At 68.4% G+C, this 55070-nt stretch carries 54 protein-coding genes (1 of these 54 running past the window's edge); 33 read left to right on the plus strand and 21 right to left on the minus strand.

Translation table 11 applies throughout. The features are described 5' to 3' along the window. From GVN21_RS06895 to GVN21_RS06930, 8 genes are all read left to right on the plus strand, one after another. Positions 1-606, plus strand: a 606-nt coding sequence (locus tag GVN21_RS06895) for a HesA/MoeB/ThiF family protein (RefSeq protein WP_166573987.1), incomplete at its 5' end; no start/stop codon positions are given. 216 nt (positions 607-822) lie between these two features. Then, the gene (locus tag GVN21_RS06900) at positions 823-1032 is read left to right on the plus strand and encodes a hypothetical protein (protein ID WP_166573988.1); all 210 of its coding nucleotides are present in this window, start codon (positions 823-825) and stop codon (positions 1030-1032) included. Continuing rightward, complete coding sequence (locus GVN21_RS06905) at positions 1029-1211, plus strand: hypothetical protein (RefSeq protein WP_166573989.1); 183 nt, start codon at positions 1029-1031, stop codon at positions 1209-1211. Before GVN21_RS06900 ends, GVN21_RS06905 begins: the two co-directional genes overlap by 4 nt. Before the next feature lies 1 nt (position 1212). Continuing rightward, a complete protein-coding gene (locus GVN21_RS06910; RefSeq protein WP_166573990.1) occupies positions 1213-1407 on the plus strand; it encodes a hypothetical protein in 195 nt (64 codons plus the stop codon). 46 nt (positions 1408-1453) lie between these two features. Continuing rightward, positions 1454-2083: a DUF1131 family protein gene (locus GVN21_RS06915; RefSeq protein ID WP_166573991.1), complete on the plus strand. Its 630-nt coding sequence runs from the start codon at positions 1454-1456 to the stop codon at positions 2081-2083. Next, positions 2083-2733, plus strand: coding sequence for a tRNA (adenosine(37)-N6)-threonylcarbamoyltransferase complex dimerization subunit type 1 TsaB (gene tsaB, locus GVN21_RS06920; protein ID WP_166574104.1), 651 nt, complete (start codon positions 2083-2085; stop codon positions 2731-2733). The genes GVN21_RS06915 and tsaB overlap by 1 nt, the downstream gene beginning before the upstream one ends. Then, positions 2720-3133, plus strand: coding sequence for a GNAT family N-acetyltransferase (locus GVN21_RS06925; protein ID WP_166573992.1), 414 nt, complete (start codon positions 2720-2722; stop codon positions 3131-3133). Before tsaB ends, GVN21_RS06925 begins: the two co-directional genes overlap by 14 nt. A gap of 41 nt (positions 3134-3174) precedes the next feature. Beyond that, a complete protein-coding gene (locus GVN21_RS06930) occupies positions 3175-3597 on the plus strand; it encodes a Fur family transcriptional regulator (RefSeq protein ID WP_166573993.1) in 423 nt (140 codons plus the stop codon). Between the two features lie 4 nt (positions 3598-3601). Here the strand turns inward: GVN21_RS06930 and ubiB are convergent, their stop codons facing one another. Both ubiB and GVN21_RS06940 read right to left on the minus strand, forming a co-directional pair. Then, positions 3602-5104: a 2-polyprenylphenol 6-hydroxylase gene (gene ubiB, locus GVN21_RS06935; RefSeq protein WP_166573994.1), complete on the minus strand. Its 1503-nt coding sequence runs from the start codon at positions 5102-5104 to the stop codon at positions 3602-3604. A gap of 1 nt (position 5105) precedes the next feature. Continuing rightward, positions 5106-5864, minus strand: coding sequence for a class I SAM-dependent methyltransferase (locus tag GVN21_RS06940; protein ID WP_166573995.1), 759 nt, complete (start codon positions 5862-5864; stop codon positions 5106-5108). 106 nt (positions 5865-5970) lie between these two features. Between GVN21_RS06940 and mutM the strand changes: the two genes are divergently transcribed. After that, a complete protein-coding gene (mutM, locus tag GVN21_RS06945) occupies positions 5971-6822 on the plus strand; it encodes a bifunctional DNA-formamidopyrimidine glycosylase/DNA-(apurinic or apyrimidinic site) lyase (protein ID WP_166573996.1) in 852 nt (283 codons plus the stop codon). Positions 6823-7287: 465 nt separating this feature from the next. On the opposite strand, the gene GVN21_RS06950 is transcribed toward mutM, so the two are convergent. Further along, positions 7288-8088, minus strand: a complete 801-nt coding sequence (locus GVN21_RS06950; RefSeq protein WP_166573997.1) for a sulfotransferase domain-containing protein — start codon at positions 8086-8088, stop codon at positions 7288-7290. Between the two features lie 38 nt (positions 8089-8126). On the opposite strand from GVN21_RS06950, the gene GVN21_RS06955 reads away from it, so the two are divergent. Continuing rightward, positions 8127-8906 (plus strand): enoyl-CoA hydratase, encoded by a 780-nt coding sequence (locus GVN21_RS06955; protein WP_166573998.1) that lies wholly within the window; start codon positions 8127-8129, stop codon positions 8904-8906. Positions 8907-9032: 126 nt separating this feature from the next. Here GVN21_RS06955 and GVN21_RS06960 read toward each other — a convergent pair whose 3' ends face one another. After that, positions 9033-9500, minus strand: a complete 468-nt coding sequence (locus tag GVN21_RS06960; RefSeq protein ID WP_166573999.1) for a hypothetical protein — start codon at positions 9498-9500, stop codon at positions 9033-9035. 147 nt (positions 9501-9647) lie between these two features. On the opposite strand from GVN21_RS06960, the gene rpsT reads away from it, so the two are divergent. Both rpsT and dnaA read left to right on the plus strand, forming a co-directional pair. Further along, positions 9648-9917 (plus strand): 30S ribosomal protein S20, encoded by a 270-nt coding sequence (gene rpsT / locus GVN21_RS06965; RefSeq protein WP_166574000.1) that lies wholly within the window; start codon positions 9648-9650, stop codon positions 9915-9917. Positions 9918-10344: 427 nt separating this feature from the next. Next, entirely contained in the window at positions 10345-11769 is a 1425-nt protein-coding gene (dnaA, locus tag GVN21_RS06970; protein WP_166574001.1) for a chromosomal replication initiator protein DnaA, read from the plus strand. Positions 11770-12255: 486 nt separating this feature from the next. Here the strand turns inward: dnaA and GVN21_RS06975 are convergent, their stop codons facing one another. After that, positions 12256-13152, minus strand: a complete 897-nt coding sequence (locus GVN21_RS06975; RefSeq protein ID WP_166574002.1) for a dienelactone hydrolase family protein — start codon at positions 13150-13152, stop codon at positions 12256-12258. Between the two features lie 81 nt (positions 13153-13233). Next, complete coding sequence (locus GVN21_RS06980) at positions 13234-13839, minus strand: alpha-ketoglutarate-dependent dioxygenase AlkB (RefSeq protein WP_166574003.1); 606 nt, start codon at positions 13837-13839, stop codon at positions 13234-13236. A 245-nt stretch (positions 13840-14084) separates the two neighbouring features. Here GVN21_RS06980 and dnaK point away from each other — a divergent pair, with 245 nt between their 5' ends. From dnaK to mutS, 5 genes are all read left to right on the plus strand, one after another. After that, positions 14085-15995: a molecular chaperone DnaK gene (dnaK, locus tag GVN21_RS06985; RefSeq protein ID WP_166574004.1), complete on the plus strand. Its 1911-nt coding sequence runs from the start codon at positions 14085-14087 to the stop codon at positions 15993-15995. 188 nt (positions 15996-16183) lie between these two features. Next, positions 16184-17344, plus strand: coding sequence for a molecular chaperone DnaJ (gene dnaJ / locus GVN21_RS06990; RefSeq protein WP_166574005.1), 1161 nt, complete (start codon positions 16184-16186; stop codon positions 17342-17344). A gap of 90 nt (positions 17345-17434) precedes the next feature. Beyond that, complete coding sequence (locus GVN21_RS06995) at positions 17435-18016, plus strand: hypothetical protein (RefSeq protein ID WP_166574006.1); 582 nt, start codon at positions 17435-17437, stop codon at positions 18014-18016. A 69-nt stretch (positions 18017-18085) separates the two neighbouring features. Beyond that, on the plus strand, positions 18086-18583 hold the full coding sequence (locus GVN21_RS07000) for a hypothetical protein (protein WP_166574007.1): 498 nt from the start codon (positions 18086-18088) through the stop codon (positions 18581-18583). 58 nt (positions 18584-18641) lie between these two features. Then, the gene (gene mutS / locus GVN21_RS07005; RefSeq protein ID WP_166574008.1) at positions 18642-21311 is read left to right on the plus strand and encodes a DNA mismatch repair protein MutS; all 2670 of its coding nucleotides are present in this window, start codon (positions 18642-18644) and stop codon (positions 21309-21311) included. A gap of 15 nt (positions 21312-21326) precedes the next feature. Here mutS and GVN21_RS07010 read toward each other — a convergent pair whose 3' ends face one another. Continuing rightward, positions 21327-23120 (minus strand): HAMP domain-containing methyl-accepting chemotaxis protein, encoded by a 1794-nt coding sequence (locus GVN21_RS07010; RefSeq protein ID WP_166574009.1) that lies wholly within the window; start codon positions 23118-23120, stop codon positions 21327-21329. Between the two features lie 285 nt (positions 23121-23405). Here GVN21_RS07010 and zapE point away from each other — a divergent pair, with 285 nt between their 5' ends. The 9 genes from zapE to GVN21_RS07055 all read left to right on the plus strand — a co-directional run bounded on the left by zapE (position 23406) and on the right by GVN21_RS07055 (position 31894). Next, positions 23406-24539 (plus strand): cell division protein ZapE, encoded by a 1134-nt coding sequence (zapE, locus tag GVN21_RS07015; RefSeq protein WP_166574010.1) that lies wholly within the window; start codon positions 23406-23408, stop codon positions 24537-24539. Between the two features lie 238 nt (positions 24540-24777). Next, positions 24778-25185: a succinate dehydrogenase, cytochrome b556 subunit gene (sdhC, locus tag GVN21_RS07020; RefSeq protein ID WP_166574011.1), complete on the plus strand. Its 408-nt coding sequence runs from the start codon at positions 24778-24780 to the stop codon at positions 25183-25185. Then, a complete protein-coding gene (sdhD, locus tag GVN21_RS07025) occupies positions 25185-25574 on the plus strand; it encodes a succinate dehydrogenase, hydrophobic membrane anchor protein (RefSeq protein ID WP_166574012.1) in 390 nt (129 codons plus the stop codon). Before sdhC ends, sdhD begins: the two co-directional genes overlap by 1 nt. After that, a complete protein-coding gene (sdhA, locus tag GVN21_RS07030; protein WP_166574013.1) occupies positions 25574-27361 on the plus strand; it encodes a succinate dehydrogenase flavoprotein subunit in 1788 nt (595 codons plus the stop codon). The genes sdhD and sdhA overlap by 1 nt, the downstream gene beginning before the upstream one ends. A gap of 48 nt (positions 27362-27409) precedes the next feature. Next, positions 27410-28192 carry a succinate dehydrogenase iron-sulfur subunit gene (locus GVN21_RS07035; RefSeq protein ID WP_166574014.1) on the plus strand — a complete coding sequence of 261 codons (783 nt, stop codon included), beginning with the start codon at positions 27410-27412 and terminating at the stop codon, positions 28190-28192. Between the two features lie 101 nt (positions 28193-28293). After that, the gene (gene creD / locus GVN21_RS07040) at positions 28294-29658 is read left to right on the plus strand and encodes a cell envelope integrity protein CreD (protein WP_166574015.1); all 1365 of its coding nucleotides are present in this window, start codon (positions 28294-28296) and stop codon (positions 29656-29658) included. Positions 29659-29690: 32 nt separating this feature from the next. Then, complete coding sequence (locus GVN21_RS07045) at positions 29691-30248, plus strand: hypothetical protein (protein WP_166574016.1); 558 nt, start codon at positions 29691-29693, stop codon at positions 30246-30248. Between the two features lie 59 nt (positions 30249-30307). Next, positions 30308-31537: an FAD-dependent oxidoreductase gene (locus GVN21_RS07050; RefSeq protein WP_166574017.1), complete on the plus strand. Its 1230-nt coding sequence runs from the start codon at positions 30308-30310 to the stop codon at positions 31535-31537. A 36-nt stretch (positions 31538-31573) separates the two neighbouring features. Then, complete coding sequence (locus tag GVN21_RS07055) at positions 31574-31894, plus strand: 2Fe-2S iron-sulfur cluster-binding protein (RefSeq protein ID WP_166574018.1); 321 nt, start codon at positions 31574-31576, stop codon at positions 31892-31894. A gap of 24 nt (positions 31895-31918) precedes the next feature. On the opposite strand, the gene GVN21_RS07060 is transcribed toward GVN21_RS07055, so the two are convergent. The 9 genes from GVN21_RS07060 to queC form a co-directional block, all read right to left on the minus strand. Beyond that, positions 31919-32362, minus strand: coding sequence for a biopolymer transporter ExbD (locus GVN21_RS07060; protein WP_166574019.1), 444 nt, complete (start codon positions 32360-32362; stop codon positions 31919-31921). Positions 32363-32432: 70 nt separating this feature from the next. Next, positions 32433-35405, minus strand: a complete 2973-nt coding sequence (locus GVN21_RS20795; protein ID WP_166574020.1) for an FG-GAP-like repeat-containing protein — start codon at positions 35403-35405, stop codon at positions 32433-32435. Between the two features lie 119 nt (positions 35406-35524). Beyond that, entirely contained in the window at positions 35525-36151 is a 627-nt protein-coding gene (locus GVN21_RS07070; protein WP_166574021.1) for a TetR/AcrR family transcriptional regulator C-terminal domain-containing protein, read from the minus strand. A gap of 33 nt (positions 36152-36184) precedes the next feature. Next, entirely contained in the window at positions 36185-37552 is a 1368-nt protein-coding gene (locus GVN21_RS07075) for an HlyD family type I secretion periplasmic adaptor subunit (protein ID WP_240902792.1), read from the minus strand. 1 nt (position 37553) lies between these two features. Next, a complete protein-coding gene (locus GVN21_RS07080) occupies positions 37554-39299 on the minus strand; it encodes a type I secretion system permease/ATPase (RefSeq protein WP_346764227.1) in 1746 nt (581 codons plus the stop codon). A gap of 310 nt (positions 39300-39609) precedes the next feature. After that, positions 39610-40431, minus strand: a complete 822-nt coding sequence (locus GVN21_RS07085) for a TauD/TfdA family dioxygenase (RefSeq protein ID WP_166574023.1) — start codon at positions 40429-40431, stop codon at positions 39610-39612. 4 nt (positions 40432-40435) lie between these two features. Further along, positions 40436-41473 carry a 2OG-Fe(II) oxygenase gene (locus GVN21_RS07090; RefSeq protein ID WP_166574024.1) on the minus strand — a complete coding sequence of 346 codons (1038 nt, stop codon included), beginning with the start codon at positions 41471-41473 and terminating at the stop codon, positions 40436-40438. 72 nt (positions 41474-41545) lie between these two features. Next, positions 41546-42106, minus strand: coding sequence for a hypothetical protein (locus GVN21_RS07095; RefSeq protein WP_166574025.1), 561 nt, complete (start codon positions 42104-42106; stop codon positions 41546-41548). Between the two features lie 81 nt (positions 42107-42187). Beyond that, positions 42188-42898 carry a 7-cyano-7-deazaguanine synthase QueC gene (gene queC / locus GVN21_RS07100; RefSeq protein ID WP_240902793.1) on the minus strand — a complete coding sequence of 237 codons (711 nt, stop codon included), beginning with the start codon at positions 42896-42898 and terminating at the stop codon, positions 42188-42190. 64 nt (positions 42899-42962) lie between these two features. Between queC and GVN21_RS07105 the strand changes: the two genes are divergently transcribed. Genes GVN21_RS07105 through arsB form a run of 3 tightly spaced genes read left to right on the plus strand, consistent with a single transcriptional unit; the run spans position 42963 to position 44857 of the window. Further along, complete coding sequence (locus GVN21_RS07105; RefSeq protein WP_166574027.1) at positions 42963-43316, plus strand: metalloregulator ArsR/SmtB family transcription factor; 354 nt, start codon at positions 42963-42965, stop codon at positions 43314-43316. Next, positions 43313-43792, plus strand: coding sequence for an ArsI/CadI family heavy metal resistance metalloenzyme (locus GVN21_RS07110; protein WP_166574028.1), 480 nt, complete (start codon positions 43313-43315; stop codon positions 43790-43792). Before GVN21_RS07105 ends, GVN21_RS07110 begins: the two co-directional genes overlap by 4 nt. Before the next feature lie 27 nt (positions 43793-43819). Beyond that, on the plus strand, positions 43820-44857 hold the full coding sequence (gene arsB, locus GVN21_RS07115) for an ACR3 family arsenite efflux transporter (RefSeq protein WP_166574029.1): 1038 nt from the start codon (positions 43820-43822) through the stop codon (positions 44855-44857). Between the two features lie 34 nt (positions 44858-44891). Here the strand turns inward: arsB and GVN21_RS07120 are convergent, their stop codons facing one another. Next, positions 44892-45209: a hypothetical protein gene (locus GVN21_RS07120; protein ID WP_205689971.1), complete on the minus strand. Its 318-nt coding sequence runs from the start codon at positions 45207-45209 to the stop codon at positions 44892-44894. 83 nt (positions 45210-45292) lie between these two features. Next, positions 45293-46348 (minus strand): phosphotransferase family protein, encoded by a 1056-nt coding sequence (locus tag GVN21_RS07125; RefSeq protein ID WP_166574030.1) that lies wholly within the window; start codon positions 46346-46348, stop codon positions 45293-45295. 92 nt (positions 46349-46440) lie between these two features. Between GVN21_RS07125 and GVN21_RS07130 the strand changes: the two genes are divergently transcribed. Next, on the plus strand, positions 46441-47232 hold the full coding sequence (locus tag GVN21_RS07130; RefSeq protein ID WP_166574031.1) for an enoyl-CoA hydratase-related protein: 792 nt from the start codon (positions 46441-46443) through the stop codon (positions 47230-47232). Here GVN21_RS07130 and nhaA read toward each other — a convergent pair. Beyond that, positions 47219-48478: a Na+/H+ antiporter NhaA gene (gene nhaA / locus GVN21_RS07135; RefSeq protein WP_166574032.1), complete on the minus strand. Its 1260-nt coding sequence runs from the start codon at positions 48476-48478 to the stop codon at positions 47219-47221. The genes GVN21_RS07130 and nhaA overlap by 14 nt on opposite strands. 122 nt (positions 48479-48600) lie before the next feature. Between nhaA and GVN21_RS07140 the strand changes: the two genes are divergently transcribed. From GVN21_RS07140 to GVN21_RS07150, 3 genes are read left to right on the plus strand one after another with little or no spacing between them, the layout of a single operon-like run. Next, entirely contained in the window at positions 48601-49572 is a 972-nt protein-coding gene (locus GVN21_RS07140; protein WP_166574033.1) for a calcium/sodium antiporter, read from the plus strand. 53 nt (positions 49573-49625) lie between these two features. Continuing rightward, a complete protein-coding gene (locus GVN21_RS07145) occupies positions 49626-50246 on the plus strand; it encodes a GNAT family protein (protein ID WP_166574034.1) in 621 nt (206 codons plus the stop codon). 30 nt (positions 50247-50276) lie between these two features. After that, complete coding sequence (locus GVN21_RS07150) at positions 50277-51707, plus strand: aldehyde dehydrogenase family protein (RefSeq protein ID WP_166574035.1); 1431 nt, start codon at positions 50277-50279, stop codon at positions 51705-51707. Between the two features lie 206 nt (positions 51708-51913). Here GVN21_RS07150 and GVN21_RS07155 read toward each other — a convergent pair whose 3' ends face one another. Together GVN21_RS07155 and GVN21_RS07160 are read right to left on the minus strand one after the other, a co-directional pair. Further along, positions 51914-54244 carry a TonB-dependent receptor gene (locus GVN21_RS07155; protein WP_205689972.1) on the minus strand — a complete coding sequence of 777 codons (2331 nt, stop codon included), beginning with the start codon at positions 54242-54244 and terminating at the stop codon, positions 51914-51916. A 150-nt stretch (positions 54245-54394) separates the two neighbouring features. After that, a protein-coding gene (locus GVN21_RS07160; protein ID WP_166574036.1) for a tetratricopeptide repeat-containing sulfotransferase family protein crosses the window boundary here: on the minus strand, positions 54395-55070 show its 3' end. It continues 1331 nt past the right edge of the window; 676 of the gene's 2007 nt are visible here — the last part of the coding sequence; the start codon falls outside the window, past its right edge; the stop codon is at positions 54395-54397.

Raw genomic sequence — 55070 nt, forward strand, 5'->3', positions numbered from 1 at the left:
CCGGCGGCCCTGTATCTGGCGGCGGCGGGGGTGGGGCGGATCACCCTCAGCGACGAGGACGTGGTCAGCCTGTCGAACCTGCAGCGCCAGGTGCTCTACGCCACCGCCGACGTCGGCCGGGCCAAGACGCAGGCGGCGGCGGAGCGGCTGGAGGGCCTGAATCCCCATGTGACGACCCGGGCCGCGCCCGCGGTGACGGGGGCTAACGCGGCGGAGATCGTCGCTGGCCACGACCTGGTGCTCGACGGCACGGACAATTTCGAGACCCGGCTGTTGGTCAGCGACGCCTGCCTGGCGGCGGGCGTCCCTCTGGTCACCGGCGCCATCGGTCGCTGGACCGGTCAGGTGGGGGTGTTTGCCGGAAAGCCGTGCTACCGCTGCCTGGTGCCGGAGGTTCCGCCCGACGCGGAGACCTGCGTGGCGGTCGGGGTGGTCGGGGCGCTGGCCGGGGTCATCGGCTCGATGATGGCGCTGGAGGCGGTAAAGCTGCTCGCCGGGGCGGGCCAGCCGCTGGCCGGGCGGCTGCTGATCTACGACGGCCTGGCGGGCGAGAGCCGCACGGTGAAGGTGGGCGCCGACCCGGCCTGTCCGGCCTGCGGCGGTTGATTCAGCGAGCCTTTGGCGCCGCGATCGCCTATAGGATTGAGAGCCGACGGGAGATGCGCGTTTCGCGACGACACGTCGGCTCGAAAGGACCGCCGTGTCCAATCCTCCCCCAGTCCGCCAGATCCTGATCGATCCCCGGTCAACCGGACGACGCTCCGCGAGCCGGCCGTCCTTCGCTCCCGTCCTTGGGGATCCGCGCTCGACGCGGTCGCCCCGATGAGCGGCCTCTACGGGTTCTTCAAGGCGCTCAGCGCCGATCCCATCCTCGATGCGGAGGTGCGGGCCGAGGCCTGGGCTCTGGGCGGGCGCCATCGCGGCGAGGTGCTGGAGGGCGCGCGCACCGAGCTTTCCGCGGGCGGCCTGTCGCCTCGCCGCCAGACCCTGCTTCGGGCGGTGATCCGCAGTCGGGAGGCGGCGCGGCCATGAGCGAGGAGGAGGCGGCGCGCCTACGCCGCGAGAACGACTATCTCAAGCTTCGGGTCGCCACCCTGGAGGGCGACGTCGGCGACCTGAACGCGGAGGTCCACCGTCTGCGGCAGGTGCTGGACCACACCCTGGCCCGGCGGGCGGCCACCCGCCCTGATCCCCTGTCGGGAGGACAATGACGTGACCCTGACCGACGGCCAATGGACGGCGCTGAAAAACCTCGGCGAAAAGGCTTCCGGTCAGCCGGTGGACTGGATCAACATCGCCGATGCGCGGGCGTTGACCGAGCTTGGCCTGGCGGCCCGAAATCGCGAGGGCTGGACGATTACGGCCGCGGGCTCCGCCGCCTTGCAGGCCGGCGAGCCCGAGGGTTGATCCGAAGACAGTTCATTCGGCCGCCGGGACGGGGTAGGCTGGCGCCATGAAAACCTCCTTTCCCTTGTTCGCCGGCGCGCTCCTCGGCTCGCTGATCCTGGCCGCCTGTGGGCCCCAGTCCGAGAAGGCCGACAAAGTTCAGGTCGCCCCGGCCACCGAGGCCACGATGCCGGCCGACGCGTCCGGCGCCGTTCCCGCCTGGTCCGCCAGCAACGACGGCATCGGCCCGATCAACGGCGCCACCGCCTTCGACGCCGCCACGGTCACCGCCCTGTTGCCGGGCTCCGAGATCAAGACCGCCTACCTGCATGAGGAAGGCGGCGAGACGCCGATAATCACCGCCTATGGCCCCCAGGAGCTGTCGCTCGAGCTGCAGGGCGCCAAGGGCAAGGTCAGCCGCATCCTGGCCCAGGGTGGCCCGGTGGTCGGTCCCAAGGGCGAGAAGATCATGGACTCCTTCAAGGTGTCCGGCTTCGCCGCCACCGACTGCGTGCTCGGCGCCGACCGCATGTCCGGCGCCGCCCTCTGCCGCCGGGCCGACGCCCCGAACCTGGCCCTGGTCTATGGCGCGCCGGGCGAGCTGAAGGGCAATCCCGGGGACGCGCCGGACGCCGCCGCCCTGGCGGAGAAAGGCTTCCTGCGCGAGTTCCTCTGGCAGGCCCCGATCGCCAATTGATCCTGCTGGCCGTCGATACCTGCCTGGATGCCTGTTCGGCCGCTTTGGTGGACGGGGAAACGGTGCTGGCCGCCTGCTCCGAGCCGATGAGCCGGGGGCATCAGGAGCGGCTGGCGCTGATGGTCGAGGAGCTGATGGCCGGCCGGTCGTTCGCCGACCTGGACCGTGTGGCGGCCACCATCGGCCCCGGCTCCTTCACGGGCCTGCGGGTCGGCCTGGCCTTCGCCAAGGGCCTGGCATCGGCCCTTTCCATCCCCTTGGTCGGGGTCGGCGCCCTGCCGGCGCTGGCGGCGGGGCGAAAAGGCTTCGTCTGTGCGGCTGTCGATGCCCGCCGCTCGCAGATCTATCTCCAGGCCTTCCGGGACGGCGCCCCGCTGATGGCCCCCGACGCCCTGGCGGTCGAAACGGCCGCCGCCCGCCTGGCCGAGCTGGCTGGGGACGGCCCGGCCACCCTGGTCGGCTCCGGCGCGCCGCTGCTCTCGCCTCTGCTGCCCGACGCGGTGGTTGAAACCCCGAACGGGCCGGACCCGGTGGCGGTGGCCAGACTGGCCCTTGCGGTTCGGGACCCGGTTCCGCCGGCTCGGCCGCTGTATCTGCGCACGCCGGACGCCAAGCTACCGGGGGGCATCGATCCCTATGCCCCCGCCTGAGGTGCTGGCCACGCTGCACGCCCAGGCCTTCGACCACCCCTGGAGCGCGGCCGAGTTCACCGCCCTCCTCGACAGCCCCGGCGCCTTCGCCATCGCCCAGGAGGAGGGCTTTGTTCTCGCCCGCGCCATCGCCGGGGAGGCGGAGATCATCACCCTGGCCGTCGCGCCCGCCGCCCGCCGGCAAGGGCTGGCCACCCGGCTGATGGAACAGGCGGTGGTCCGGGCCATCGCGCTGGGGGCCGAGGCGATGTTCCTGGAGGTGGCGGAGGACAACCATGCCGCCGCGCGCCTCTATGCCGGCCTGGGGTTCGAGATCGCCGGCCGTCGGGTCGGCTACTACCGCCGCACGGACAGCCCGCCCATCGACGCCCTCGTGATGCGGCTTTCCCTTAACAGGTGAGCCCCGTCCCACTATCTTGCGGCTGACTCGCCGGAGGCCCCATGGACCGTCTTGAAAAGCTCTGCATCGAAAAAGGCATGCGCATGACGGACCAGCGCCGGGTGATCGCCCGCGTGCTGTCCACTGCCACCGACCATCCGGACGTCGAGGAGCTGTACCGCCGGGCCCACGGCGTCGATCCGCACATCTCGATCGCCACGGTCTATCGCACGGTGCGATTGTTCGAGGAGGCCGGGATCATCGAGCGGCACGACTTCCGCGACGGCCGCTCGCGCTATGAAGAGGCGCCTGATCATCACCACGACCACCTGATCGACATGAAGACCGGCCAGGTTGTGGAATTCGTCGACGAGGAAATCGAACGGCTGCAGCAGGCCATCGCCCGCAAGCTCGGCTACCGGCTGATCGATCACCGGCTGGAACTCTACGGCATGCCGCTCGAGGAGGGCGAGAAGGTCCAGTAGCGGGTTAGAAAAGCACGACCGCCGCCAGGAAGGTGACGCCCGCGACGGCGGCGCCGACCGAGAACCACAGCATCTTCGAGGGGTTCTCTTCCACCGCCACCACCGTGGTCGGGGTGGGGTTTTCGGCCAGCCGCACGATGGCCTTGGCGGCGCGGTGGACCTCGGCGGCCAGTTCCCGCACCCGCGCGGCCGGCGACAGCTCGCGAGTGATCCAGCGGCGGACGATGGGGTCGGCGGCGGCCCACAGGTCGTGTTCGGGATCGATCCGGCGGGCGACGCCCTCGACCGTGACCATGGTCTTTTGCAGCAGCACCAGCTCGGGGCGCAGTCGCATGTCGAACAGCGCGGTGATCTCGAACAGCTGGGCCAGCAGCCGGCCCATCGACACCTGGCTGGCGGCGCGGCCGAACACCGGCTCACCCACCGCCCGCAGGGCCTGGGCGAAGGCGGCGCGGTCGTGGTGGGCGGGCACGTATCCGGCCTCGAAATGAATGTCGGCCACCCGCTGGTAGTCGCGCATCAGGAAGCCGTAGAGGATCTCGGCCAGAAACCGCCGCTCCATGGGGCCGAGCCGGCCGACGATGCCGAAGTCGATGGCGGTCAGACCCGCCGGGGGGCTGACGAACAGGTTCCCCTCGTGCAGGTCGGCGTGGAAAACGCCGTGGTCCAGGGCCTGCGCCAGGAAGGCGCGGGTCAGGTTGTTGGCCAGGGCCGGGCGGTCGAAGGCCGGATCGTCCAGGGTCGTGGGATCGGAGAGGGGCCGCCCGCCCGCCCATTCCTGGGTCAGCACCCGCTTGGCGACTCCGTCCCAGACGATGGCCGGGACGGCCATGAAGGCGTCGCGGGCCATGACCTCGCGCAGCTCGTCGGCCCCGGCGGCCTCGAACCGCAGGTCCAACTCCAGGTCCAGGGCGCGGATCACCGTCTCGACAAAGGCGCGGGGCTCCAGCCGGCGGGCCGGAGGGACCATGGCCTCGACCAAGTCGGCCGCCAGCCGCAAGGCGCCGCTGTCGCGGGCGACCTGAAGCTCAACGCCGGGCCGCAGCACCTTGACCGCCACCTTGCGTCCGTCGAGCAGTTTGGCTTCGTGCGCCTGGGCCAGAGAGGCGGCGGCGACCGGCTCGCCGAAGCCGGCGAAGAGGGCCTCGATCGGCCGGCCCAGCGATCGCTCGACCTCGGCGCGGGCGACCTTGGTCGGGAAGGGCTCCAGCCGGTCCCTGAGGTGAGCCAGATCGTCGGCGAACTGGCCGCCGAAGATATCGGCGCGGGTGGCCAGGAACTGGCCGAGCTTGATGGCGGCCGGGCCCTGGCGCTCCAGCACCCGCGCCAGCCGCTCGCCGGGCCGCCCCTGGCGCGCGGGGCCGCCGGCCGGAATCCGCAGCAGGCTGGCCGCCAACCTCGCCGACGGGGGCAGGTGGTCGTGAATCTCGCGCGGCAGCAGGGCGTCGGCCCTCACCAGCGCCCAGCCCACCCCGATCAGCCGGCCGATGGCCGATAGAGACGGCATGCTAGATGGCCCAGCCGTGATGCAGGGCGGCCACCCCGCCGGTGAAGTTGGTGTAGGTGACTCTGGAGAACCCGGCCTCGCGGATCATCGCGGCGAAGGTCTCCTGATCCGGGAAGCGGCGAATGCTCTCGACCAGATACTGGTAGCTGGCCCGGTCGTTGGCGACCATCTCGCCGATGGCCGGGATGGCCTTGAAGCTCCACAGGTCATAGCCGGCCCGCAGGGCCTCGCTCACCGGTCGCGAGAATTCCAGGCAGAGGAACCGCCCGCCGGGCTTCAGCACCCGCCGCGCCTCGCGCAGGGCGGCGGAGATGTCCGTCACGTTGCGGATGCCGAAGCTGATGCAATAGGCGTTGGCGCAGGCGTCCGGCAGCGGCAGCCGCATGGCGTCGCCAACGCCCCAGGTCAGCTCCGGCTCGCCGCCCCGGGCTATCCCGGCGGCGATCATCTCGGCATTGTAGTCCAGCACGTGGATGACCGCGTCCTCGCCGCCCCGACGCAGCTGGGCGGCGCGGGCCATTCTGGCGAACCGCCGGGCCATGTCGCCGGTGCCGCCGGCCAGGTCGAGGATCACCTCGCCGGGCTGGGGATTGAGCCGGGCGGCGACCGCGTCCTTCCACAGCCGATGGACGCCGGCGCTCATCAGGTCGTTCATCAGGTCGTAATTGCCGGCGACCCGGTCGAAAACGCCCCGCACCAGTCCCGGCTTCTCGGCCGGATCGACGTCGCGGTATCCAAAGGTGGCGCGCTGCTCGCTCATGCGCTGTCCATAGACCGCGAGGCCGGTCTTCGCTAGCCAACTGGAGCGCGTCAGGCGGAAGTGGTTCCGGTTCCGTCGCCCGACGCGCGACAAACCAAGGACTGCTATGCCCGAGTTACCTGAAGTCGAGACTGTCCGCCGTGGATTGCAGCCGGCCCTGGAGGGCCACCGGCTTGTCCGCGTGCAGCTCAATCGACCGGATCTGCGCTTCCCCCTGCCCGACGGCTTCGTGCAGCGGCTGACGGGCGCGCGGATCGATCGCCTCGACCGCCGCGCCAAATACCTGCTTGGACACCTCGACCGGGGCGATATCCTGGTGATGCACTTAGGGATGACCGGCCGGTTCGAGATCGACGGCGCCACGCCCGGCGAGTTCGCCCGCGCCGTCGACCCCGACCCCAAGCACGCCCATGTGGTGTTCGAGACCGAGGCCGGGGCCTGCGTCACCTACTACGACCCCCGGCGGTTCGGCTTCATGAGCCTGATCCCGGAGATGGATATCGACAGCCATCCCTGGTTCGCCGGCATGGGACCCGAGCCGCTTGGCCCCGACTTCACCGAGGCGACCCTGATCAAGGCCTTTGCCGGCCGCAAGCAGGGGCCCAAGACCCTGTTGCTGGACCAACGGACCGTGGCGGGCCTGGGCAACATCTATGTCTGCGAGGCGCTCCACCGGGCGGGGATTTCGCCGCTCAAACCCGCCGGGGGGATCGTGAAGAAGCGGATCGGCCCGCTGGTCAACGCGATCAAGGACGTGCTGGCCGAGGCGGTCGAGGTCGGCGGCTCGACCCTGCGCGACTTCGCGGCGGCCGACGGAGCGCTGGGCTATTTCCAGCATCGCTTCCGGGTCTACGACCGCGAGGGCGAGCCCTGCCCGACGCCGGGATGCGGCGGGACGATTGCACGCCTGGTCCAGTCGGGGCGATCGACGTTTTACTGCCCGAAATGCCAGAAGTAGGGACCACTATGTCGCTCTCCCCCCGCTTGCGGCAGGGCTATCGCATATGGCGGGAAGCGACTTTCAAGCCCTCTCCCTGAGGGAGAGGGAGGGGCCCGCGCTGCGAATGCAGCGTGGGAGGGAGAGGGTTTACGCTGCCTGCTCTACTCCCACCGTCCCTAAACCCTCTACCTCCCACGCCCTTTGGGCGCGGGCCCCTCCTTCTCCCTCAGGGAGAAGGAAAAGAAATCCGGACCAATTCTCATATGCGATAGCCCTCCTCCCTCAGGGAGGGGGGGAACGGTTCGGAGCGTGAGCGACGGACCAGGCGGGGGGCGTGACGAGTGACGGGACGGTTGGGCTTGCCTGGGACTCTGTCCGGATGAGGCTCAGACCCAGCCCGGTCTCACGAACCCCCCTCGGTTTGGCTCGCTTGCAGCGCTCGCCAAAGCCACTCCCCCCGCGAGCGGGGGGAGAGCGATCATCTCAGATCCCGAAGTCGTAGCCGAAGTCGTGCTTCAGGTGCTCTTTCAGGATCGCCTGCAGCCGGGCCGTGGTTTCCGGCGTCCAACGCGTATCGCCGCGACCATCCTCGCGCACGGCCCGGCCGGGCGCGCTCGGATCGTCGAAGGCCAGCATGTTTTCCTTGGTCCCGGCCCTGACCCCCGCCTCGATATCCTCGGGCCGCAGGTCGATCCCCAGATGCCCCGCGATCACCGCCAGCTGGGCGGCCGGGTCGCGGCGGAAGTCCTCGTACTTCAGGATATGGGTCTCGGCCGGAAACCGCTGGGCCACCTCCCCCCAGCGGTTCATGAAGCGGATGTACCACCAGACATCGCAGACATAGGTCTTCGAGGTCGGGTCGCCCTCGACATAGACCTCGAACGGCACGGCGTACTTGGTCTTCCACTTCTCGTAGTTCGAGATCAGCACGTCGCGCATGTCCCGCATCACCACCGCATAGGTCGGCAGGGGCGCAAGGCCCCGCACCCAGCCCCACTGCACCGGATAGGCCGGGATCGAATGGCTGGAGGCGATGCGTGGCACGCCCTGGAAGGCCAGTTTGTGCTTCGGGTGGCCGATCACCGCGTTAGATGTGTTGTTGTTGTAGAACTTCGGCGGCTCCAGGCCGTAGCGGTGGGCCATCGCCCAGCTCAGCATCCACTTGATCCAGTGCGTCCCCGAATGCTGGCCGGTGACCAGATAGCCGTCCCAGTCGCGGTGCTTGATCAGCGCCAGGTTGGTCAGATCGCGGTTGAGGCAGTGGAGGGCGAAGGCGGTGTTCATGTCTTGAGCGTCGCGGCCAGTGGGCTATGAGTTCGGCTATGACCTACGAAACCCTGATCGTCGAGACTCCCGAGGACGGAGTCCTCCTGGTGAAGCTCAATCGCCCTGAGGCGCTCAATGCGCTGAACAGCCAGCTGCTGGCTGACCTGGGCAGGGCGCTGGACGCGGCGGAGGCGGATGACGCCGTCCGCTGCCTGGTGCTGACCGGCTCGGAAAAGGCCTTCGCCGCCGGCGCCGACATCAAGGAGATGTCGGACAAGACCTACGCCCAGATGTTCAAGCTGGACTTCTTCACCGCCGCCGCCCGGCGCATCGAGACCTTCCGCAAGCCGATCATCGCCGCGGTCAGCGGCTATGCGCTCGGCGGCGGCTGCGAGCTGGCGATGATGTGCAGCTTCATCATCGCCTCGGAGACGGCCAAGTTCGGCCAGCCGGAGATCAACCTCGGCGTCGCCCCCGGCATCGGCGGCACCCAGCGGCTGACCCGCTTCGTCGGCAAGTCCAAGGCCATGGACATGATCCTGACCGCCCGGATGATGGATGCCGCAGAGGCCGAGCGCTCGGGCCTGGTGTCCCGCGTCGTGCCCGCCGACAAGCTGATGGAAGAGGCGCTGGCCGCCGCGAAGAAGATCGCCGGCCAGTCGCCCCTGGCCGTGGCCATGAACAAGGAACTGGTCGAGGCCGCCTACGAGACCACCCTGACCACCGGGGTCGCCCTGGAGCGCCGCCTGTTCCACAGCCTGTTCGCCTTCGACGACCAGAAGGAAGGCATGGCGGCCTTCGTCGAGAAGCGGAAGCCGAACTTCACCGGGCAGTAGTCGGGGGGACCGGATGCTCGCCCACGGGCGGGCTTCCTGTCCCCGACCAGCACCAGCGTCTGGATCGCGCTCGGCTCGACCGCCGGCGCGGATCGGGGACAGGTAGGCCTTCGGCCAACCGGTCCCCTAAGGCGCCGTCAGCAGGGTCAGCCGCATGGGGCTCGCCGCCGGCGTGTCCACGAACCGGTCGGCGTCCGGGCTGGCCAGCCATTTGGCGAAGGCGACGGCCGCGTGTTCGGACTGGAAGTCGCCGCGCGGAACGACCAGCTGCACCGGGCCCTCGGCAACCTTGCGGGTCCAGCGGTTCTCCAGCTTGGCCAAGCCCAGGCGCTGGATGCGGTCGGCCTGCCGAAGCTCGCGGGTGGCGATCAGGCCGCCCCGGAGCGCCTCCATCTTCAGCCCCAGTTCGCGCTTGGAAATGTCGGTCACGATCTGGACCTCCGCGCCTCGGCGGCCGGGCCAGGCGTTGGCCGCGGTTTCCAGCGGCCCGGCCAGGTCCGGGTCGCAGACGATGACCAGCGGCGCGGGAGGCATCAGGCCGCAAGCCCCCAGGGGAAGGGCGAGCCAGGCGAGCAGGACGGTGCGACGGCGCATGGCGCCAGCTTATCCGCCGGGGCGGTGCTGGCGAGGGGGAATCCGCATTGACCACCGGGGCGCCTTCCCGTATATCGCCGCGCTTCCGATTATCCGGTGGGCGGCCCGAGGCTCCCGCTGTTCCGTTCAAGGTTTCAAGAGACACCCATGGCCAACAATCCCGGCGCCAAGAAAGCGATCCGCAAGATCGAACGCCGCACCGAAGTGAACAAGGCTCGCCGCTCGCGCGTCCGCACCTTCCTGCGCAAGTTCGAAGAGGCCGTGACCTCCGGCGACGCCACCGCCGCCAAGGCCGCCTTCGTCGAGGCTCAATCGGAGCTGATGCGGGCCGTCTCCAAGGGCGTGGTTCACAAGAACACCGGCTCGCGCAAGGTCTCGCGCCTGCACGCCCAGCTGAAGAAGCTGTCGGCCGCCTAAGCTTTAGGCGCCAAGCCAACCTTCTGAATTTTCAGAGTTTTTCGAGCCGCCCGAGAGCCACTCTCGGGCGGCTTTCGTTCGTCCGCTGATCACAGCCGTGCGACCCATTAACTCAGTCCCCGGAACTAGAATTAAGGTTTTCCCTTGCCAGGCGAGGGGCTCTCTGGAGTCAACAGATTTATCCGCCAGAGACTCCAAATTTCATGTTTGACCCCCCCTGAACGGCGGCTCTAAGGTTTCTTTCTCAGCGCTTTTCATCCCGGAGTTTTCGGGCTCCCGGGCGGCGGCGACGGATAGAGTCTATCCGCCGCGCGGGGAAGAATTGCGCCTTGAGAACCGGGACTTTCGTCGTGGGGGCGGACGTTTCGGACCTGGGCTGAAGCAAGAAAAAAGATGGTGGGCAATGATAACATCTGGCGGGCAGAGCATGACCTCTTCGGCCCCGGCGATCTCGGTTTGGGGAAAGGCCTGCACGGCCCTTCGTCGCGAGCTCGGCGAGGCGGATTTCGGGTCGTGGCTGGCCCAGGCCGCGCTGCGAGAGGGGCCTGACGGGGCCCTGGTTCTGGTCACCCCCACGGGCGTCGCCCGCGACTGGATCCGCCGCAACGCCTGGCGGCGTATTTCCGAGCTCTGGGCTCAGAACGACCCGCAGGGTCGTCGCCTTGATCTCAAGTCGCGGATGGAGTTCGAGTCCACCGGCGGCGTGTCGCCGGTCGCCGCCTCTTCCAGCGCGCAGGTGATCGAGATGGCCGACCCGGTGTCTTCCGACATTCCGCTGGTCTCGCCGGCCACCGCCGGGGCCCGGCCCCAGCGCAACAGCGGCCTGCAGGAGCGGTTCAACTTCGACACCTTCGTGCCGGGCCCGGCCAACGAGTTCGCCCATGCGGTCGCCAAGCGGGTGGCCAGCTGGGCCGACGGCCACTTTAACCCGGTCGTCTTCCATGGCCCCTACGGCTTCGGCAAGACCCACCTGCTCAACGCCATGGCCTGGGAGGCCATGCGCAACGCCCCCGAGAAGAAGGTGGTCTACCTGACCGCCGAACGCTTCCTGTCGACCTTCGTCCGCGCGGTGATGGATCGCCAGACCGCGGCCTTCAAGGAAGAGCTGCGCGCGGCCGACCTGCTGCTGATCGACGACGTCCACTTCATCGGCGGCAAGCAGTCGTCGCAGGAAGAGCTGTTCCACACCCTGACCGCTCTGATGGAGGACGGAAGCCGGGTGGTGTTCTCCGCCGATCGGCCGCCGGCGGCGCTGGATGAGGTCGACGCCCGCCTGCGCAGCCATCTGTCGGCGGGCCTGGTCTGTGGGCTGGAGCCGGCGGATCGCGGCCTGCGCCTGGGCATCCTGGAGCGCAAGCTGGAGGCCCTGGGCCGCACCGGCGGCTTCCAGGCCACGGCCCGGATCGAGGTCATGCAGTTCCTGGCCGACCGGTTCACCGACAGCGTGCGGGAGCTGGAAGGCGCCCTCAACACCCTGATCGCCCGGGCCGGCGAGGACGTGCGCCTGCTCAGCCTGGAAGAGGCCCAGAACATCCTGCGCCCGCACCTTCGCGGGCAGGAAAAGCGGGTCACCGTCGACGACATCCAGAAGGCGGTGGCCGAGCACTACAGCCTGCGCCAGGCCGACCTGCTCAGCGAGCGCCGCAACCGCGCGATCGCCAGGCCCCGCCAGGCGGCCATGTGGTTGGCCAAGCAACTGACCACCCGCTCGCTTCCCGACATCGGCCGTCGCTTCGGCGGCCGCGACCACACCACGGTGATCCATGCCGTGCGACGGATCGAGGAGCTGAAGGCGGATGACGCGGTGCTGGCGCGGGATCTGGAGACGCTGACCCGGAAGCTGCGGGGGTAGCCCCGCCAGGGGAGCCTCGCAGTCGAAGTCGCTCCCCCTCTGGGCAGGGCTATCGCATATGGCGGCAAGCGACCTTCAAACCCTCTCCCGCGAGGGAGAGGGAGGGGCCCGCGCTGCGAAAGCAGCGTGGGAAGGAGAGAGTTTACGCTGCTTGCCCTATTCCCACCGTCCCTAAACCCTCTTCCTCCCACCGCTTCGCGGCGGGCCCCTCCTTCTCCCTTAGGGAGAAGGGAAAGAAACCTAGAACCGACGGTCATATGCGATGGCCCTGCCCCTCTGGGGGAGCTGTCCGGCGCGAATAGGCGCCGGACTGAGGGGGCAGAGCCGGCTTGTCAGGTTAGGTGGCGTTCTGGCGCACCTGTGACAGCCGCGTTCATGATCAAACCGAAAGGCGAGCGCTGCCCCCACCACCACGCGCGTATTCGCGCGCGGTCCCCCGCCCCCAAGGCGGGCGGAACTACGGAACCATAGCGCCCGCCTTGGGCCCTACCGTCGCCGCGCCGGCAGGCCGTTCTGGGCGAAGTACAGCATCATCCTCGACCACCCGTCCTGCGCCGCCGCGGCGTCGTAGGTGGCGCGGTAGTCGGCGTGGAAGCCGTGCTGGGCGTCCGGATAGACAATGATGTCGCTGCCGGTCTTCTTGGTTCGGACCAGGATTTCGCGGGCGGCCTCGACGTCCTTCAGCGGGATGCCCTGGTCCTTGCCGGCGTAGAGGCCGAGCACCGGGCATTTCAGCCGGCCGATGGTTTCCAGCGGCCAGGTGCGGTCTGGCTCGCCCAGGAAGCTGCCGGCCGGCGGCCGGGCCAGGCGGCCGTACCAGGCCACCCCGCAGCGGAAGTCCCGCTTGCGGGCGCAGGCCGTCCAGACCACAGCCCCGCCCCAGCAGAAGCCGGTGATGGCCTTGCGCTCGGGGTCGACGAACCGCTGGCCGTTCAGCCAGGCGACCGTGGCGTTGATGTCGCCTTCGGTCTCCGCATCGGTGGTGTCGCCGACGATCTTGCGGATCACCGCGAAGTCGGTGACAGGGGCCGGGTCGCCATGGCGGACGAAGAAGTCCGGAGCGATGGCCACATACCCGGCCTTGGCCAGCCGCCGGCAGGTGTCGCGGATGTATTCGTGGATGCCGAACACCTCCGACACCACCAGAACTGCCGGAAAGGCGCCGCGACCCTTGGGCCGGGCGACATAGGCGGGGATGGCGCGGTCGAAGGAGGGGATCATCTCCACCCCGGTCACCAGATCCTTGTCGTCGGTCTTGATCGGCGCGGCCTCGGCCGAGACGGCGGCGGCCGCATAGCCGGCGAAGAACAGGCCGCCCAGCAGGCGGCGCGAGACGTTGAGATCGCCAGGCTCAGTGCCTTCCGGACGGGTCAGGGTCTGCATGTCGGCTCCTCCCAGCCTGATAGTCTCCTCAACCTAGCGTCGGAATGACGCACCGCAAAGACAGTTGCCCAACATCCGTGATCAGGCGGGCGCCGCCCGGCGGAGGGTCAGGTTGATCCGACCGCCGCCGGGAACCAGGGTGGAACTGCCGGCCAGGATGCGGTCGACGCCGTGGAAGGCCAGCCGGGCCTCGCCGGCCAGCAGGCAGACATCCCCGGACGCCAGCCGCACCGAAGCCGTCCGGCCGCCCCGGCTGGTCCCGCCGATCCGGAACACCGCCGTGTCGCCCAACGACACCGACAGCACGGGGAAGCGGAAGTCGGCCTCGTCGCGGTCTTGGTGCAGACCCATCTTCGCCTCGCCGCGATAGAGGTTGATCAGGCAACTGTCGGGCGGAACCGCCGGATCGGCCAGCCGGGCCCAGAGCGCCAGCAGGACGTCCGGGATCGCCGGCCAAGGATTTCCCGTGCCCGGATGGACCGGCGAATAGCGGTAGCCCCGCGTGTCGGACGCCCAGCCCAGCGCCCCGAATCCGCTCATCGCCACGCTCATCCGCCCGCCGCGCGGGACCCGGTATTGCTCGGCCGGGGCGACCTCCAGGGCGGCCATCACCCTGACGACGAGGGCCTGCTGCGCCGGGGCGTCCAGCGCGGCGGGAAGCAGTTGAAATCCCGATGGAACAGACATGTCTGGACTTCTAGCGCGTCGCCGGGCAAAGCCCCACGGCAATTGGGGTTTTGCCCTTGCGGGACGTTGGTCGATCCCCATATGGCGACTCGAACCGTTGCTTTCCCCAAACGGAAAGTTGCGATCCATTTTCAACCGGCCGCAAGGCCAATCAAGCCGGGGACGGAACAGGGAAACGTCAAGGGCGCTGGAATCCCAGGCCCCCAGGAATTCCGTCCGCCAAACGAGGAGTGAGAGACCGCGAGATGAGCAAGATCATCGGCATCGACCTGGGCACCACCAATTCCTGTGTCGCCATCATGGACGGCAAGAACCCCAAGGTCATCGAGAACGCGGAAGGGGCCCGCACCACCCCCTCGGTGGTGGGCATCCAGGAAGACGGCGAGCGTATCGTCGGCCAGCCGGCCAAGCGCCAGGCGGTGACCAACCCGACCAACACCTTCTTCGCCATCAAGCGTCTGATCGGCCGCCAGTACAATGATCCGGTGGTGGCCAAGGACAAGGACATGGTCCCCTACGAGATCGTGGCCGGTCCCGGCGGCGCGGCCTATGTTCGCAGCCACGGCAAGGACTACTCGCCCCAGCAGATCAGCGCCTTCACCCTTCAGAAGATGAAGGAAGCCGCCGAGCAGCACCTGGGCGAGCCGGTGACCAAGGCGGTCATCACCGTCCCGGCCTACTTCAACGACGCCCAGCGTCAGGCGACCAAGGACGCAGGCAAGATCGCCGGCCTGGAAGTCCTGCGCATCATCAACGAGCCGACCGCGGCCGCGCTGGCCTACGGCCTTGAAAAGAACGACGGCAAGAAGATCGCCGTCTACGACCTGGGCGGCGGCACCTTCGACGTCTCGATCCTGGAGATCGGCGACGGCGTCTTCGAGGTGAAGTCGACCAACGGCGACACCTTCCTGGGCGGTGAAGACTTCGACATGCGCGTCGTCGACTACCTGGCCGACGAGTTCAAAAAGGAAACCAGCGTCGACCTGCGCAAGGACAAGCTGGCCCTGCAGCGCCTGAAGGAAGAAGGCGAAAAGGCCAAGAAGGAGCTGTCGAGCGTCACCCAGTACGAGGTGAACCTGCCCTTCATCAGCATGAACGCGTCCGGCCCGCTGCACCTGAACATCAAGCTGTCGCGCGCCAAGCTGGAAGCGCTCGTCGAGGACCTGGTCGCGAAGACCATCGGCCCTTGCGAGCAGGCCCTGAAGGACGCCGGCCTGAAGAAGAGCGACATCGACGAGGTGGTCCTGGTCGGCGGCATGACCCGCATGCCCAAGGTCGTCGAGGCGGTGAAGGAGTTCTTCGGCCGTGAGCCCCACAAGGGCGTGAACCCGGACGAAGTCGTGGCGCTGGGCGCCGCCGTTCAGGCCGGCGTTCTGCAAGGCGACGTCAAGGACGTGCTGCTGCTGGACGTGACCCCGCTGACCCTGGGCATCGAGACCCTGGGCGGTGTGTTCACCCCGCTGATCGAGCGCAACACCACCATCCCGACCAAGAAGAGCCAGACCTTCTCGACCGCCGACGACAACCAGTCGGCCGTGACGATCCGGGTCTTCCAGGGCGAGCGGCCGATGGCCAACGACAACAAGATGCTGGGTCAGTTCGATCTGGCCGGCATCCCGCCGGCGCCGCGCGGCATCCCGCAGATCGAGGTCACCTTCGACATCGACGCCAACGGCATCGTTCACGTGACCGCCAAGGACAAGGCGACCAACAAGGAACAGGCCATCCGCATCCAGGCGAACGGCGGCCTGTCGGACGCCGACATCGAAAAGATGGTCCAGGAAGCCGAGGCCAACAAGGCGGACGACGAGAAGCGCAAGGCCGGCGTGGAGGCCAAGAACCAGGCCGACGCGGTTATCCACTCGACCGAGAAGGCCCTGGCTGAACACGGCGACAAGGTGAGCGCTGAAGACAAGACCGCCATCGAGACGGCCCTGGCCGACCTCAAGACGGCGGTCGAGGGTGACGACGCCGAGGACATCGGCGCCAAGACCCAGACGCTGATCCAGGCGTCGATGAAGCTCGGCGAGGCCATGTACAAGGCCCAGCAGGGCGAGGCCGCCGGTTCCGAGTCTTCGGCCTCGGAAACCACCTCGGACGAAGGCGTCGTCGACGCCGAGTTCGAGGAAGTGGACGACGACAAGAAGTCGGCGTGACAATGCGCCCCATCGTGAAGGCGGCTCAGTTTAGGCATACCTCTCTTCGGGGAGCGTCGCCGCCGCCTTCGCGAACGCACGCAGAAGTCCCGTCCCGCATCGCCGTCTCCTGCTTGGAGAATGGGCTTGAAGCGGGACGGGATACTTCCCATCTCCAAACATCGACGTCTGGGTAAGCTTAAGCCGCCATGCGCGACTACTACGACATCCTTGGCGTGCAGCGTGGCTGCGACGACGCGGGCCTGAAGTCCGCGTTCCGCAAGATGGCCATGCAGCACCATCCCGACCGCAACGGCGGCTGCGAAGACGCCTCCGCTCGCTTCAAGGAAGTGAACGAGGCCTATTCGGTCCTCAGCGATCCGCAGAAGCGCGCCGCCTACGACCGCTTCGGCCATGCCGGGGTCAACGGCATGAATGGCGGCGGTGGCGGCCAGGGCTTCCACGACGTCCACGACATCTTCAACGAGGTGTTCGGCGACGCTTTCGGCGAGATGTTCGGCGGCGGCCGTGGCCGCCAGCAGCGCAACAACGGTCCGGCTCGCGGCGCCGACCTGCGCTATGACCTGGAGATCAGCCTGGAGCAGGCCTATGCCGGCGCCGACGTCGAGATCAAGGTGCCCTCCAGCATCACCTGCGAGGTCTGCGACGGCTCCGGCGCCAAGCCCGGCACCAGCCCCACCGTCTGCGGCAGCTGCGGCGGCGCCGGACGGGTGCGGGCGACGCAGGGCTTCTTCTCGATCGAGCGCGCCTGCCCCCGCTGCGGCGGCTCGGGCAAGATGATCATGGACCCCTGCAAGAACTGCCATGGCGCCGGCCAGGTGCGGAAGGAACGGGTCCTGTCGGTGCGCATCCCCGCCGGGGTCGACGATGGCTCGCGCATCCGCCTGGCGGGCGAGGGCGACGCCGGTCAACGCGGCGGCCCGCGCGGCGACCTCTACATTTTCCTGTCGGTCACGCCGCACGAACTGTTCGAGCGCGATGGGCTGGACCTGCTGTGCACCGTGCCGGTGCCGATGGCCACCGCCGTACTCGGCGGCGACATCGAGGCGCCCTGCCTGATGGGCGGTGAGAAGTGCGACGGCCAGTGCCGGCTGATGGTGAAAGTCCCCGAAGGGGTGCAGACCGGCAAGACCGTGCGGCTCAAGGGCCGGGGCATGCCGTCCTTGCGCTCGCGCGAGCGCGGCGACCTGGTGGTCGAGCTGTTCGTGGAGACCCCCACGCAGCTGTCGGCTCGCCAGAAGGAGATCATGCGCGAGTTCGCCGATCTGACCGGCGAAGCCCAGCACCCCAAATCCGCCAACTTCGTGGGCAAAGCCAAGCGCTTCTGGTCGAACGTCACGGGCGCTTGAGCGCATCTCAGGCTGACCGCGGCGTCAAAAGGGCCTAGGACGGCCCTCGTGTCCCATTCGGCCAGAACGGCCGTGCGTTCGGAGCGGTGAATGTCGCGAGCCCTATTTTCCGCATCCCGACCCCTGGCCCTGGCCCTGACCCTGGTTTGCGGAAGCCTGGCCGCCGTTCCGATCCTGCATGATGTCGCTTTCGCGCAGGGGTCCTGGCGCACCCACAAGGACAGCAAGTACGGCTACCGCGTCGAGTTCCCCGGCGTTCCCTCCCTCTCGCAGGACACCACCCCCGGCGGAGCGACGATGGACATCGCCCGGCTGGAGGCCGGCACCACCGGCGCCTTCCTGGTCATCTCGGTCAGCGGCGCGCTGGACCCCAAGACCGCCCTGGACGCCGCCACCAGCGGCGCCCTGGCGGTCGGCGGCAACCAGCTGGTCAGCAAGGCCGACCTCACCGTCGACGGCGCGCCGGCCCGGGACCTGATCATGCGCTCCACCGAGACGGGCGTCACCATGCAGATCCGCATGGTCATCCAGGGCACAAGTTTCCATCAGGTCATGGCTGTCGGCGCCGCCGACGCCCCGCTGGAGGGCGCCGACCGCTTCATCAACAGCTTCCGTCTGAGCGCCCCGGCCGCCCCGGCGGCGCCTGGAAAGATGGCGCCGGTGGCCGACTAAGCCCCCTTTTCGTCTCGCGAGTTTCCAGGTCAGCGCTAAGTTGCTCCTCGTTGGGTAGGAGTCCTGAAGATGCGCAAGTTTGCCTGGCTGTCGGCCCTGGTCCTGCTGGTCGTGGGCTCGGCCGCCTTTGCCCAGCCGGGCTGGACGCGGTTCAGCTATCCCGACGAAGGCTTCTCCATCAACCTGCCGGCCGCCCCCGACATCCGGTCCGAAACCAGCAGAGACATTCGCTTCAAATTCTACGCAGCCCGGCAGGGGGATGTGATGATCGCGGTCATCTCCGCCACCTTCGCCGACAAGGACCGCGACATCGACGCTTCCTTCGACGCGGCCGCCAGGGGTAGCGAGGCGCGCGGCGATCGCCAGCTGTCGCGCCAGCGCATCGATATCCCCGGCGCCGTGGCCGAGGACATCGTCGTGGTCACCTCGACCGGAACCACCATCACCAAGCGGGTGATCTACCGGGAGGGCAAGCTCTATCAGCTGCTGATCGGCGTCCCCGAGGGCGTGGCGGCGCCGGCCTGGGTCGACCCGTTCAAGGCCTCCTTCACCTTCGTCGCGCCCTGAACAGAGGGCGCATTTGGGCCTGTCGATTCACCGCCGCCGCCGTTAGGTTGGCCGTTCGATGAACGCTCCTGTTTCCCTGCCCGAAGCCGCCGGCGCCACGCCGGTCATGGCCCAGTATTTCGAAGCCAAGGCGCGCCAGCCGGACGCCCTGGTCTTCTTCAGGATGGGCGACTTCTACGAGCTGTTCTTCGAGGACGCGATCAAGGCGGCCGCCGCCTTAGGCATCAGCCAGACCTTCCGAGGCAACCACAACGGCCAGCCGATCCCGATGGCTGGGGTGCCCGTCCATGCGGCCGAGGCCTATCTCGCCAAGCTGATCCGCACAGGCTTCAAGGTCGCCGTCTGCGAGCAGATGGAGGACCCTTCCGAAGCCAAGAAGCGCGGTTCCAAGGCTATCGTTCGCCGGGACGTGGTGCGGATTATCACCCCCGGGACCCTGACCGAAGACAGCCTGCTCGACAGCCGGGGCGCCAACCGCCTCGCCGCCGTGGCCCTGCGGGCCGGCCAGGCGGCGGTGGCCAGCGTCGAGCTATCCACCGGCCAGGTGGAGAGCCTGCTGCTGGCGCCCTCCGGCCTCGCTGCCGCGTTGGCCGCGCTGAGCCCGTCCGAAACTCTTGTGCCCGACCGCCTGTTCGCGGACGAACATCTGTCGGCGGCCCTCAAGCTGTCCGGCGGTCTGGTCCAGCCGATGGCCCAGGCCCTGGCCGAACCCTCCGCCAGCGAGGCGCGGGTCAAGCGGCTCTACGGCGTCGAGACCCTCGATGGCTTCGGCGGCCTGTCGGGCGCGGAGATCTCGGCGCTTGGCCTGATCGCCGCCCATCTGGAGGTCACCCAGGCGGGGCGGATGCCGGCCCTGTCGCCGCCGCGCCGGGCGGGCGAGGCTGACGTCATGGCCATCGACCCGGCCACTCGGACCAGCCTTGAGATCGAGAAGACCACTGGCGGCCAGCGGGAAGGCAGCCTGCTCGGCGCTATCGACCGCACCGTCACCGCGCCAGGCTCGCGCCTGCTGGCCGAGCGGCTGGCCCGGCCACTGCTCGATCCTGCCCGGATCGAGGCGCGTCTGGATGCCGTGCAATGGTTCCTGGAGCGCCGCCGCCTGCGCGAGGAGACCCGCGAGGGCCTGCGCCGGGCAGGCGACATGGCCCGGGCGCTGTCTCGCCTGGCGCTCGGTCGGGGCGGTCCGCGCGACCTTGGCTGCCTGCGCGATGGCTTGAAGGTCGGGGAGGCCCTTGCCGGCCTTTCGGTCGGTGAACCTCTGACCCCGCCGCCGGCCGAGATCGAGGCGGCGCTGACCGCGATCGCTCCCAGCAATTCCATCGACCTGTCGGGCCTGCTGGCGACGCTCGAGACGGGCCTCGGCCCCGACCTGCCGGCCCAGGCCCGCGACGGCGGCTTCGTCGCCGAGGGTATCCGCCCCGAACTCGACCAGGCGCGCGGCCTTCGCGACGATTCCCGCCGGGTGATCGCCGGGCTGGAGACGCGGCTGGCGGCCGAGAGCGGGGTGCCGCTGAAGATCCGCCACAACGCCGTGCTCGGCTATTTCGTCGAGACCACGGCCGGCAAGGCTGACCCCCTGTTCCAGCCGCCGCTGAACGCCACCTTCATCCACCGCCAGACCCTGGCCAACCAGGTTCGGTTCACCACCGTCGAGCTGGCCGACCTGGACGCCCGCATCGCCCAGGCGGGCGAGCGCGCCCTGGCCATCGAGGTGCAGACCTTCGAGGCCTGGCGCGACCAGGCCGCCGCCCTGGCCGAGCCCTTGCGCGCGGCGGCGGCGGGCCTCGCCTGCCTGGACGTCGCCAGCGCCCTGGCCGAATGGGCCGAGGACGCCGGCGCCTGCCGCCCGTCGGTGGACAACAGCCTGTGCTTCGACGCCAAGGCCGCCCGCCATCCGGTGGTCGAGGCGGCGGTCCGCCGCCAGGGCGACCCCTATACCCCCAATGACTGCTGCCTGGATGGCGCGGGGGCGCAGGGCGCGCGTTTGAGCATCGTCACCGGCCCGAACATGGCCGGTAAGTCGACCTTCCTGCGCCAGAACGCCCTGCTGGCGGTGCTGGCTCAGTCGGGAAGCTACGTCCCGGCCCAGGCCCTGACCCTGGGCGTCGTCGATCGGCTGTTCAGCCGGGTGGGGGCAGGAGACGACCTGGCGCGCGGCCGCTCGACCTTCATGGCCGAGATGGTCGAGACCGCCGCCATCCTGACCCAGGCCACGCCCCGCTCCTTCGTCATCCTCGATGAGATCGGCCGCGGCACCGCCACCTGGGACGGCCTGGCCATCGCCTGGGCCTGCGCCGAGGCCCTGCACGACACCAACCGCTGCCGCGCTCTGTTCGCCACCCACTATCACGAGCTGGCCAGCCTCGAGGAGCGGATGGCCCACGTTTCCAACCTCTCCCTGCGGGCCAAGGAGTGGAACGGCGACCTGGTCTTCCTCCACGAATGCGGTCCCGGGCCCGCCGACCGCAGCTACGGCGTTCAGGTCGCCAAGCTGGCCGGGGTGCCGCCGCCGGTGGTCGTCCGCGCCCGCGAAGTTCTGGAACGGCTGGAGGCCGACAGCCACAGCCCGGCCAGGCTGGAGGGACTGCCGCTATTCGAAATGGCCGCGCCGACCCCGCCGAAGTTCGGGCCAAGCCCGGCGGAGGAGGCGCTCAAGGGGCTGGACCCGGACGGCATGAGCCCGCGCGAAGCGCTGGAGGCGCTCTACCGGCTCAAGGGGCTGATCTGAGCAGTCCTCGTCGCATCAGGCGGCGCGGCGCTGCTCGGAGCCCAGCTGGAACCGGTCCACCGCGCCGATCAACTCCCGAGCGTCGGACTGCAGCGTCCTGCAGGCGGCGTTGGTTTCTTCAACCATGGCGGCGTTCTGCTGGGTGATCTGGTCCATCTGGCTGACCGCGCTGCTGACTTCGCCCAGGCCGAGCGCCTGCTCGCGGGAGGCCGCGGCGATGGCCGAGACGAGGCTGTCGACCTCCGCGACCCGGCCGGCGATGCGCATCAGCGCCTTTCCGGCCCGATCGACCAGTTCGACGCCCTGGCCGACCTGATCGTTTGAGGTCCCGATCAGCGCCTTGATCTCCCGCGCCGCGTCGCCCGACCGCTGGGCGAGCGCCCTCACCTCCTGGGCGACGACCGCGAAACCGCGACCGGATTCGCCGGCCCTGGCCGCCTCGACGCCGGCGTTCAGGGCCAGAAGGTTGGTCTGGAAGGCGATCTCGTCGATGGCGGTAATGATCTGGGCCATCTGTCCGGAGGACGCGGCCAACGCCTCCATCGCGCCGATGGCATGGCGCACGACCTCGCCGGACTCCTCTGCGTCGGTGCGGGTCGAGGTGACCAGCTTGGCCGCTTCGGCCGCGCCGCCGGCGGACTGGCGGGCGTTGGCGGTCGCCTGCTCCAGGGCGGCCGCCGATTGCTCGAGGCTGGCGGCCTGCTGCTCGGTCCGGCGGCTGAGGTCGTCCGACGCCTGGGCGATCTGGCTGGCCCCGGCCGCGAAGCTCCGGCTGGCCGAAGCCACCGCCTGAAGACTGCCCTCCAGAACCTCAAGGGCGCGATTGTAGTCGTCCTGCAGCTGGCGGTAGGCGGGCGGCAGGCCCGCCACCCGGGCGGTGACGTCGGCGGCCGCCAGGCGGGCAAGCGCTGAGGCCAAGGTGTCGACGACCTGCTTCTGCTCCTCGGCCGATCTGCGACGTTCGGCCTCGACACGGTCGCGCTCGGCGCGGCCGGCCGCTTCCATCTCCGACTGGCGCGCCGCGCTGGCCTTCAGGTCCAGGGCGTTGCGGCGGAAGATCTGAACAGCCTTGCCCATGTCGCCGATCTCGTCGTTGCGGCCGGCGTGGGGCGTATCGCGGTCCAGATCGCCCCCCGCCAGTTGGCGCATGTGCTCGGTGGTGGCCACCAGGGGACGGACGAGACGCCGATCCATCAGGATCATGTTGGCCACCGCCAAGGCGCCTACGAAGGCCGTCAGCAGGCCGAGCGCGGTCAGGGCCAGCGACATCCCGGCCTTGGCGTCGCCTTCCGCCTTCGTCGCCAGGGCGGCTGCCTTGGGGACCATGATGTCCACCGCGGCCCGCTGGGCGTGATAGGCCTCGCGGAGGGCGGCCCGCGCCTTGGCCGCGGTCTCGGTGTCACCCCGCATCAGAGCCGGCATCAACTCATCGAGGGCCACGGCCCAGAACCGGTCCGCCGCCGTCTGGCCGGGGCCGAGCAGGATGGTCTTGATTTCGGGGTCGAAGTCGCGTCCGCGCCAGAATTCAGCACGCGCGTGATAGTCCGCCTTGAGCTTGCGCAGCTTCTTGGCCGCTTCAGGCGCATGTTCCGGGGTCTCCGATGCCTCCAACGCGATCGCATACGGCTCGATCAGATAGAGAGGCGGCGGCAGGATGTCCGCGGTGAAATCCTTGGCGTCGATGATCTGCCCGTAGGCGCCCCCGCCGATGCGGATACTGTCGACGCTCACGATCGACAGGCCGGCGATGGCGATCAGCCCGGCGATCATCCCGCCGCCGAGCACCTGGGTAAACCGTCTGATCCGCATGCCAACGCCCCGCTTGAAATATCGGCGTGATCTGACGTGAAGATGGTAACAGAATCTGAACTGCGAAGGTTAAAGCAGATTTTGTTCACCCAAAAATGGGCGGTTGCGACCGCCTGACGCACCAATTTGAGGGTTACATGAAATAACGATCCAGTAGTGGCACAATCAATTGTTCAGCGAATGCTGATTTTGAACTTCTGGTGGTTAATGACGCTGCTACTCCCGCGTGTAGGGGGTCTCGCATCGCGGGTTGAAGCGGCGGCGAGAGCGGGCTAACCGCAAAGGATGCCCGTGTCTCTACGAACCGCCTATCGCGACCGCCTCGCCGCCGGGGACATCCTTCCGGATGCGGCGCAGTCCCGCGCGGTCGAGGCGCTCGGCCGGCTGGAGTCCGACCTCGACCAGGCTGGCGAGCCAGGCTTTTCCCTGTTCGGGCGCAAGCCCAAGGGCCAGAAGGGCGTCTATCTTTGGGGGCCGGTGGGGCGAGGCAAGTCCATGCTGATGGACCTGTTCTTCGACAGCGCCCCGGTGACGAAGAAGCGTCGCATCCATTTCCACGGCTTCATGGCTGAGGTCCACGCCCATGTCGATGCGTGGCGCAAGGGCGACGCGGCCGCCCGAAGGCTGCGCTTCGGCCAGGCCCGAACCAAGCAAGGGGGGGGCGATGACCCGATCGTCCCCACCGCCGAGCTGATCGCCGACCAGGCGCGCCTGCTGTGTTTCGACGAGCTGCAGGTCACCGATATCGCCGACGCCATGATCCTGGGGCGACTGTTCGAGGCGCTGTTCGAGCGCGGGGTCACGCTGGTGGCCACCTCCAACCGCCCGCCCGACGACCTCTACAAGGACGGGCTGAACCGGCAGCTTTTCCTGCCCTTCATCGACATGCTCAAGTCCCGCATGGACGTCGTGGCCATCAAGGGGCCGAAGGATTTTCGCCTCGACCGGCTGAAGAGCGCCCGGGTCTGGCTCGCCCCGATCGATCCCGACCATGAACGCACCTTCGACACGCTCTGGGCCGACATGTTGGACGGCCAGGCCGAAACCGGCGCCACGCTCGAGGTCCTGGGCCGCAAGCTGCACCTGCCGCGCGCCAGCGGCGGCCTGCTGCGGGCCAGCTTCGCCAGCCTCTGCGACCATGCGCTCGGTCCCAACGACTACCTCGCCATTGCCCAGCGGTTCCACACCCTGTTCCTGGAGGACGTGCCCCGGCTCGACCTGACGAAGCGGTCTGCCGCCCGGCGGTTCAACACCCTGATCGATGCGCTGTACGAGGCGCGCGCCCGGCTGGTGACCCTGGCCGCCGTGGCGCCCCGCGATCTGTATCCGGAAGGGGAGGGGGCGTTCGAGTTCGAGCGCACGGTCTCGCGCCTGGAAGAAATGCAATCTGCCGGGTGGCTGGAACAGGAGCGGGACTGACGGCGGGTCGGCCCCCGCCAACCCGCCGTCTATCCCCCGCGCGGATCCCCCCGCGTCGTGGGCAGCCTTAACCCGCTGGATCGAGGCCGCGGCAGTGCAAAAAACTGGCAGGATCGAATTGATCTCACCCAGGGACAGTCCTGTCGCAACCGTCTCGCAACTAGCCCTGCTTGCGTTGACACTCGCCGTTCGCGGATTAAACCCAACCCCGTGTCCCTACACGGCTCCCGGAACCATCATGACTGAAGCCAATCGGGGCGTTCGCGAACGCCCGCGCTCGCCGCACGTACAGGTGTGGCGCTGGCATGTGACCATGCTGACCTCGATCCTGCACCGGGTGACCGGCTGCGGCCTCTATGGCGCCGCACTGTTGGCGGCGGTCTGGGCGATCACCCTGGCGGCCGGGTATGAGGCCTACGCCACATACATGGGCCTGCTGGCCAGCCCGATCGGCAAGGCGGCTCTGTTCCTGATCACCCTTTCGGTGTTCTTCCATCTGGCTCACGGCATCCGCCATCTGGTGTGGGACGCCGGCAAGGCCTTCGAGATCAAGCTGTCCAACACCATCGCCTGGGCCGAGATCGTCTTCGCGGTGGTCGCCACCGTGGCGGTGTGGATCATCGCCGCCATGACCGGAGCGCTGTGATGAGCCGCTATCGCACCCCCCTGTCGCGCGCCCGCGGCCTGGGCGCCGCCGGCCACGGCGCCGGCCACTGGATTTCCGAACGGGTCAGCGCCCTGGCGCTCGTGCCGCTTACCCTGTGGGCCGTCTGGGCGACCATCCACCTGGCTACCCTGACCCGCGACGGGGCCATCCTGTGGCTGATGGAGCCGGTCAATGCGGTGCTGCTGGTGCTGACCTTCCTGGTCGGCTTCTGGCACATGCATTCGGGCCTGCGCGTGGTGATCGAGGACTATCTCGAAACCATCCTGACCCGCAGCGCGGCTCTGGTCGCTAACCTGTTCATCTGCGTCCTGGCCGGCGGCCTGGCCATCTTCTCCATCCTCAAGATCGCGTTCGGAGGCGCCCTCTGATGGCGACCTATCAGTTCATCGACCACCAGTACGACGTGGTTGTGGTCGGGGCCGGCGGCAGCGGCCTGCGCGCCGCCCTGGGCTGCGCCGAGGCGGGGCTGAAGACCGCCTGCGTCACCAAGGTGTTCCCGACCCGGTCGCACACCGTGGCGGCCCAGGGGGGCATCTCCGCCTCGCTCGGCAACATGGGCCAGGACGACTGGCGCTGGCATATGTTCGACACCGTCAAGGGCTCGGACTGGCTGGGCGATCAGGACGCCATCGAATACCTGACCCGTAATGCCCCGGCCGCCGTCTACGAGCTGGAGCACTGGGGTGTGCCGTTCAGCCGGACCGAAGAGGGCAAGATCTACCAGCGCGCCTTCGGAGGCATGACCCGTAACTACGGCGAGGCCCCGATCCAGCGCACCTGCGCCGCGGCCGACCGCACCGGCCACGCCATGCTTCACACCATGTACGGCCAGGCCCTGCGCCGGAACGTCGAGTTCTTCATCGAGTACTTCGCCCTCGACCTGATCATGGACGACGGCGTCTGCCGGGGCGTCACGGCCTGGAAGCTGGACGACGGCACCCTGCACCGGTTCCAGGCCCAGAAGGTGATTCTGGCCACCGGCGGCTACGGCCGCGCCTACTTCTCCGCCACCAGCGCCCACACCTGCACGGGCGATGGCGGGGCCATGGTGCTGCGCGCCGGCCTGCCGCTGCAGGACATGGAGTTCGTGCAGTTCCACCCGACCGGCATCTACGGCGCCGGCTGCCTGATTACCGAGGGTGCGCGCGGCGAAGGCGGTTATCTGACCAACAGCGAGGGCGAGCGCTTCATGGAGCGCTATGCGCCGACCGTGAAGGACCTGGCCCCCCGCGACATGGTCAGCCGGGCGATGACCATCGAGATTCGCGAAGGGCGCGGGGTGGGTCCGAACAAGGACCACATCTTCCTGCACCTGGACCATCTGGACCCGGCCATCCTGGCCGAGCGCCTGCCGGGGATTTCGGAAACAGCCAAGGTCTTCGCCGGGGTGGACGTGACCAAGGCTCCGATCCCGGTGCTGCCGACCGTCCACTACAACATGGGCGGCATCCCGACGAACTATCACGGCGAGGTGCTGACCCTGAAGGACGGCAACCCGGACAGTCCGGTGCCTGGCCTGATGGCGGTGGGCGAGGCCGCCTGCGTGTCCGTGCACGGCGCCAACCGCCTGGGCTCCAACAGCCTGATCGACCTGGTGGTCTTCGGCCGCGCCGTCGGCCTGCGTTGCGCCGAAACGCTCAAGGCCGGGGCCACCCAGCCGGAGATGAAGGCCGCCTTCACCGATGAGCACCTGGCGCGTCTCGACCGCTTCCGCAACGCCAACGGCTCGACGCCGACCGCCGCCCTGCGCCTCGACATGCAGCGGGCCATGCAGGAGGACGCCGCCGTCTTCCGGACGGGCGAGACGATGGCCTCGGGCGTCGAGCGCATCGCCAAGGTCCTGGCCAGCCGTAGCGATATCAAGACCACCGATCGCGGCCTGATCTGGAACAGCGACCTGATGGAGACGCTGGAGTTCGACAACCTGGTCGGACAGGCGGCGGTCACCGTCGGCGGGGCGCTGAACCGTCCGGAAAGCCGCGGCGCTCACGCTCGCGAGGACTATCCGGACCGCAACGACACCGACTGGATGAAGCACACCCTGGCCTGGTTCGACGACGCCACCGGCGCCGTCCGCTACGACTACCGCCCGGTGCACAGCTACACCCTGACCAACGAGATCGCCTACATCCCGCCGAAAGCGCGGGTCTACTAAGATCCGGCCTGCCGCCTTTCGTCCTAAAGCCTTTCAGGTAACCGCCCGATGGTTCAGCTCACGCTCCCGAAGAACTCCCGCATCGGCAAGGGCCGGCATTTCGCCGCCCCGACCGGCGCCAAGCGGACCAAGACCTTCAAGATCTACCGGTACGATCCGGAGGGTCTCGAAAACCCGCGCTGGGACACTTACGACGTGGATGTCGACGCCTGCGGCCCGATGCTTCTCGACGTGCTGATCCACATCAAGAACAACATCGACCCGACCCTGACCTTCCGCCGGTCCTGCCGGGAAGGCGTCTGCGGGTCCTGCTCGATGAACATCGGCGGCCGCAACACCCTGGCCTGCACTCACGGCTGGGCGGAAGTCCCCGGCGAGCAGATCACCATCAGCCCGCTGCCCAGCCTGCCGGTGGTCAAGGACCTGGTCCCCGACCTGACCATGTTCTACGCCCAGTACGCCTCGATCGAGCCCTGGTTGCACACCGAGACGCCGGAGCCGCAGAAGGAATGGCTTCAGGCCCCCGAGGACCGCGAAAAGCTCGACGGCCTGTACGAATGCATCCTCTGCGCCTGCTGCACGACCAGCTGCCCCAGCTACTGGTGGAACGGCGAGCGCTATCTCGGCCCAGCCACCCTGCTGCACGCCTACCGCTGGCTGATCGACAGCCGCGACGAGGCCGCAGGCGAGCGCCTGGACGCCCTGGAAGACCCCTTCAAGCTCTACCGCTGCCACACCATCATGAACTGCGCCCAGGTGTGTCCCAAGGGCCTGAACCCGGCCAAGGCGATCGCCGAGATCAAGAAGATGCTGGCCGAGCGGGTGGTCTGAGCCCCATCAGGGCGAAGGCTCCGCAAGGCATGCGCGACATCTGCACGCCGACACGTCCATGATCCCCGCGAACGGCCGCGTCATGGCCGGGGAGGATCGTCATGACCCACGTCACCATTCCGACGCCGCGACTGCCGGCGCGTTCCATGGGGCTCAAGCTGCTGCTGGTCTGCGCCCTGGCGCTGATCATGAGCGTCACCGCCCTGTTCGTCTTCCTGCTGCTCTACGACCGCACCAACAGAGCCCGTGAGGTCAGCCAGGAGATCAGCCAGCTGGTCGGGGGCGAGCAGACCTTCCTGGGGCCGGTGCTGGCCGTGCCCTACCTGACGCCGCCGCTGAAGGCCGGGGAGGCGCCGGGACGCAGCGTCTATCTGATCTTCCCGACCAGTGGGGAAGCCAGCGCCGACACCCGCTCGGAGGTGCGCCAGCGGTCCTTGTTCAAGGTGCCGGTCTGGGAGGCGGACCTGAAGCTGACTTCGCGGTTCGACCTGTCACAGGCCACGACGCTCGGCCCGGCCAACGCCCAGTACGACTGGACCCGCGCCGAGTTCCTGGTCGGGGTGACCGACCCGCGCGGCGCCCGCGCCGACGCCGTGCTGGTGGTCGGCGACCGCCGCCTGCCGCTGGCGCCCGCCGTCCTGGCCGAACAGGCCGGCAGTGAGGGAACCGGAAACCTGCGGATGTTCGGCGCCCGGCTGGGCGATCCCCGGGCGCTGGGCGAGGCGCTGACCGCCCGCGCCGACCTGACCTTCTCCGGCGCCGCCCGGCTGTCGGTGCTGCCCTGGGCCAAGACCACCAGCTTCACCGCCAAGAGCGACTGGCCGCATCCCAGCTTCGATGGCGGCTTCCTGCCGACCGCCCGCACGGTGCGGGACGATGGCTTCGACGCCCGCTGGAGCGTCCCCTTCATCGCCCGCGGCGTGCCGCAGGAGGGCGACATCAGCCTGATCAACCGCCTGGCCGGCGGCCAGCTGGGCGTCTCCTTCGTCGAGCTGACCAACCCCTACCAGTCGGTCGGCCGGTCGCTGAAATATGCGCCGATGTTCATGGGCCTGGTCTTCCTGGCCTTCTTCATCTTCGAGACGGTGACCAAGCGGCGGGTCCACCCAGCGCAGTATGTGTTGATCGGCCTGGCCCAGATCGTCTTCTACCTGCTGCTGCTGTCGGTGGCCGAGCGGACCGGGTTCGACATCGCCTTCCTGATCGCCGCTGGGGCGACGGTCGCGTTGATCTCCGCCTACGCCGGCTGGGTGTTCGAGAGCCTCAAGCAGGGCATCGCCGCCCTGCTCAGCTTCACCGTGCTCTACGGGCTGATCTACGGTCTGATGCGGCTGGAGGACCTGGCCTTGCTGATCGGCGCCCTGGCCAGCTTCGCGGCCATCGCGGCGGTGATGTGGTTCACCCGGCGGGTCGACTGGTACGGCACGCCACCGGAGCCGGCCAAGCCGCCGCTCAATTTCCAATAGCGGCCGGCAAGCGGGCGGGTCACCATGCGCCGGTGACCCGCCCCTCTCGTCTGTCATGGCTGGCCCTGGCCTGGGGCTTCGCCGAGGCCAGCCTGTTCTTCGTCGTGCCAGACGTGCTGATCAGCTGGATCGCGATGAAGCGCGGCCTGCGCGCCGGCGCCGGGGCCTGCCTGATGGCCGCCGCCGGGGCGGTTTTCGGCGGTGCGGTCATCTGGGTCTGGAGCGCCCAGGATCCGGCTGCCGCCCGCCGCACTATTGAGGCCGTCCCCGCCGTTTCTCCGGCGATGATCGGCCAGGCCAACGCCGATATGACCCGCAGCGGCTGGTTCCTGGCCGCCATCAAGGGGCCGCTGACCAGCACGCCCTACAAGGTCTACGCCATGCTGGCGCCCAGGCAGGGCGCGCCTCTGGCCGCCTTCGCCCCCGCCGCCCTGCCGGTGCGGCTGCCTCGCTTCCTGCTGGTGGCCGTCGTTTTCGCTCTGATCGGCCGGGTGCTGCGCGACCGCATCGATCGAAGAATAGTGTTGGCTGCCTTCACGTCAGGATGGCTCCTGTTCTATGGCGTGTTCTGGCTGACCGTTCCGGGCTAGCCGGGCTTGCGCGAAGGTGACGCAGGCGTCATTTTCAACGGGACGAACAGGAGGGCGGCTTGGCCGATCTGGAAGCGAGGGTTGTGATCGTGGGCGCCGGCCATGCCGGCGGCTCGGCGGCGGCCTATCTGCGCCAGTACGGCCATACCGGTCCGATCGTGATGATCGGCGACGAGCCGCACGTGCCCTACCAGCGGCCGCCGCTGAGCAAGGCCTGGCTGAAAGGGGAGGCGGACGCTGATTCCCTCAGCCTCAAGCCCGCCGAATGGTACGAGGAAAACGACTGCCGCCTGATCCTCGGCGCCAGCGTCGTCAGGCTCAATCGGGGCGCCCGCGAGGTCACCCTGAACAACGGCGCGGTGCTGCCCTACGACGCCCTGGTGCTGGCCACCGGCGCGCGGGCCCGGACCCTGCCGATCCGAGGGGCCGACCTGAGGGGCGTCATGGCCCTTCGCACCGCGGCCGACGCCGAGGCGCTGAAGGCCGCGCTCGGTCCCGGCAAGCGGCTGGCCGTGGTCGGCGGCGGCTATGTCGGGCTGGAGGTCGCCGCCTCGGCCCGCGCCCTGGGCGCCGAGGCTGTGATCCTGGAGCGAGAGCCTCGCGTCCTGGCCCGTGTCGCCTGCGAGGCCTTGTCCGACTTCTTCACCCGCTATCACACCGAACGCGGCGTGGTCTTCGAGCTGTCGGCCGGGGTCGAGGCCTTCGAGGGGGCGAACGGTCAGGTCACTGGCGTCGCCCTGTCGGACGGCCGGGTCCTGCCCTGCGATGCGGTGATCGTCGGCGTAGGGGCCATCCCCAACGACGAGATCGCGCGCGAAGCGGGGTTGGAGTGCGTCAACGGCGTGGTGGTCGACCTGGAGGCCCGCACGGCCGACCCGGCGATCTTCGCCATCGGCGATGTCACCCACCGGCCGCTGCCGCTCTATGACCGCATGTTCAGGCTGGAGAGCGTGCCCAACGCCCTGGAGCAGGCCAAGCAGGTTGCCTCGGCCCTCTGTGGAAGGCCCGGCCCGGCGCCGGAGGTCCCCTGGTTCTGGTCGGACCAGTACGACCTGAAGCTCCAGATCGCCGGCCTGCCGTTCGACGCCGACCGGGTGCTGCTGCGCGGCGACACGGCGGCCGCAAAGTTCGCCGTCTTCCATCTGAAGGGCGATGTCATCCAGGCGGTGGAGGCGGTGAACGCCCCGCCGGAGTTCATGATGGGCCGCAAGCTGATAGAAGGCCGCACCCGTGTGAACGTCGATAAGCTTGCGGATTCCACGGTTTCCATGAAAGAGGTCGCGGCTTAGAATCCGCGCAAAAGACGAAGGTCCTGAGGGGAGCGTATGGCGAAGATCACCTACATCGAGCATGACGGAACCGAGCACACCATCGAGGTGAAGAACGGCATGTCCGTCATGGAAGGGGCGATCAAGAACAACGTCCCGGGCATCGACGCCGACTGCGGCGGCGCCTGCGCCTGCGCCACCTGCCACGTCTACGTCGACCCCGCCTTCGAGCCGCTGACCGGTGAGAAGTCGGCGATGGAGGAGTCGATGCTCGACTTCGCCGAGAACGTCGAGCCCAACAGCCGCCTGTCCTGCCAGATCAAGGTCAGCGACGCGCTGGAGGGGCTGATCGTCCGCATGCCGGAGAGCCAGCACTAGGCTGGCGCTCGGGCGCCTGCGCGCTCAGCTGAGTTCTTCGGTCATCAGGTCGACCTTATAGAAACCGCCCTGTTGCAGGGCGTTCATCACCCCCATGAACTGCTCGTAGCGGACCTCGGCGTCGGCCCGCACCACGATGCGCTGGCCTTGGGGAAGTCCGGCGATGCCGGCCTCGCGCATGGCGATCGGCAGGTCCCCGGTCAGACGGTCGAGGCTGGTCGCCCGCTCGCCGATGTAGACGGCCCCGCTCTTCTGCAGCGAGACGATGGTGGGCTTGGGAGGTTGTGGTGTCCGGGGGGCCTCGGAGACCGGCAGATCGACGGCGATCGAAACGGTGGCCATCGGCGCCGCCACCATGAAAATGATCAGCAACACCAGCATCACGTCCACGAACGGGGTGACGTTGATCTCGGCATTCTGACTTGGACCCCAACGCCTGGAGCCGGCGGTCGCGAGCTTGGCAGCCATCTCTGAACCTCCCTGGAGCGAAACGCCCCAGGGAGATTAAGCGCGTAAAATATTAGACTTGTAAATGGTCTTAAAGCAGCCAGTCTGAGGTGTCCGCCCGGACATCGCCGTTGATCCGAAGCCGGTAATCGGCCTTGCCGTCGCCGTCTACGTCGAGCTGCAGGGTGGTGATGCCGCCGCTGAAAGTGAGGACCAGCTGGCCGGCCTCTCCGTTGAACGCCGAGACGATGCTGAAGCTGTCATCGATCCCGCTGGTGGAGGCGATGGCATCGATCGCCGAGAGGTCGATGATGTCCAGGCCGATGGCGTAGTCGCTGATCGCGTCGGTCTCAATGAAGCTGGCCTCGCTGGACCTGGCGACTGACACCTCGCCAATCAGGAAGGTGTCGCTGCCGCCGCCGCCGATGAGGGTGTCCGCCCCATGCCCCCCGATCAGGATGTCGGCGCCCAGCCCACCATTGAGAATGTCGTTGCCGAATCCCCCGTCCAGGGTGTTGGCGCCGCTATTGCCCGTGATCTGGTTCGCCTCGCCGTTGCCTGTCCCGTCGATGTCGCCCGATCCATCCAGGATCAGCCGCTCGAAGTGGTCCGAAAGGGTCCAGGTGACCGTGGCCTTGACGATATCGTTGCCCGAAAGCGGGGCCTCGACGAGGGTGTCGCTGTAGTCATCGACGATGTAGGTGTCGTCGCCAACCCCGCCTGCGAGGATGTCCGCACCCACCCCGCCGGTCAGCGTGTCATTGTCCGCGCCGCCGCTCAGGAAATCGTCTCCGTCGCCGCCAACCAGCTTGTCGTTTCCGGCGCCTCCAAAGAGATCATCGTCCCCTGCGCCGCCGTCGAGGCTGTCCAGTCCCGCCGCGCCTTCGAGCCGGTCGTTGTCGGCGCCGCCCTGCAGGATATCGTTGTCATTTCCGCCGAACAGGAGGTCTTCACCGTCGCCGCCCAGCAGCTGGTCATTGCCGTCGTCCCCGCTGAGCTCGTCCGCCCCGCCGGCGCCGCGGATGAGGTCGTTGCCGGCCAGGCCGTTCAAGACGTTGTCGCCGCTGTTGCCATCGATCTGGTTGGCCAGTTCGTTGCCGAAGCCGCCGATGTTGGCCGAGCCGATCAGCTGGAGGTTCTCCACCTGCGCCGTCAGCTGATGGAAGACGTTCGCCCTAACCCGATCGGAGCCGCCGCTGCTCAGTTCGATGACCGCATCGCTGCCATCGTCCACGATGTAGATGTCATCGCCTGCGCCCCCGGACATGGCGTCGGCCCCAGCGCCGCCGTCCAGGAAGTCGGAATTCGCGCCGCCGGACAGGGTGTCTTCGCCCAGGCCGCCGAACAGCCGGTCGTTTCCGGCCTCGCCGGAAAGGTCATCGTCCCCGTCCAGGCCATTGACGATGTCCGCGCCGACCCCGGCCAGGATGACGTCGATGCCCGCGGTCCCATCTAGGACGTCCGCGTCGTCGATCCCGGCGACATTGATGGTCGCCGTGCCCACTTCGCCGCCCCACAGGGTATAGACCACAACAAACTGCAGGCTGGTGTTGCTGGCGCCTGAGGTGGACGCGCCGAGATTGCGGACCGCTTCGCCCCGCACCAGCTGAACCGAGCCGTCGGAGCCGATGGTCAGGAAGCCGCCGCCGTCAGGCAGCGGCGTGTCCTCATCGAGGATCAGGGGCGCGCCGTTGATCGTGGCCTGGGCAATCATCAGCGGAGTATCGACATCGCTGTCGTTGCTCAGCAGGTTGAAACTGATCACGCCCAGCGCCGCGCTGTCGTTGCGGGTCTCATCGACGACGGTGGCCACGTCGTCCACGCTGTCGACAGTCACCGTGACGCTGGGGCTGGCTGGACCCGACAGGAAGGTGTCGACCCTACCATCGCGGTTGGCCTCGATCTGATCGATGTCCCCGTCATTGTCGATATCGGCCCAGACGGGCTGGAAGCCGGTCCGGAAATCGCCCTCGTAGGGGCTGTCCATGAAGGGGCCGAAGACGGGGTTGAGCGATGTTCCGGTGTTCTCGATCACGCCCGCCGTGCCTTCGCCGGAGCCGCTGATCATGTCGAAGTCGCCGTCCCCATCGACATCCGCGAAGCTGACCGAGACGCCGCCGGTGTAGTCCCGGTAGGCGACGAGCGGGTTGTCGCCGCCCGTCTGGGCGACAAAGCCGCTGGCGCTGCCCTCGAAATAGGCGAACCGGCCGCCGCCGGTGCCGACCATCATGTCCAGGTAGCCATCGCCATTCAGGTCTGCGAAGCCCGGCGAGGCCGAGGCATAAACCGCGATGCCGTCGAACGGATTGGCTGCGGCGGTTTGCTCAGTGAAGCCGAAGGCGCCGTCGCCCTTGAAGAACTGGATGGTCCCGCCGTAGCGACCGACGATCAGGTCCTCGAAGCCATCGCCATCCAGATCGACCATGGTGACGCCGGCCGCGTTGTAGAGCCCGCCGGTCAGGGTCAGGGCCGCGTCATCCTGCACGAAACTCGGCGCGCTGGCCGTGCCGTCGTTGCGGAACAGGTGAAAGCCGTCGCCATAGACCGAGACGATGGCGTCCAGGTCCCCATCATTGTCGATGTCACCGAGGGCGATCCGTGCGGTCTCGCCGCTGAAGTCAACAACGGCGAAGGGATTGACCGTGGCGGGGGTCAGGGCGTTGCCGGCTATGCTGGGGTTGCCCGCCGCATCGGTCAGGGTGACGGTGATCGCGCGTTCGTAGTCCGGAACGTCGCCGGTCGTCTGGAAGGTGATGGATTCGACCACGGCCTCGACCGCGGCGTTATCGGCCTGGGCGTTGAACGTGACGATCAGTTCGCCGTCAGGCCCTGTCGACAGGATGCCGATGTCGACGCCGTTGAAGCTGATGACACTGCCATTGAGCACGACCTGCAAGCCGCTCAGCAGGCCCAGGACGTCGCTGGGCGCCGCGCCGGCAACCACCAGGGTTCCGCCGTCCCAGTCCTGCTCTGCGTCAGTCACCGTGACGTCGCTGTCCAGCAGGGTGGCGGCATCGCCCTCGGTAAGAAGAATATCAGGTGAGAGATCGGTCAGAATCGGCATGCGCTACCCCCAAAAGTCAGAAGGGCCCGGCGCCTCGCCATGCCCGATTTGGGGATGGAATTTCCACGAGTGACGTCTTGCGGCAAGGCAAACGCCGAGAAATGGCGGCTCCAATTTTCCTATGAACGTCGTGTGACGCTGGTCTGGTGCGCGGCCATGAAGATCCGAACGACTTCCGGCACATAGGTCTCCGAAGGGTGCAGAGGCGGGGCCTCGTCACCCTGAAGCATGGAGATAGTCAGGGTGACATGCTCGATCATCCCCTCGAACATCCGGGCGGCGACCGCGATGTCCGCGATGGCGAGTCGGTCCTCATCGGCGTAGCGCCTCAGCAGCCGCTGCAGCACCCCGCCCAGCAGCCGGTGGGCGCTGTGGTACAGCATCATGCCAAGCTGAGGCTTGTGTGCGGTTTCGGCGCTGACCGTTCGATAGACCCCGCGTACGGTCGGGTCGGCCATGAAGCGGAAATAGACACGGCCATAGGCGGTCAGGGTGCGACCGACGTCATCACCGGCTGTCCGCTCGACCGCGTCGAACAGGCCTTCGTAAGCCGCCAGGGCCTGGGCGACCACTGCCTCGAACAACCGCTCCTTGGTCTCGAAGTAGGTGTAGACGGTGGCGTTGGCGACGCGGGCCGCGCGGGCCACGTCCTCAATTCGCGTCCGCGTAAAGCCCATGCGAAGGAAGGCCAGATGCGCGGCCCGCAGGATCTTTTCACGGCGTTGGTCGTGGAGTTCGGGACGCATGGCGATGTCCGCGCACTAACGGGGGCCGGTGTGTCAGTGTTCCCGCCCGCTCTTCCAGAAGGTCTGGAACAGGGGCTCGGTCAGGTACTGCAGGGCGCTGCGTTTGCGCAGCGGCACGACCACCTCGACCGGCAGGCCGGGGCTGATGGCGGTGCGGGAGCCGCGAACCTGGCGGATCTTGGCCATCTCCGATTCCGGCACCGCGATCTCGGCCCGGAAGAAGCGCTGGCCGGACTTCTCGTCCTCGAAGCTGTCGGCGCTGATCTTGATCAGGTCGCCGTGCAGGATCGGAAGGCTGCGCTCATGCAATGAGGTGAATCGGATCTGGGTCGACTGGCCGGGCTTCAGGTCGTCGGCATCGTTCGGGTTGATGCTGGCCTGGATGATCAGGGCCTTGTCGCCGGGCACCACCTCCATCAGCACCTGGCCGGGCGAGACCACCCCGCCGACGGTGAAGATCGACAGGCCGACCACCTTGCCGCTGGCCGGGGCGCGGACGATGGATCGCTCGATCTGGTCGCGGATGGCCTTCAGCTTGGGCTGCAGCTCGTCCAGCTGGACCTGGACATCCCGCATCTGGCCGCTGACCTCCTCGATCATCTCGCGGTCCAGGGAGATCATCTGCAGCCGGGCCTCACCGATCGCCTCGCGCGACCGGGCTATCTGGGCGACCAAGCTGCCCTCTTCGCCGACCAGCTGGGCCTGGGTGCGTTCCAGGGCGCGGACGCGGTTGACCGGGGCGTAGCCCTGGTCGGCCAGGGACTTCATCCCGGCGGTCTCCTCGCCGATCAGCCGCTGCTGCTCGCGGTTGGCGACCAGCTGGCGCTCGGAGCCGACGACCTGTTCGTTCAGCTGGGCGATCCGCTGCTGCAGCACGCCCTTCTGGGTGGCGATCGACTGGGAACGGGCCTGGAACTGCAGCTGCTGCAGGTTCAGGACGTCGTCGGCGATGAACTTGTCCTCGGGCGACAGGCCGATGAACTCGGGCGGCGGCGTCATTGCGGCGCGGCCATCGCGCTCGGCCACCAGACGGGCCCGCTGGGCCAGCAGGGTCAGGACCTGGCCGGTCAGGCCGCGTTCGGTGGCGCGCAGGTCGCCGGCTCCGATCTCGACCAGCACCTGGCCCTGGACCACGCTGGCGCCTTCGGTGACATGCAGGGCGGTGACCGTTCCGCCGTCGCGATGCTGCACCGCCTGGCGATTGCCGGACACGGCGACCACGCCTTGCGCATAGGCGCCGGCATCGAGCGGCGTCAGCGCCGCCCAGCCGAGGAAGACCACAAAGAAGCCGGCCGCAATCCCCGCGCCGATCAGGATCTCGCGCCTGGGATTGTCGTTGACCTTGACCGCGGTCAGGGTCTCGGTCTTCGGGGCGCCGCCGGGGGCCATGTCCAGGGGCATCTTAGCCGGAGCCCTTCATATCGACCACGTTGGCCGGCGCCTGGGGCGCCGGCTTGCCGGCCAGCTTGGCCAGCACTTCCTCGCGCGGACCGAGCCGCTCGATGGCGCCGTCGCGCATCACCAGCAGCCGGTCGACGCCGGACAGGATGCCGGTGCGGTGGGCGATGATCAGCACCGTTGCGCCGCGCGCCTTGGCGCCGTGGATGGCCCGCAGCAGGTTGGCCTCCCCCTCGGCGTCGAGGGCCGAGTTCGGCTCGTCGAGAATCAGCAGGGTGGGATCGCCGAACAGCGCCCGGGCCAACGCCACCCGCTGGGCCTGACCGGCCGACAGCCCCCGCCCGCCAGGGGCCAGCGGGGTGTCATAGCCCTTGGGCAGCTTGAGGATCAGGTCGTGGACCCCGGCCTTGGTGGCCGCCTCGACGGCCAGCTGGTCCACCTTGTCGGGGTCCATGCCGCGCCAGGCGGCGAAGCGGCTGATGTTGTCCTTCACCGTGCCGGACAGCAGCGAGGGGTCCTGCGGCAGGTAGCCGATGTATTCGGCCAGGGTGTCGGCGTCCCAGTCGGTATAGTTGGCGCCGTCCATTCGCACCACGCCCTGGTCGGGCGCCAGGGCCCCGGCAATGACCCGGGCCAGGGTGGTCTTGCCCGCCCCGCTGGCCCCGACCACGCCGAGGGATTCGCCGGGGGCGATCTTCAGCGACACGGCCTTGAGCACCAGCTCCTCGCGGCCGGGAGCGCGGACCACGACGCGGTCCAGCTCGATGGCGCCCATCGGGGTCGGCAGCTGGGTGCGGTCAATGTCGAGCGGCTTGGTCTTCTCGAACAGCTCGCCCAGGGTGTTCAGCGCGCCGCGCGCCTGGATCACCTGGGTCCAGCCGCCGACCAGCTGTTCCACCGGCTGCAGGGCGCGGCTCAGCAGGATCGAGCTGGCGATGATCGCGCCCGAGGAAATCTCGCCCTTGATGGCCAGCCAGGCGCCGAGGCCCAGCGCCGCCGACTGCAGGAACAGGCGGAAGAACTTGGTCAGGGCCGAGAACTTGCCGCCCTTGAACTGGGCCTCGGTCTGCAGGCTTTGGCCGATGGAGCGCTCATCCAGCTGGCGGGCGATCACCGCGCGGCGCATGCCCAGGGCCCGCACCACCTCGCCGTTGACCGCCGCCGATTCCTGGCTGGCATAGGCGGCGGCGTTGGCCTGCTGCGCCTTCATCAGGGCCGGCTTGGTGGCCCGCTCGTTCAGCACCGCGAGCCCAAACAGCAGGATGCCGGCCACCACGGTCAGGATGCCCAACGCCGGGTGGATCATGAAGGCCACGATCACGTAGATCGGGGTCCAGGGCGCGTCCATGAAGGCCAGGGCCGCCGGCCCGGACAGGGCCTGACGCAGGCCGTCGAATTCGCGCATCGCCTGGGCGGTATTGGCCGGCCGCGCCTGGGCCATCAGCCGGCCGAGGATGTCGCTGGTCAGCAGCCGGTCAAGCCGGGCGGCGGCCAGCACCAGCAGGCGCGAACGGGTGGTCTCCAGCGCCGCCAGGACGCCCAGCGCCACGGCGATGATCAGAGTGAGAAACACCAGGGTCAGCTCGCCCTGTGTCGGCACCACCCGGTCGTAGACCTGCAGCATGTAGATGGACGGCGACAGGTAGAGGATGTTGACCAGCGCGCTGAAGAAGGCCGCTGCGCCAATGTGGCGGCGACACTCCTTGAACGCCGCTTCTAGCGGCGCCGGCAGGGTTCCAAGAAAAATCACGCGCGCGTCAATCCGAACCGAGGTCCCCAGGAAACCCAAGTCCCCCGGTTCCCCACTTAAAGGGCCTTTTACGCTAAAGGTTTGTTGCCGTCGCGCGTCATCTTGGGCCCGACGATTTCGCCGCATCCGTGTGGGGAAAGGTTCGCCGCGTACGCGCCGATGCAGAAGGCCCGCTGTCCCGTCCCGGCGTACCTGTCCCCGGTCAGCGCCGGCCGCTGATCGGGCCACGCTCCAGACGTCTGGACCGAGCTGTTTCAGTCGCTGGCGCCGACCGGGGACAGGTAGGCCGCAAGGCGGCCAACCGGTCCCCCTAGGGATCGACGGTCACGCGTCGCATGTGCCGCCGCTGTCCGGGATAGTCGTTCAGGGCGTAGTGCCAGACCTGGCGGTTGTCCCAGAAGGCCACCGAGCCGTCGCGCCAGGAGAACCGGCAGGTGAAGGCCTCCTGTCGGCTGTGCTCGAACAGATAGTCGAGCAGGGGCTTGGATTCCCGCTTCGTCCAGCCGTCGAGCCGCATAGTGAAGGCCGGATTGACGTACAGCGCCTTGCGGCCTGTCTCGGGATGGACCTTGACCACGGGGTGGATGAATTCCCCGGCCAGGCCCTCGGCCTCGGCCACCTGCATCGAGGCGCGCTTCTGGGCCGACTGGCCCTTGGCCGAGTATTCCCGGCCCGCCGAATGCACGGCGCGCAAGGTTTCCAGGGTGGCTTTCAGCCCGTCCGACAGGGCGTCGTAGGCGGCGGCCTGACTGGCGAACAGGGTGTCGCCGCCGAACGACGGGGTCTGGACCGCATAGAGGATCGAGCCGATGGAGGGGGTCTCCAGGAAGCTCATGTCGCTGTGCCAGCCGCCGCCGAAGTTCAGCTTGTCGGTCGGCTCCTTGATGATCTCCATCACCTCGGGATGGTCGGCCATGCCGGTCACGTAGGGGTGGATGTTCAGCGGTCCGAACCGCCGCCCGAAGGCCAGTTGCTGTTCGGGGGTCAGCGCCTGGTCACGGAAGAAGATCACCTGGTGCTCGTTCAGCGCCGCGCGGATGGCGGCGATGTCGGCGTCCGACAGCGCGCCGGCCAGGTCGACATCGCCGATCTCGGCCCCCAGGGCCCCGGCCACCTTGCGGACGCTCACCATCGGCTCACACCCCTTCCGCCATCTTCGGGTTGTCCGGCAGCTCGACGAACTTCAGGTTCTGCTCGCGGAGCTTGGCCCCTGCCTCGTCATAGAGGAAGGGCAGGAAGGCGAAGCGCTCGCCCTTGGTGACAGGCCGGGCCTCGTGCATCAACGAGCAGGAGAAGACCACCGCCCCGCCGGTCGGCGGCTTGTACAGCCGGTTGCCGAACTCGGGGAAGCGCAGCTCGCCGCCCTCGTAGTCATCGGCGTTGAGGTTGATGGTCACCGCGAACTTGCGGTGGGCCGTGCCCTTGGTGGTGTTGTCCCGGTGCGGCCGGAACCAGCCGGCTCCGGCGATGTAGCTGGCCACCAGGTAGCGTTCGATCCGGGTCGCCTGGAACTGGAAAGCCTTGCGGATTTCCGGCACCAGTCGGCGGTTCAGCTTCTCGCGGACAATGGCCTGCATGCCCTCGTCCTCGAGGATGACGTCCTTGCGCTGCTTGTGGCGCGGGTCGGTCAGCAGCCGGGTCTTGCCGTCGACCTCGCGCATGAAGCCGGACTCCTGGCCGCCCACATGATTGTAGAAGTTGATCAGCTCTCGGCAGTACTCGGGCTCGAACACCCGCGGCAGGATCAGCACCGGCGCGTTCAGCTCCACCCCGGCATGGCTGGCCGGAGCGGGCATCTCGGCGAGGCGCCGCACCAGGGCGCCGACATCCTCGATCTGGCCCTGGTCGAACACCCGAAGCTGCGGATCCAGGATCAGCCAGCCCGATCCGTTGACCCCATAGAGCTTGGCCAGTCCCCCCGACGGATCGAAGAACCAGCGCGGCCCCAGGGTGGCATGCCCCAGATGCGCCTTCACCACTCCGAACACGGCGGCCTGGCTTTCGACCAGGTCCTTCTGCAGGTTGATCACCCGCGCCAGCCCCTCCGCCGTCGGGCCATCCGGCGCGAACACCAGGCCCAGCCAACGGCCGGCCAGGGTCGAGAAGTTGAACTGCGGGTTCTCCTCGGTCGGCGCCATGAACCAGGGCGCGGGATCACCGATGTTGAGGGCCATGTCGAAAGCGTCTCTTCCTTGTACCCCTTCAGTTTCGCCGAGCGGGGCGAACGGCGCAACCGCGCCGCACGATCACAGCTTCGTCCAGTCCATCACCCACTGGTCCTCCCAGCTCTTGCCGCCGTCGCGGGAGATCAGCTGGCTCCAGCGGTGCGACCGGCCGGTGATCCGGTCCCAGACGCCGCGCACCTTGATCGGCATGGCGCCGTCCATGTCGTCGGCTTCGAAGATCGCCGCGCCATCCTTGAAGTAGCCGAGCTGGCCCGGCGTGGTGACCACGCCGCTGCGGGCGTTGACCCAGTGGTCGCTCCACACCGTCTTCTCGACGTCGAGCATCCGCAGGCCCAGGCCCAGGAAGCCGCGGCTTGGAACCCGCAGCTCCTCCACGCTCCCCACCCCGCCCAGGATGGTCCAGCAGGTGGCCTCGCCCTGGAATTCCTCGAACGCGGCGCCGGCTGAGGGCCGACGGCGATTGGCGATCTTCCACTCGCCGGCCAGGAAGTCGAAGTCGCCGGGCTTGCCGGGCGGCCAGTCGGCCCGATCCAGCGAGGAATTCGCCAGGGCCGGCGTGGCCAGGGCGGGGGCAAGGGTCAGGCCTGCGGCGGCCTTGATCAGGGTGCGGCGGTCGGTCATGGAGGGCTCCGTTGGGTTGCTCGCGCAACCCTACGGGGCGATAGCTGACACCGGACGTCAGCAATTCTCAGCCACCTGTCTTTACGGCGCCGCGCGGTTCGGGCCGCCCTCCGCCCAGCGGCGGTAACCGGCGGCGCGCAGGTCGCAGGCCGGGCAGGTTCCGCAGCCGTAGCCCCAGTCGTGGCGCTTGCTGCGGTCGCCGAGGTAGCAGCTGTGGGTGTCCTCGACGATCAGTTCGACCAGCCCTCGGCCGCCGAGATCGTGGGCCATGGCCCAGGTGGCCGCCTTGTCGATCCACATCAGCGGGGTTTCGAGCACCAGGCGGCTTTCCATGCCCAGGTTGATGGCCACCTGCAGCGCCTTGATGGTGTCGTCCCGGCAGTCGGGGTAGCCGGAATAGTCGGTCTCGCAGACCCCGGTGACGATGTGCTTGATCCCCCGGCGGTAGGCGATGGCCGCGGCGAAGGTCAGGAACAGCAGGTTGCGGCCGGGCACGAAGGTGTTGGGCAGGCCGGACGCGATCATGGCGATCTCGGCGTCCCTCGTCAGCGCCGTGTCGCTGATCGCGCCCAGCACCGACAGGTCGAGCAGGTGGTCTTCGCCAAGGCGCCCCTCGGCGCGAGGATAGGCGGCGACGAGTTTTTCGCGGAAGGCCGTGCGGACCTCCAGCTCCACCCGGTGGCGCTGGCCGTAGTCGAAGCCGACCGTCTCGACGCGGTCGAAGCGGGCCAGGGCCCAGGCCAGGCAGACGGCGCTGTCCTGGCCGCCGGAGAAGAGAACGAGGGCGGACATGGGCGCAGCATAGTCGAGCATCGGGCCGCTTGACACACTTCTATATTTCCACATATTTGGAATTATGGAAACGACAGACGCCGTCAAACGCCTCTCCGCCCTGGCCCAGGACAGTCGGCTGGCCGTGTTCCGGCTGCTGGTCCGGGCCGGGCCCGAGGGGATGGCGGCCGGGGAGATCGCTCGGGCGTTGGAGATCACCCCCAACACCCTGTCAGCCCAGCTGACGGTGCTGGCCAACGCCGGGCTGACAACCAGTCGGCGGGATGGGCGGTCGATCATCCACGCCGCAGACTACGAGGGGATGAGCGGTCTGCTCGTCTATCTGATGGAAGACTGTTGCCAGGGACGGCCCGAAGTCTGCGCCCCCCTGGCGGAAGCGGCCAGCCGCGCCGCCTGCTGCGAAGGAGCCCAAGCATGAAACGCCTGCATGTCCATGTCGCGGTCGAGGACCTGACCCGGTCGATCGGCTTCTATTCCACCCTGTTCGGAACCGAGCCGGCGGTGGTCAAGGAAGACTACGCCAAATGGATGCTGGAGGACCCCCGGGTCAACTTCGCCATCTCCGACCGGGCGCGGGTTCCGGGTGTCGACCACCTGGGCATCCAGGTCGAGACCGCCGAGGAGCTGGGCGAACTGGCCGGGCGGCTGAAGGCGGCGGGGGAGACCACCCGCGATCAGGAGGCGACGACCTGCTGCTATGCCCAGTCGGACAAGGCCTGGGTCAATGACCCCAATGGCCTGCGCTGGGAGACCTTCTACAGCTTCGGCGAGGCGACCAGCTATGGTGAGGACGAGCCGGACGCGGTGCTGCGCGAGACGTCCACGCCGGCCGCCGCCTGCTGTGGCCCCGCCCCGGCCGCCGAGCCGGCAAAGCCCGCCGCCGCATGCTGCTGACGACATCGTAGGAGGGGGCGGGGCGCGATGTCGGTCTTCGAGAAATACCTTTCGGTCTGGGTGGCCCTGTGCATCGTCGCGGGGATCGCGCTGGGCGCCATGGCGCCGGATGCCTTCGCGGCCATCGCGGGACTGGAGGTGGCCAAGGTCAACCTGCCGGTGGCCGTGTTGGTCTGGCTGATGATCATCCCGATGCTGGTGCGGATCGACTTTTCCGCCCTGCGCGGGGTGGCGGCCCACTGGCGCGGCATCGGGGTGACCCTGTTCGTCAACTGGGCGATCAAGCCGTTCTCGATGGCGCTGCTGGCCTGGGTTTTCGTGGGCTGGCTGTTTCGGCCGCTGCTGCCGGCCGACCAGATCGAAAGCTATATCGCCGGGCTGATCATCCTGGCGGCGGCGCCCTGCACGGCCATGGTCTTTGTCTGGAGCCACCTGACCAAGGGCGAGCCGCATTTCACCCTCAGCCAGGTGGCCCTCAACGACGCCATCATGATCGTGGCCTTCGCGCCGATCGTCGGGCTGCTGCTGGGACTGGCGTCGATCGTCGTGCCCTGGAGCACCCTGCTGCTCTCGGTGCTGCTCTATATCGTCGTGCCGGTGATCATCGCCCAGCTGCTGCGGCGGGGCCTGCTGGCGCGGGGCGAGGCGGCGCTGGCCGGGGCTCTGAAGGCCCTGGGGCCGGTGTCGATCGCCGCCCTGCTGGCCACCCTGGTGCTGCTGTTCGCCTTCCAGGGCGAGCAGATCCTCAGCCAGCCGCTGGTCATCGCCCTCTTGGCCGTGCCGATCCTGATCCAGGTCTATCTGAACGCCGGGGCGGCCTATCTGTTGAACCGGGCGGCGGGCGAGGCCCATTGCGTGGCCGGACCCTCCGCGCTGATCGGGGCCAGCAACTTCTTCGAGCTGGCGGTGGCGGCGGCCATCAGCCTGTTCGGGGTGACATCCGGCGCCGCCCTGGCCACGGTGGTGGGGGTGCTGATCGAGGTGCCGGTGATGCTGTCGGTGGTCTGGATCGTGAACCGATCCAAGGGCTGGTACGAGCGCGGCCTGAGCCGCCCAACCGAATAGGGAGCGGCCGGCGCGGCCGCTCCCGTCTTCAGGTCTACTTTCCGGCGGCCGGAATCTTGGCCAGATCCGCGTCGATGGCGGCCAGCAACGTATCGGGCAGGCGGTCGGGGGCGTACTGCTGGATTTCCTTCAGCGGCAGGCCCTTCACCGGCTCGATCTCGGTGCTCTTGCTGATGCCGGGCATGTGCTTTTCGAGCACGGCGGCGGTGGCCGGGTTGGCCAGCAGGTCGCCGAGCGGGGTCTTGGCCGTGGAGTAGGCCGGGGCGGCGGCGGCGGGCGCGTCCTGGGCCAGGACGACGGTGGCCGGAGCGGCGGCGGCCAGCAGGGCCAGGGTGAGGGCGAGGGTCTTCATGGGGATTCCCGATATGATGCGACCGCGCTCTGACGGCGCGGCGGCGCACAGTGCGTCAGGGTTGCTGTGGCGCCAATGGGGAATCATTCGCGGCCTTCGAGGATGGCCAGCGCCTGTTTGGCCAGCATCGGCGTGCCGTTCTCGGCCGGACGCTCGCTGGCCGCCTGGCCGGAGAGGACGCGGCGGTAGACCCCCTGGCTGATTGAGGCCAAGCGGAAGATGCCGAAGGCCATGTAGAAGGGCCAGTCCTCGATGCCGTCGCGCCCCGTTCGGCGGCAGTAGGCCGCGACGTAGTCGGCCTCGGTGGGGATGCCGCTGGTGGCGAAATCGACCCCGTCCAGGCTGCCCCAGCCGGGGGAGTGGGAGCGCCAGATAAAGCCGTTGTAGGCGATGTCGGCCAGGGGGTGGCCGATGGTGCAGAGCTCCCAGTCGAGCACGGCGATCAGCCTGGGCTCGGTGGGGTGGAACATGACGTTTTCCAGCCGATAGTCGCCGTGGGCGATGCTGACGCTGTCGTCGGCCGGGATACGGGCCGGCAGGGCCTCGATCAGGGCCTCCATCTCGGGGATGACCTCGGTCTCGGCGCCCCGGTACTGCTTGGTCCAGCGGGCGACCTGGCGTTCGAAATAGCCGCCGGCCTTGCCGAAGTCCTCCAGGCCCACGGCGCGGAAGTCGACCTGGTGGAGTTTGGCCAGGGTGGCATTGAGATCGTCATAGACGGCGGCGCGTTCGGCGGGGGTCAGGTCCGGCAAGGTCGCGTCGCGGAAGATGCGGCCGGGCAGGTAGTCCATGACGTAGAAGGCCGTGCCGATCACCGCATCGTCGGTGCAGAGGGCGCGCATCCTGGGGACCGGGACCTGGCCCTCCAGCGCCTTCATCACCCGGTATTCGCGGTCGACCTGGTGGGCGCTGGCCAGCAGCACGCCGGGCGGCTTCTTGCGCAGGACGTAGCGGAGCGGGCCGTCCGGGCCGTCGGTGGTCAGGAGGAAGGTGGGGTTGGAGGCGCCGCCCTGGAACTGCTGGACCTGCATGTTTGCGCCGAAGCCCGGGACCTCGCGGTTCAGCCACGCCTCCAGCGGGGCCGGGTCGAACCAGTGGGCTGGGACGACGTCGCGAACGGGGGGATCGTTGGGGTTCATGTCGGCGATTCCTCTTGTGGGCGGAAAGATGCTCGCTTTCCCCACCGGCGCCTCAAGGATTGTCTTTGAAAGCATAAGGGAGGAGCCAGTCCATGGCCGAGGAAACCGTCACATACGTGGTCGAGGACCATGTCGCGATCATCACCCTGAACCGGCCCGAACAGCGCAACGCGCTGAACTGGGACGCCTATGCCAAGCTGGAGCAATACCTGCGCAAGGCGGTGACCGATGTGGAGGCGCGGTGTGTGATCGTCACCGGCGCCGACCCGGCCTTCTGTTCGGGCGACGATGTGCGGGAGATCATGGCTGGGCCCAAGGCGGTGTCGGCCGACACCACGCCGGTGGTGCGTCACAAGCCGACCCCGGCGGCGATGGCCGCGCTGGAGTGCGACAAGCCGCTGATCGCGGCGGTCAACGGGGCGGCGGTGGGCTGGGGGATGGAGCTGGCGCTCTATGCCGACATCCGCATCTGTTCGGAGAAGGCCAAGTTCGCCGAGCTGTTCATCAAGCGGGGGCTGGTCTGTGATGTCGGCGGCTTCTACCGGCTGCCGAGCATCGTCGGGCCGGCCAAGGCGGCGGAGCTGTTGTTCACCGGCGATGTGATCGGGGCGGAAGAGGCGCTGCGCATCGGGCTGGTCAGCGAAGTGACGCCGCATGATCAGCTGATGCCCCGGGCCAAGGCGCTGGCGGCCCGGATCGCGGTCAACCCGCCGCTGGCCCTGCGTTACATGAAGGAAGGGCTGCGACGCGGGACCTATGGCGACCCGCGCGACCTGGGCGGCTGGGCCATCGAGACGATCCGCGCTCTGATGAAGACCGAGGACCACAAGGAGGGCGTGGCCAGCTTCCTCGAAAAGCGCGAGCCGGTGTTCAAGGGGCGGTAGCGGGGTCTTCCTTGACCGCTTGCGGCGGCGCGGCCGGGGCGCCCATGCGGATGATGGCGGCGCCGACCAGGGCGGAGACGAGGGACCCGAGGAGGACGCCCATCTTGGTCTCCTCGATCAGCAGGGGGTCGGTGTAGGCCAGGTTGCCGATGAACAGGCTCATGGTGAAGCCGATGCCGCAGAGGACGGAGACACCGTAGAGCTGGGCCCAGTTGGCGTCGCGCGGCATGTCGACCAGGCGGGTCTTGATCAGCAGCCAGGCGGTGGAGAAGACGCCGATCTGCTTGCCGATGAACAGGCCGAGCGCCACGCCGAGCGGCAGGGGTTCCAGCAGGATCGACAGCTTGAACCCGGCGAAGGACAGGCCGGCGTTGGCGAAGCCGAAGATGGGCACGACCAAAAAGGCGACCGGCTTGTGCAGGGCATGCTCCAGCCGGTGCAGCGGCGAGTGGTCGTGGGCGTGGGAATCGATGTGGTCGGGCTCGGCCGGCGTGCGGCGCAGGGGGATGAACATGGCCAGGGCGACGCCGGCCAGGGTGGCGTGGATCCCCGATTCCAGCACGCAGTACCAGAGGGCCAGGCCGGTCAGGATGTAGGGCCAGAGCACCGTCACCTTCAGCCGGTTGAGCACCAGCAGCACCCCCAGCAGGGCGCCGGCCGCGCCGAGCGCGACCCAGTGAAGCTCCGCCGTGTAGAAGATGGCGATGATCAGGATGGCGGCGAGGTCATCGATGATGGCCACGGCGGTGAGGAAGATCTTAAGCGAGGTGGGGGCGCGGCTGCCCAGGAGGGCCAGCACCCCGAGCGCGAAGGCGATGTCGGTGGCCGAGGGGATGGCCCAGCCGGCCCGGGTGGCCGGGTTGGCGGCATTGAAGGCCAGGAAGATGGCCGCCGGCACGATCACCCCGCCCAGCGCCGCCACCCCGGGCAGCAGCGCGTTGGAGAAGCGGGACAGCTGGCCATCCAGCACCTCGCGTTTGATCTCCAGGCCGACCAGCAGGAAGAACAGGGCCATCAGCCCGTCGTTGATCCAGTGCAGCAGGGTCTCGCGCAGGTGGAAGGCGCCGATCTCGAAGCCGAACTTGGTGTCGAGAGCGCCGAAGTAGCCTGCGGCCAGCGGCGAGTTGGCGACCAGCAGGGCCAGGGCGGCGGCGGCCATCAGCACATAGCCGCCGGAGGTTTCGTTGACGAGGAAGGCGCGCAGGGCCGAGACGGGGCGGGATCGGGCGATGGCGGACTTGTTCATGGGGTCGATGTTTAGCGCAGCGGACACGAAAAGGGGCCAAAATCGACCCGCCCGCGCCCGGTTTTGCTGGTCCGGGGGTCTGGCTCGGGGCAGACTTCGGCGACGGTTTCGGAGGGGCGCCGATGTCTGTTCTGGTCTCGATCGGGCTTGGCCTGGCGTTGCTGATCATCGGCGGCGAGGTGCTGGTGCGGGGGGCTTCCAGCGCCGCCCGCAAGCTGGGTGTCAGCCCCCTGATGATCGGCCTGACCCTGGTCGGGTTCGGCACCTCGACCCCTGAACTGGTGACCAGCCTGCAGGCGGCGTTTGCCGGATCGCCGGGGATCGCGGTCGGCAATGTGGTCGGCTCCAACATCTCCAACGCCCTGCTGATCCTGGGGCTGACGGCGCTGATCGCGCCCATAGCGGTGGACCGGCGCGCCTTCCTGCGGGACGGGCCGATGCTGGCGCTGGTCACCGGGGCGGCGGTCTGGGTGCTGTTGCAGGGCGAGCTGACCCAGAGGCTCGGCCTGATCGCTGTCGGTGTGCTGGCGGCCTACATCCTGCTGGTCTGGTTGCTGGAGCGGAAGCGGCCGGACGCCGAGGGCGAGCGGATCGAGGACGAAGCCGACCTGATGTCGGGCTGGCGCGGCAGCCCCTGGCTTGCCCTGTTGCTCGCCGTGGTCGGGATCGGCCTGACCATCGTCGGGGCGCGGTTCCTGGTCGATGGGTCGGTCAGCCTGGCGCGCAGCTATGGGGTGTCGGACACGGTGGTTGGCCTGACCATCGTGGCGGTCGGCACCTCGATGCCGGAGCTGGTCACCAGCGTTATCGCCGCCCTCCGCAAGCAGGGGGATGTGGCGCTGGGAAACATCATCGGCTCGAACCTCTACAACCTGCTGGGCATCCTGGGGATCACGGCCATCATCAAGCCGATCCCGGTCCCGCCGGAGATGCTGGCGGTGGATGTCTGGGTGCTGGCGGGGGCAACGGCGGCGGTGATCCTGTTCGCCTTCCGGAGCCTGAAGATCTCACGCATGGAAGGTCTGCTCCTGATGGCCGGCTATGGCGGCTACATGGCCTGGCTGCTGTGGTCGGCAGGGGTGTTGCGCCCCTGACGCGGGCCCGATTGTCCTTGTGAGGCAGGGGCGGGCCGCTCACTGTGGCGGGCATGAGTGCTCCGCCCTTCACCGTCCTCGAGGCCTCGCTGGAAGAGGCCGCCGCGATCCGGGCGGCGGTGCGGACCGCCGACCCCGCGCTGATCGCGCCGACGGCGCGGGTGGCGGGGCCGCAGGACATCCAGGGGCTGGTGGCGCTGCTTTCCGACCCGCTGGTGTCGGGGCCGATCTATGACATTCCCAGGCCCATCGACGCCGGCCGGATCGGCGCCTGGATCGCCCGGTCGGAGCGGTTGCGCCAGGCCGGGGAGGCGTTGCTGACCGTTACCCTCGACGAGGCGGGGAAGGTGGCGGCCTATTCGCGGTTCACCGTCTGGCCGGAGCGGTCGTCGGCGGAGGTGGCGGGGGCCCGGCGGGCGGACACGCAGAACTCCGGCAAGGGCGCGGAGGGCGCGGCGCGGACCTTCGGCTTCATGTTCGAGGTGCTGGGGGTGCGGCTGGTCGGACTGACCGCGGCGCTGGACAATGAGCGGTCGGCGCGGGTGATCGAGGCGGCGGGGTTCACCCCCATGGGCGAGCGGCTGAGCGCCCTGCCGGACGGCGGTTCGCGGCGGTCGCTGTACTGGGAAATGACGCGGGAGGATTGGCTGACGCGGCGGCGCCTGTTCACATAGGGGGCAGGGAAAATGAGGAGACGCGAGGCTATGCGGTTCGACGGCGATTTCAGCATGACCATTGGCGGCAAGGGCGTGGCCGGAGCGGCCGGGACCTTTGACGTGCTCAACCCCGCCAACGAGCAGGTGATCGGCCAGGCGCCGGAATGCTCGCGCGAGCAGCTGGACGAGGCCGTGGCGGCGGCGCGCAAGGCCTTCCCGGCCTGGGCCGCGACGCCGATCGGAAAGCGCAAGGAGCTGCTGCTGGCCATGGCCGGGGTCATCGCGACCAACGGCGAGGAGTTGAAGCGCCTGCTGACCAGCGAACAGGGCAAGCCGCACGCCGATGCGTTCGGGGATGTGATGGGCGGCGCCTACTGGCTGCAGGCCACCGCCAGCCTGGACCTCCCGGTGACGGTGGTCGAGGACACGGCCGAGCGCCGGGGCGAGACGCGGCATGTGCCGATCGGGGTGGTGGGGGCGATCGCGCCCTGGAACTTCCCGGTGATCCTGGCGATGTTCAAGCTGGCGCCGGCGCTGCTGGCCGGCAACACGGTGGTGCTGAAGCCCTCGCCGTTCACCCCTCTGACCACCTTGAAGATCGGCGAGCTGCTGCGCGGGGTGCTGCCCGACGGGGTTCTGAATATCGTCACCGGCGGAGATGAGCTGGGGCCGTGGATGACCAGCCATCCGGGGATCGACAAGGTCAGCTTCACCGGCTCGACCGCCACCGGGCGCAAGGTGATGGCGAGCGCCGCCTCGACCCTCAAGCGGGTGACCCTGGAGCTGGGCGGCAATGACGCGGCCATCGTCATGCCGGACGTGGACGTGGAAAAGGTGGCCGAGCAGCTGTTCTGGGCGGCGTTCCGCAACACCGGGCAGATCTGCATCGCCACCAAGCGGATGTACGTCCACAAGGACGTCTATGAGCCGCTCAAGGACGCCTTGGTCGCCTATGCGGCCACGGTGAAGATGGGCGACGGCGCCGAGCAGGGCACCCAGATGGGACCCATCCAGAACAAGCTGCAGTACCAGCGGGTTCTGGAGCTGATCGAGGACGCCCGGGCCAAAGGCTACAAGTTCCTGGTCGGCGGGGAGACCAGCACCGCGCCCGGCTACTTCGTGCCGGTGACCATCATCGACAATCCGCCGGAGGATTCGCGGATCGTGCAGGAGGAGCAGTTCGGGCCGGTGCTGCCGCTGCTGAAATTCGACGACCTGGACGAGGTGATCGGGCGGGCCAATGCGTCCGACTATGGCTTGGGCGGTTCGGTGTGGTCGGCGGATGAAGACAAGGCGCTGGAGATCGCCTCGCGGCTGGCCACCGGCACGGTGTGGATCAACGAGAGCCAGCACCTGTCGCCGCTGGCTGCGTTCGGCGGCCACAAGCAGTCGGGCGTGGGGGTCGAGGGGGCGCTGGAGGGTCTGCTCGAGTACACCAACACCCAGACGGTGTTCGTGAAGAAGGCGGCGGTGGCCTGAGGGATTTTCCACCACGCTGACGCCGTCCAGCAGGCCGTCATCCCGGAAAGCGCGTCGCGCTTATCCGGGACCCAGGGGTTGCAGCGCGCCGGCCGCAAAGCCGTGTTCGATAGCGAGATCCCGCACTCCTGGGTCCCGGCTCTCCGCGCTTCGCGCTCCGGCCGGGATGACGGCGGGGTGTTGAGCCGGTCCGGGCAGGGCTCGGGTCAGAAGCTCTTCCCCACCCTGACCCCGATGGTCCGCGGCTGGTTCGGCACGCTGTAGACCGCGCCGCCGCAGACGGCTTCGGCGCATTGGGCGTAGCGGTAGAGGCTGGCGCGTTCGTCGAAGAGGTTGATGGCGAACAGTTCCATGCGCCAGTCGTCGCGCTTGAGGCCGACGTTGAAGTCGAAGGTGGTCCAGGCTTCCTGCTTGCCGATGATGGCCCGCTCGGAGAGGCGCAGGTCGGTCCAGGCGCCGCTCTGGGCGACCCAGCTGCCCTGGACGTGGCCGTCCATGTCGGCCAGCTGGAAGTCGTAGCGGGCGGTCAGGTTGCCCTTGAGCTTGGGGGTCACCGGCAGGGCGGTGCCGCTGGGCGCCAGGGGGGCGACGCACTGGGTCACCGGGTTGCCGTTGAGGTCGGTGAAGCCGCAGTAGTTCTCGGTCAGCTCCGCCTCGGTGTAGGCGGCGCCGCCGGACAGGGTGAGGTTGGAGGTCGGGCGCCAGACGATGTCGCTCTCGATGCCCCAGATCTCGGCCTGGGCGGCGTTCTTGATCTCGGTCAGGCCGTTGGCGCCGAGGATTGAGAACTGGAAGTCCTCCCACTGCTCGAAATAGACGGCGCCGTTCCAGCGTAGCGAGCCGCCCGCCCACATGGTCTTCCAGCCCAGCTCATAGTTGGTCAGGAAGTCGGACTGGTAGGGCGGCAGGGTGCCGCGGCGGTTGATGCCGCCGGGCCTAAAGCCGGTCGACCAGGTGCCGTAGACCATGCGGTCGTCGTCGATCTTCCAGGTGATGTTGAGGCGGTGGGTGAAGTCCTCCTCCTCGGTCACCTTGATCAGGTTGGTGCAGGGGGCGCCGGAGGTGACCGGCGGGGCGAAACAGGCCGCCTCGCCGTTGGAGCTGTAGCCGGCCGAGAAGCCGAAGAAGCCCTTCAGGCCGTTCTCGGTCTTGAAGGCGCGTACCCCGCCGGTCACGGTGAGGGCGGGGGTGATGTCGAAGCTGATCTCGCCGAAGGCGGCGGTCTCGGTGTCTTCCCGAAGCTGCTTGGTCAGCCAGATGGTGTCTTCCCAGCCGGTCACCGAGATCGAGCTGGCCAGGCCGTCGATGATGTAGCGCTGCTCGATGTCGTGGGTCTGGTTCTGGTAGAACAGGCCGGCCACGAAACGCAGGCGATGCTCGCTGGGCGAGGCGACGCGGATCTCGTGGCTTTCCTTGGTGTAGCCGTCCTTGGCCTTGATGTACTGGGTCGGGTCGATGGGGTTGCCCAGGTCGTCGACCCAGTAGGCGCCGTAGCCGAACAGGGTGTCGTAGAAGAAGCTGTAGTCGCTGTAGTCTGACTCCGAATCCACGTCGCGCTTCAGGTAGGAGCCGGCGTAGAGCAAGTCGAGGCCGCCGAGCTTGCCCTCGACCGTCAGGGCCGCCTGGTACCAGCGGTCGTCGGCGCTTTCGGGGCGGTAGCGGGCGATCTGCAGGTCGCCGGTGTCGGGGTTGAACGAGAAGTTGCCGTTGCTCTTCTGGCTCTGGCCCATGATCGAGGGGGTGATCGACCAGTCCTCGTTGAGGTCCACCTTCAGCGCCGCCCGGGCCCCGATGGTGTCCACGTCATTGTAGTTTTCCTCGGCGTACTGGGCATTGGTGATCGTGCCGCCCCAGGTGGGGTAGAAGCGTGGCGTGAGCACATTGTCGATGTAGCCCGCGTCGTGGACGTACCAGCCGACCAGGCGGACGGCGGCGCGGTCGCTGAACGGGATGTTGACGTAGCCTTCGGCGCTGTAGCCTTGGTCGCCGCCCGAGACGGTGTTGGCCTCCACATCGAAGGCGCCGCTGAAGCCGCTGGTGTCGGGCTTGTTGGTGATGATGCGGATGGTGCCGGCCTGGGAGCTGGCGCCGTAGAGGGTGCCTTGCGGCCCGGCCAGGGCCTCGACCCGCTGGATGTCGTAGACGTGGATGTCCAGGGCGCCCTGGATGGTGGTGATCGGCTGTTCGTCGAGATAGACGCCGACGCTAGGCAGGGAGCCGGAGTGGTTGCCGTCCCCGCCGCTGGCCACGCCGCGCATGTAGACGCTGCCGAAGCCGGGGGCGGCGCTGGCGGTGGAGACCGAGGGCAGGAACTTCACGAAGTCGCCGAAGTCGGAGACCTGCAGCTCGTCGAGCTTCTCACCGCCGAGGGCCTGAAGGCTGACGGGCACGTCCTGGAGGTTTTCGTCACGCTTCTGGGCCGTGACGATGATCTCGCCGACCATGTTGTCGGCCGGCTCCTGGGCGAAGGCCATGCTGCTGAGCATGGTGGTGCCGAGCAGGACGGAGGTCCAGATCGTGGTCCGATTAGCGCGCATGGTAGTCATCCCCCGACCTTGGCCCGACTTTGGCGTTTCGCCGTTACGCGAGGCTCGATCCGAGAGGGAACCGCTGTCAAGCGGGGCGGCCTCGCCCCATGTCGGTTGGATGACGGTTGCCGTTAACTGTGGCGGCCAGAGCGCAGGAACTCAGCGGTCCCAGGTCTCCAGGGCCGGTCCGAGGGCGGTTTTGAGGGGGGCCAGCCAGGGTTCGAATGCCCTCCACTGGTCGAGGCCCTCGGTGAAGATCGGGCGGCGGACCTGTTCGGAGCTGGCGGTCCGGACGGCGCGGTCGTTCTCGTGAAACTTCATGACGGCCGGTTCGAAGGGAAGGCCGCAGTGGTCCAGCAGCGCCCTCACTTGCCCTTCCGGATCGGCGATCAAGCGTTCGTAGAGGACCCGGTGGACCGCGCCGGGCAGGACGGCGTCGAAATGGGCCATGAGGCGCACGTAGTCGGCGTAGTAGCGGCCGAGATCGGTGAGGTCGTAGCTGAAGCCCTGGCCTCGGGCGAAGTGCTGCTTGAAGCCGGAGAAGCAGCAGGCCAGCGGGTGGCGGCGGGCGTCGATGATCTTCGCGTTCGGCAGGATCAGGCGGATCAGGCCGATGTGGGCAAAGTTGTTGGGCATCTTGTCGATGAACAAGGGGCGGTCGGTCTTGCGCTGGACGCGGGTGCGCTCGAGGTATTCCTCGCCCAGCGCCCGCACCTGATCGGGGTCCAGACCTTCGAGCATTTCCGGATAGGTCGAGGCCTCGCTGCGGCGTCTGCGGCCGCCCAGGCGCCGGGCGATGGAGATGATGTCGGGCAACTCCATGGTGCCCTCGACC

This window comes from Caulobacter sp. SLTY (assembly GCF_009905535.1).
GTDB lineage: Bacteria > Pseudomonadota > Alphaproteobacteria > Caulobacterales > Caulobacteraceae > Caulobacter.

Excerpts from the sequence above, each read along its gene's own strand:
- GVN21_RS07105 (WP_166574027.1), top strand. The coding sequence starts at position 42,963 with ATGGAAACGACAGACGCCGTCAAACGCCTCTCCGCCCTGGCCCAGGAC.
- GVN21_RS07060 (WP_166574019.1), bottom strand. The coding sequence starts at position 32,362 with ATGGCTGCCAAGCTCGCGACCGCCGGCTCCAGGCGTTGGGGTCCAAGT.
- GVN21_RS07035 (WP_166574014.1), top strand. The coding sequence starts at position 27,410 with ATGGTTCAGCTCACGCTCCCGAAGAACTCCCGCATCGGCAAGGGCCGG.
- GVN21_RS06915 (WP_166573991.1), top strand. The coding sequence starts at position 1,454 with ATGAAAACCTCCTTTCCCTTGTTCGCCGGCGCGCTCCTCGGCTCGCTG.
- GVN21_RS07150 (WP_166574035.1), top strand. The coding sequence starts at position 50,277 with ATGCGGTTCGACGGCGATTTCAGCATGACCATTGGCGGCAAGGGCGTG.
- GVN21_RS07090 (WP_166574024.1), bottom strand. The coding sequence starts at position 41,473 with ATGGCCCTCAACATCGGTGATCCCGCGCCCTGGTTCATGGCGCCGACC.
- GVN21_RS06980 (WP_166574003.1), bottom strand. The coding sequence starts at position 13,839 with ATGTCTGTTCCATCGGGATTTCAACTGCTTCCCGCCGCGCTGGACGCC.
- GVN21_RS07055 (WP_166574018.1), top strand. The coding sequence starts at position 31,574 with ATGGCGAAGATCACCTACATCGAGCATGACGGAACCGAGCACACCATC.
- GVN21_RS06940 (WP_166573995.1), bottom strand. The coding sequence starts at position 5,864 with ATGAGCGAGCAGCGCGCCACCTTTGGATACCGCGACGTCGATCCGGCC.
- GVN21_RS07085 (WP_166574023.1), bottom strand. The coding sequence starts at position 40,431 with ATGGTGAGCGTCCGCAAGGTGGCCGGGGCCCTGGGGGCCGAGATCGGC.
- GVN21_RS06950 (WP_166573997.1), bottom strand. The coding sequence starts at position 8,088 with ATGAACACCGCCTTCGCCCTCCACTGCCTCAACCGCGATCTGACCAAC.
- sdhA (WP_166574013.1), top strand. The coding sequence starts at position 25,574 with ATGGCGACCTATCAGTTCATCGACCACCAGTACGACGTGGTTGTGGTC.
- GVN21_RS06955 (WP_166573998.1), top strand. The coding sequence starts at position 8,127 with ATGACCTACGAAACCCTGATCGTCGAGACTCCCGAGGACGGAGTCCTC.
- GVN21_RS20795 (WP_166574020.1), bottom strand. The coding sequence starts at position 35,405 with ATGCCGATTCTGACCGATCTCTCACCTGATATTCTTCTTACCGAGGGC.
- arsB (WP_166574029.1), top strand. The coding sequence starts at position 43,820 with ATGTCGGTCTTCGAGAAATACCTTTCGGTCTGGGTGGCCCTGTGCATC.
- GVN21_RS07010 (WP_166574009.1), bottom strand. The coding sequence starts at position 23,120 with ATGCGGATCAGACGGTTTACCCAGGTGCTCGGCGGCGGGATGATCGCC.
- sdhC (WP_166574011.1), top strand. The coding sequence starts at position 24,778 with ATGACTGAAGCCAATCGGGGCGTTCGCGAACGCCCGCGCTCGCCGCAC.
- GVN21_RS07110 (WP_166574028.1), top strand. The coding sequence starts at position 43,313 with ATGAAACGCCTGCATGTCCATGTCGCGGTCGAGGACCTGACCCGGTCG.
- zapE (WP_166574010.1), top strand. The coding sequence starts at position 23,406 with ATGCCCGTGTCTCTACGAACCGCCTATCGCGACCGCCTCGCCGCCGGG.
- rpsT (WP_166574000.1), top strand. The coding sequence starts at position 9,648 with ATGGCCAACAATCCCGGCGCCAAGAAAGCGATCCGCAAGATCGAACGC.
- GVN21_RS06975 (WP_166574002.1), bottom strand. The coding sequence starts at position 13,152 with ATGCAGACCCTGACCCGTCCGGAAGGCACTGAGCCTGGCGATCTCAAC.
- GVN21_RS07125 (WP_166574030.1), bottom strand. The coding sequence starts at position 46,348 with ATGAACCCCAACGATCCCCCCGTTCGCGACGTCGTCCCAGCCCACTGG.
- GVN21_RS07140 (WP_166574033.1), top strand. The coding sequence starts at position 48,601 with ATGTCTGTTCTGGTCTCGATCGGGCTTGGCCTGGCGTTGCTGATCATC.
- dnaK (WP_166574004.1), top strand. The coding sequence starts at position 14,085 with ATGAGCAAGATCATCGGCATCGACCTGGGCACCACCAATTCCTGTGTC.
- GVN21_RS07070 (WP_166574021.1), bottom strand. The coding sequence starts at position 36,151 with ATGCGTCCCGAACTCCACGACCAACGCCGTGAAAAGATCCTGCGGGCC.
- dnaA (WP_166574001.1), top strand. The coding sequence starts at position 10,345 with ATGACCTCTTCGGCCCCGGCGATCTCGGTTTGGGGAAAGGCCTGCACG.
- GVN21_RS07145 (WP_166574034.1), top strand. The coding sequence starts at position 49,626 with ATGAGTGCTCCGCCCTTCACCGTCCTCGAGGCCTCGCTGGAAGAGGCC.
- GVN21_RS06960 (WP_166573999.1), bottom strand. The coding sequence starts at position 9,500 with ATGCGCCGTCGCACCGTCCTGCTCGCCTGGCTCGCCCTTCCCCTGGGG.
- mutM (WP_166573996.1), top strand. The coding sequence starts at position 5,971 with ATGCCCGAGTTACCTGAAGTCGAGACTGTCCGCCGTGGATTGCAGCCG.
- GVN21_RS06995 (WP_166574006.1), top strand. The coding sequence starts at position 17,435 with ATGTCGCGAGCCCTATTTTCCGCATCCCGACCCCTGGCCCTGGCCCTG.
- ubiB (WP_166573994.1), bottom strand. The coding sequence starts at position 5,104 with ATGCCGTCTCTATCGGCCATCGGCCGGCTGATCGGGGTGGGCTGGGCG.
- GVN21_RS07130 (WP_166574031.1), top strand. The coding sequence starts at position 46,441 with ATGGCCGAGGAAACCGTCACATACGTGGTCGAGGACCATGTCGCGATC.
- GVN21_RS07155 (WP_205689972.1), bottom strand. The coding sequence starts at position 54,244 with ATGCGCGCTAATCGGACCACGATCTGGACCTCCGTCCTGCTCGGCACC.
- dnaJ (WP_166574005.1), top strand. The coding sequence starts at position 16,184 with ATGCGCGACTACTACGACATCCTTGGCGTGCAGCGTGGCTGCGACGAC.
- GVN21_RS06930 (WP_166573993.1), top strand. The coding sequence starts at position 3,175 with ATGGACCGTCTTGAAAAGCTCTGCATCGAAAAAGGCATGCGCATGACG.
- creD (WP_166574015.1), top strand. The coding sequence starts at position 28,294 with ATGACCCACGTCACCATTCCGACGCCGCGACTGCCGGCGCGTTCCATG.
- sdhD (WP_166574012.1), top strand. The coding sequence starts at position 25,185 with ATGAGCCGCTATCGCACCCCCCTGTCGCGCGCCCGCGGCCTGGGCGCC.
- mutS (WP_166574008.1), top strand. The coding sequence starts at position 18,642 with ATGAACGCTCCTGTTTCCCTGCCCGAAGCCGCCGGCGCCACGCCGGTC.
- GVN21_RS07120 (WP_205689971.1), bottom strand. The coding sequence starts at position 45,209 with ATGAAGACCCTCGCCCTCACCCTGGCCCTGCTGGCCGCCGCCGCTCCG.
- queC (WP_240902793.1), bottom strand. The coding sequence starts at position 42,898 with ATGTCCGCCCTCGTTCTCTTCTCCGGCGGCCAGGACAGCGCCGTCTGC.
- GVN21_RS06925 (WP_166573992.1), top strand. The coding sequence starts at position 2,720 with ATGCCCCCGCCTGAGGTGCTGGCCACGCTGCACGCCCAGGCCTTCGAC.
- GVN21_RS06900 (WP_166573988.1), top strand. The coding sequence starts at position 823 with ATGAGCGGCCTCTACGGGTTCTTCAAGGCGCTCAGCGCCGATCCCATC.
- nhaA (WP_166574032.1), bottom strand. The coding sequence starts at position 48,478 with ATGAACAAGTCCGCCATCGCCCGATCCCGCCCCGTCTCGGCCCTGCGC.
- GVN21_RS07000 (WP_166574007.1), top strand. The coding sequence starts at position 18,086 with ATGCGCAAGTTTGCCTGGCTGTCGGCCCTGGTCCTGCTGGTCGTGGGC.
- GVN21_RS07075 (WP_240902792.1), bottom strand. The coding sequence starts at position 37,552 with ATGCCCCTGGACATGGCCCCCGGCGGCGCCCCGAAGACCGAGACCCTG.
- GVN21_RS07095 (WP_166574025.1), bottom strand. The coding sequence starts at position 42,106 with ATGACCGACCGCCGCACCCTGATCAAGGCCGCCGCAGGCCTGACCCTT.
- GVN21_RS06905 (WP_166573989.1), top strand. The coding sequence starts at position 1,029 with ATGAGCGAGGAGGAGGCGGCGCGCCTACGCCGCGAGAACGACTATCTC.